At 37.0% G+C, this 56,469-nt stretch carries 60 protein-coding genes and 2 tRNA genes (1 of these 62 running past the window's edge); 20 read left to right on the top strand and 42 right to left on the bottom strand.

Annotation, left to right across the window (positions count from 1 at the left end; all coding sequences use genetic code 11):
• The first annotated feature begins 209 nt into the window (after positions 1 to 209).
• The 3 genes from GUB10_RS05655 to GUB10_RS05645 are packed head-to-tail and all read left to right on the top strand — an operon-like array spanning position 210 to position 2,956.
• Positions 210 to 923 (top strand): glycosyltransferase family 2 protein, encoded by a 714-nt coding sequence (locus tag GUB10_RS05655; protein ID WP_193710454.1) that lies wholly within the window; start codon positions 210 to 212, stop codon positions 921 to 923.
• Positions 920 to 1,648 carry a bifunctional 2-polyprenyl-6-hydroxyphenol methylase/3-demethylubiquinol 3-O-methyltransferase UbiG gene (locus tag GUB10_RS05650; protein WP_193710453.1) on the top strand — a complete coding sequence of 243 codons (729 nt, stop codon included), beginning with the start codon at positions 920 to 922 and terminating at the stop codon, positions 1,646 to 1,648. Before GUB10_RS05655 ends, GUB10_RS05650 begins: the two co-directional genes overlap by 4 nt.
• A gap of 6 nt (positions 1,649 to 1,654) precedes the next feature.
• Positions 1,655 to 2,956, top strand: coding sequence for a glycosyltransferase family 39 protein (locus GUB10_RS05645; protein WP_193710452.1), 1,302 nt, complete (start codon positions 1,655 to 1,657; stop codon positions 2,954 to 2,956).
• Positions 2,957 to 3,528: 572 nt separating this feature from the next.
• Here the strand turns inward: GUB10_RS05645 and GUB10_RS05640 are convergent.
• Both GUB10_RS05640 and gmd read right to left on the bottom strand, forming a co-directional pair.
• On the bottom strand, positions 3,529 to 4,464 hold the full coding sequence (locus tag GUB10_RS05640) for a GDP-L-fucose synthase (protein ID WP_304610892.1): 936 nt from the start codon (positions 4,462 to 4,464) through the stop codon (positions 3,529 to 3,531).
• The gene (gmd, locus tag GUB10_RS05635) at positions 4,464 to 5,576 is read right to left on the bottom strand and encodes a GDP-mannose 4,6-dehydratase (protein WP_193710451.1); all 1,113 of its coding nucleotides are present in this window, start codon (positions 5,574 to 5,576) and stop codon (positions 4,464 to 4,466) included. Before gmd ends, GUB10_RS05640 begins: the two co-directional genes overlap by 1 nt.
• Positions 5,577 to 5,859: 283 nt before the next feature.
• Between gmd and GUB10_RS05630 the strand changes: the two genes are divergently transcribed.
• The 3 genes from GUB10_RS05630 (at position 5,860) to GUB10_RS05620 (ending at position 8,779) form a co-directional block, all read left to right on the top strand.
• A complete protein-coding gene (locus GUB10_RS05630; RefSeq protein WP_193710450.1) occupies positions 5,860 to 7,188 on the top strand; it encodes a CDP-glycerol glycerophosphotransferase family protein in 1,329 nt (442 codons plus the stop codon).
• Positions 7,189 to 7,201: 13 nt separating this feature from the next.
• A complete protein-coding gene (locus GUB10_RS05625; protein ID WP_193710449.1) occupies positions 7,202 to 8,338 on the top strand; it encodes a glycosyltransferase family 4 protein in 1,137 nt (378 codons plus the stop codon).
• A gap of 213 nt (positions 8,339 to 8,551) precedes the next feature.
• Positions 8,552 to 8,779 carry an addiction module family protein gene (locus GUB10_RS05620; RefSeq protein ID WP_193710448.1) on the top strand — a complete coding sequence of 76 codons (228 nt, stop codon included), beginning with the start codon at positions 8,552 to 8,554 and terminating at the stop codon, positions 8,777 to 8,779.
• Between the two features lie 614 nt (positions 8,780 to 9,393).
• On the opposite strand, the gene GUB10_RS05610 is transcribed toward GUB10_RS05620, so the two are convergent.
• On the bottom strand, positions 9,394 to 10,233 hold the full coding sequence (locus GUB10_RS05610; RefSeq protein WP_227740311.1) for a polysaccharide pyruvyl transferase family protein: 840 nt from the start codon (positions 10,231 to 10,233) through the stop codon (positions 9,394 to 9,396).
• A gap of 474 nt (positions 10,234 to 10,707) precedes the next feature.
• Between GUB10_RS05610 and neuC the strand changes: the two genes are divergently transcribed.
• Genes neuC through asnB form a run of 3 tightly spaced genes read left to right on the top strand, consistent with a single transcriptional unit; the run spans position 10,708 to position 14,344 of the window.
• Positions 10,708 to 11,865: a UDP-N-acetylglucosamine 2-epimerase gene (gene neuC / locus GUB10_RS05605; protein ID WP_193710446.1), complete on the top strand. Its 1,158-nt coding sequence runs from the start codon at positions 10,708 to 10,710 to the stop codon at positions 11,863 to 11,865.
• A 21-nt stretch (positions 11,866 to 11,886) separates the two neighbouring features.
• Positions 11,887 to 12,579 carry a cytidylyltransferase domain-containing protein gene (locus tag GUB10_RS05600; RefSeq protein WP_193710445.1) on the top strand — a complete coding sequence of 231 codons (693 nt, stop codon included), beginning with the start codon at positions 11,887 to 11,889 and terminating at the stop codon, positions 12,577 to 12,579.
• Positions 12,524 to 14,344 (top strand): asparagine synthase (glutamine-hydrolyzing), encoded by a 1,821-nt coding sequence (asnB, locus tag GUB10_RS05595; protein WP_227740310.1) that lies wholly within the window; start codon positions 12,524 to 12,526, stop codon positions 14,342 to 14,344. Before GUB10_RS05600 ends, asnB begins: the two co-directional genes overlap by 56 nt.
• 132 nt (positions 14,345 to 14,476) lie before the next feature.
• Here the strand turns inward: asnB and GUB10_RS05590 are convergent, their stop codons facing one another.
• The 3 genes from GUB10_RS05590 to GUB10_RS05580 all read right to left on the bottom strand — a co-directional run bounded on the left by GUB10_RS05590 (position 14,477) and on the right by GUB10_RS05580 (position 18,426).
• Positions 14,477 to 14,842, bottom strand: coding sequence for a four helix bundle protein (locus tag GUB10_RS05590; RefSeq protein ID WP_193710444.1), 366 nt, complete (start codon positions 14,840 to 14,842; stop codon positions 14,477 to 14,479).
• A gap of 314 nt (positions 14,843 to 15,156) precedes the next feature.
• Complete coding sequence (locus GUB10_RS05585; protein ID WP_193710443.1) at positions 15,157 to 17,628, bottom strand: polysaccharide biosynthesis tyrosine autokinase; 2,472 nt, start codon at positions 17,626 to 17,628, stop codon at positions 15,157 to 15,159.
• Complete coding sequence (locus tag GUB10_RS05580) at positions 17,629 to 18,426, bottom strand: polysaccharide biosynthesis/export family protein (RefSeq protein ID WP_193710442.1); 798 nt, start codon at positions 18,424 to 18,426, stop codon at positions 17,629 to 17,631.
• Positions 18,427 to 18,589: 163 nt separating this feature from the next.
• Between GUB10_RS05580 and GUB10_RS05575 the strand changes: the two genes are divergently transcribed.
• From GUB10_RS05575 to GUB10_RS05560, 4 genes are all read left to right on the top strand, one after another.
• Positions 18,590 to 20,455 carry an ABC-F family ATP-binding cassette domain-containing protein gene (locus tag GUB10_RS05575; RefSeq protein ID WP_193710441.1) on the top strand — a complete coding sequence of 622 codons (1,866 nt, stop codon included), beginning with the start codon at positions 18,590 to 18,592 and terminating at the stop codon, positions 20,453 to 20,455.
• Between the two features lie 110 nt (positions 20,456 to 20,565).
• Positions 20,566 to 20,961 carry a four helix bundle protein gene (locus tag GUB10_RS05570; protein WP_193710440.1) on the top strand — a complete coding sequence of 132 codons (396 nt, stop codon included), beginning with the start codon at positions 20,566 to 20,568 and terminating at the stop codon, positions 20,959 to 20,961.
• A 107-nt stretch (positions 20,962 to 21,068) separates the two neighbouring features.
• Entirely contained in the window at positions 21,069 to 21,812 is a 744-nt protein-coding gene (locus GUB10_RS05565; RefSeq protein WP_227740309.1) for an O-methyltransferase, read from the top strand.
• Positions 21,813 to 21,857: 45 nt separating this feature from the next.
• Positions 21,858 to 22,556 carry an ABC transporter ATP-binding protein gene (locus GUB10_RS05560; protein WP_193710439.1) on the top strand — a complete coding sequence of 233 codons (699 nt, stop codon included), beginning with the start codon at positions 21,858 to 21,860 and terminating at the stop codon, positions 22,554 to 22,556.
• Positions 22,557 to 22,559: 3 nt separating this feature from the next.
• On the opposite strand, the gene GUB10_RS05555 is transcribed toward GUB10_RS05560, so the two are convergent.
• From GUB10_RS05555 to GUB10_RS05540, 4 genes are all read right to left on the bottom strand, one after another.
• Positions 22,560 to 23,141: an alkylphosphonate utilization protein gene (locus GUB10_RS05555; RefSeq protein ID WP_193710438.1), complete on the bottom strand. Its 582-nt coding sequence runs from the start codon at positions 23,139 to 23,141 to the stop codon at positions 22,560 to 22,562.
• Between the two features lie 58 nt (positions 23,142 to 23,199).
• Positions 23,200 to 23,376, bottom strand: coding sequence for a type II toxin-antitoxin system RelE/ParE family toxin (locus GUB10_RS16115; protein ID WP_370591075.1), 177 nt, complete (start codon positions 23,374 to 23,376; stop codon positions 23,200 to 23,202).
• 138 nt (positions 23,377 to 23,514) lie between these two features.
• Positions 23,515 to 23,751: a hypothetical protein gene (locus tag GUB10_RS05545; RefSeq protein ID WP_193710437.1), complete on the bottom strand. Its 237-nt coding sequence runs from the start codon at positions 23,749 to 23,751 to the stop codon at positions 23,515 to 23,517.
• A gap of 59 nt (positions 23,752 to 23,810) precedes the next feature.
• The gene (locus tag GUB10_RS05540; protein ID WP_193710436.1) at positions 23,811 to 25,517 is read right to left on the bottom strand and encodes a DUF885 family protein; all 1,707 of its coding nucleotides are present in this window, start codon (positions 25,515 to 25,517) and stop codon (positions 23,811 to 23,813) included.
• A gap of 160 nt (positions 25,518 to 25,677) precedes the next feature.
• Here GUB10_RS05540 and GUB10_RS05535 point away from each other — a divergent pair, with 160 nt between their 5' ends.
• Both GUB10_RS05535 and GUB10_RS16110 read left to right on the top strand, forming a co-directional pair.
• The gene (locus GUB10_RS05535; RefSeq protein WP_193710435.1) at positions 25,678 to 25,860 is read left to right on the top strand and encodes a hypothetical protein; all 183 of its coding nucleotides are present in this window, start codon (positions 25,678 to 25,680) and stop codon (positions 25,858 to 25,860) included.
• Entirely contained in the window at positions 25,848 to 26,144 is a 297-nt protein-coding gene (locus GUB10_RS16110) for a type II toxin-antitoxin system RelE/ParE family toxin (protein ID WP_193710434.1), read from the top strand. Before GUB10_RS05535 ends, GUB10_RS16110 begins: the two co-directional genes overlap by 13 nt.
• A 22-nt stretch (positions 26,145 to 26,166) precedes the next feature.
• On the opposite strand, the gene GUB10_RS05525 is transcribed toward GUB10_RS16110, so the two are convergent.
• From GUB10_RS05525 to ruvC, 10 genes are all read right to left on the bottom strand, one after another.
• Entirely contained in the window at positions 26,167 to 27,174 is a 1,008-nt protein-coding gene (locus GUB10_RS05525) for a metal-dependent hydrolase (protein ID WP_193710433.1), read from the bottom strand.
• Between the two features lie 214 nt (positions 27,175 to 27,388).
• Positions 27,389 to 29,167 (bottom strand): DNA mismatch repair protein MutS, encoded by a 1,779-nt coding sequence (locus GUB10_RS05520; protein ID WP_193710432.1) that lies wholly within the window; start codon positions 29,165 to 29,167, stop codon positions 27,389 to 27,391.
• The gene (locus tag GUB10_RS05515) at positions 29,160 to 29,525 is read right to left on the bottom strand and encodes an MmcQ/YjbR family DNA-binding protein (RefSeq protein ID WP_193710431.1); all 366 of its coding nucleotides are present in this window, start codon (positions 29,523 to 29,525) and stop codon (positions 29,160 to 29,162) included. Before GUB10_RS05515 ends, GUB10_RS05520 begins: the two co-directional genes overlap by 8 nt.
• A 135-nt stretch (positions 29,526 to 29,660) precedes the next feature.
• Positions 29,661 to 30,275, bottom strand: coding sequence for a DUF4230 domain-containing protein (locus GUB10_RS05510; RefSeq protein ID WP_193710430.1), 615 nt, complete (start codon positions 30,273 to 30,275; stop codon positions 29,661 to 29,663).
• Position 30,276: 1 nt separating this feature from the next.
• Positions 30,277 to 30,627 carry a DUF4260 domain-containing protein gene (locus tag GUB10_RS05505; protein WP_193710429.1) on the bottom strand — a complete coding sequence of 117 codons (351 nt, stop codon included), beginning with the start codon at positions 30,625 to 30,627 and terminating at the stop codon, positions 30,277 to 30,279.
• Positions 30,624 to 31,370, bottom strand: a complete 747-nt coding sequence (locus tag GUB10_RS05500; protein WP_193710428.1) for a cyclase family protein — start codon at positions 31,368 to 31,370, stop codon at positions 30,624 to 30,626. Before GUB10_RS05500 ends, GUB10_RS05505 begins: the two co-directional genes overlap by 4 nt.
• A gap of 44 nt (positions 31,371 to 31,414) precedes the next feature.
• Positions 31,415 to 31,720, bottom strand: a complete 306-nt coding sequence (locus GUB10_RS05495; RefSeq protein WP_193710427.1) for a type II toxin-antitoxin system RelE/ParE family toxin — start codon at positions 31,718 to 31,720, stop codon at positions 31,415 to 31,417.
• Positions 31,704 to 31,853 (bottom strand): hypothetical protein, encoded by a 150-nt coding sequence (locus tag GUB10_RS05490; protein WP_227740308.1) that lies wholly within the window; start codon positions 31,851 to 31,853, stop codon positions 31,704 to 31,706. Before GUB10_RS05490 ends, GUB10_RS05495 begins: the two co-directional genes overlap by 17 nt.
• Before the next feature lie 124 nt (positions 31,854 to 31,977).
• Complete coding sequence (gene hemW, locus GUB10_RS05485) at positions 31,978 to 33,105, bottom strand: radical SAM family heme chaperone HemW (RefSeq protein WP_193710426.1); 1,128 nt, start codon at positions 33,103 to 33,105, stop codon at positions 31,978 to 31,980.
• A gap of 23 nt (positions 33,106 to 33,128) precedes the next feature.
• On the bottom strand, positions 33,129 to 33,680 hold the full coding sequence (gene ruvC / locus GUB10_RS05480; RefSeq protein ID WP_193710425.1) for a crossover junction endodeoxyribonuclease RuvC: 552 nt from the start codon (positions 33,678 to 33,680) through the stop codon (positions 33,129 to 33,131).
• Between the two features lie 172 nt (positions 33,681 to 33,852).
• Here ruvC and GUB10_RS05475 point away from each other — a divergent pair, with 172 nt between their 5' ends.
• Both GUB10_RS05475 and GUB10_RS05470 read left to right on the top strand, forming a co-directional pair.
• A complete protein-coding gene (locus GUB10_RS05475) occupies positions 33,853 to 35,001 on the top strand; it encodes a glycosyltransferase (protein ID WP_193710424.1) in 1,149 nt (382 codons plus the stop codon).
• A 1-nt stretch (position 35,002) separates the two neighbouring features.
• Positions 35,003 to 35,287 carry a YciI family protein gene (locus tag GUB10_RS05470; protein WP_193710423.1) on the top strand — a complete coding sequence of 95 codons (285 nt, stop codon included), beginning with the start codon at positions 35,003 to 35,005 and terminating at the stop codon, positions 35,285 to 35,287.
• A 167-nt stretch (positions 35,288 to 35,454) separates the two neighbouring features.
• On the opposite strand, the gene GUB10_RS05465 is transcribed toward GUB10_RS05470, so the two are convergent.
• The 6 genes from GUB10_RS05465 to GUB10_RS05440 form a co-directional block, all read right to left on the bottom strand.
• Positions 35,455 to 36,024, bottom strand: coding sequence for a hypothetical protein (locus tag GUB10_RS05465; protein ID WP_227740307.1), 570 nt, complete (start codon positions 36,022 to 36,024; stop codon positions 35,455 to 35,457).
• A 68-nt stretch (positions 36,025 to 36,092) separates the two neighbouring features.
• Positions 36,093 to 36,488, bottom strand: a complete 396-nt coding sequence (locus tag GUB10_RS05460) for a biopolymer transporter ExbD (protein WP_193710422.1) — start codon at positions 36,486 to 36,488, stop codon at positions 36,093 to 36,095.
• Positions 36,489 to 36,564: 76 nt separating this feature from the next.
• Complete coding sequence (locus GUB10_RS05455) at positions 36,565 to 37,680, bottom strand: lipopolysaccharide assembly protein LapB (RefSeq protein ID WP_227740306.1); 1,116 nt, start codon at positions 37,678 to 37,680, stop codon at positions 36,565 to 36,567.
• A 22-nt stretch (positions 37,681 to 37,702) separates the two neighbouring features.
• The gene (locus GUB10_RS05450) at positions 37,703 to 39,136 is read right to left on the bottom strand and encodes a M56 family metallopeptidase (RefSeq protein WP_193710420.1); all 1,434 of its coding nucleotides are present in this window, start codon (positions 39,134 to 39,136) and stop codon (positions 37,703 to 37,705) included.
• Positions 39,136 to 39,498 (bottom strand): BlaI/MecI/CopY family transcriptional regulator, encoded by a 363-nt coding sequence (locus GUB10_RS05445; RefSeq protein WP_193710419.1) that lies wholly within the window; start codon positions 39,496 to 39,498, stop codon positions 39,136 to 39,138. Before GUB10_RS05445 ends, GUB10_RS05450 begins: the two co-directional genes overlap by 1 nt.
• Positions 39,499 to 39,611: 113 nt before the next feature.
• Positions 39,612 to 40,145, bottom strand: coding sequence for a hypothetical protein (locus GUB10_RS05440; protein WP_193710418.1), 534 nt, complete (start codon positions 40,143 to 40,145; stop codon positions 39,612 to 39,614).
• A 100-nt stretch (positions 40,146 to 40,245) separates the two neighbouring features.
• On the opposite strand from GUB10_RS05440, the gene GUB10_RS05435 reads away from it, so the two are divergent.
• Positions 40,246 to 40,743: a DUF456 domain-containing protein gene (locus tag GUB10_RS05435; protein WP_193710417.1), complete on the top strand. Its 498-nt coding sequence runs from the start codon at positions 40,246 to 40,248 to the stop codon at positions 40,741 to 40,743.
• A 104-nt stretch (positions 40,744 to 40,847) separates the two neighbouring features.
• On the opposite strand, the gene GUB10_RS05430 is transcribed toward GUB10_RS05435, so the two are convergent.
• The 5 genes from GUB10_RS05430 to GUB10_RS05410 all read right to left on the bottom strand — a co-directional run bounded on the left by GUB10_RS05430 (position 40,848) and on the right by GUB10_RS05410 (position 47,161).
• On the bottom strand, positions 40,848 to 41,147 hold the full coding sequence (locus GUB10_RS05430) for an HPF/RaiA family ribosome-associated protein (protein WP_193710416.1): 300 nt from the start codon (positions 41,145 to 41,147) through the stop codon (positions 40,848 to 40,850).
• A 91-nt stretch (positions 41,148 to 41,238) separates the two neighbouring features.
• Positions 41,239 to 41,679: a hypothetical protein gene (locus GUB10_RS05425; protein WP_193710415.1), complete on the bottom strand. Its 441-nt coding sequence runs from the start codon at positions 41,677 to 41,679 to the stop codon at positions 41,239 to 41,241.
• Between the two features lie 79 nt (positions 41,680 to 41,758).
• Positions 41,759 to 44,386, bottom strand: coding sequence for a cation-transporting P-type ATPase (locus GUB10_RS05420; RefSeq protein ID WP_193710414.1), 2,628 nt, complete (start codon positions 44,384 to 44,386; stop codon positions 41,759 to 41,761).
• Between the two features lie 11 nt (positions 44,387 to 44,397).
• Complete coding sequence (gene ppsA / locus GUB10_RS05415) at positions 44,398 to 46,764, bottom strand: phosphoenolpyruvate synthase (protein ID WP_193710413.1); 2,367 nt, start codon at positions 46,762 to 46,764, stop codon at positions 44,398 to 44,400.
• 10 nt (positions 46,765 to 46,774) lie between these two features.
• Positions 46,775 to 47,161 (bottom strand): hypothetical protein, encoded by a 387-nt coding sequence (locus tag GUB10_RS05410; RefSeq protein ID WP_193710412.1) that lies wholly within the window; start codon positions 47,159 to 47,161, stop codon positions 46,775 to 46,777.
• A 167-nt stretch (positions 47,162 to 47,328) separates the two neighbouring features.
• On the opposite strand from GUB10_RS05410, the gene GUB10_RS05405 reads away from it, so the two are divergent.
• A complete protein-coding gene (locus GUB10_RS05405; RefSeq protein WP_193710411.1) occupies positions 47,329 to 48,600 on the top strand; it encodes a sodium:proton antiporter in 1,272 nt (423 codons plus the stop codon).
• Here the strand turns inward: GUB10_RS05405 and GUB10_RS05400 are convergent.
• Genes GUB10_RS05400 through GUB10_RS05390 form a run of 3 tightly spaced genes read right to left on the bottom strand, consistent with a single transcriptional unit; the run spans position 48,589 to position 50,400 of the window.
• On the bottom strand, positions 48,589 to 49,281 hold the full coding sequence (locus GUB10_RS05400) for an LrgB family protein (protein WP_193710410.1): 693 nt from the start codon (positions 49,279 to 49,281) through the stop codon (positions 48,589 to 48,591). The two genes, GUB10_RS05405 and GUB10_RS05400, sit on opposite strands and share 12 nt — an antisense overlap.
• Positions 49,281 to 49,613 carry a CidA/LrgA family protein gene (locus tag GUB10_RS05395; RefSeq protein WP_193710409.1) on the bottom strand — a complete coding sequence of 111 codons (333 nt, stop codon included), beginning with the start codon at positions 49,611 to 49,613 and terminating at the stop codon, positions 49,281 to 49,283. The genes GUB10_RS05400 and GUB10_RS05395 overlap by 1 nt, the downstream gene beginning before the upstream one ends.
• Positions 49,614 to 49,626: 13 nt before the next feature.
• A complete protein-coding gene (locus GUB10_RS05390) occupies positions 49,627 to 50,400 on the bottom strand; it encodes a creatininase family protein (RefSeq protein WP_227740305.1) in 774 nt (257 codons plus the stop codon).
• 93 nt (positions 50,401 to 50,493) lie between these two features.
• Between GUB10_RS05390 and GUB10_RS05385 the strand changes: the two genes are divergently transcribed.
• Positions 50,494 to 51,546 (top strand): NAD(P)/FAD-dependent oxidoreductase, encoded by a 1,053-nt coding sequence (locus GUB10_RS05385; protein ID WP_193710408.1) that lies wholly within the window; start codon positions 50,494 to 50,496, stop codon positions 51,544 to 51,546.
• Positions 51,547 to 51,644: 98 nt separating this feature from the next.
• Here the strand turns inward: GUB10_RS05385 and GUB10_RS16105 are convergent, their stop codons facing one another.
• From GUB10_RS16105 to GUB10_RS05345, 8 genes are all read right to left on the bottom strand, one after another.
• Positions 51,645 to 51,902: a GIY-YIG nuclease family protein gene (locus GUB10_RS16105; RefSeq protein WP_193710407.1), complete on the bottom strand. Its 258-nt coding sequence runs from the start codon at positions 51,900 to 51,902 to the stop codon at positions 51,645 to 51,647.
• A 46-nt stretch (positions 51,903 to 51,948) separates the two neighbouring features.
• Positions 51,949 to 52,023 (bottom strand) — tRNA-Val (locus GUB10_RS05375).
• Positions 52,024 to 52,116: 93 nt separating this feature from the next.
• A tRNA-Val gene (locus GUB10_RS05370) sits at positions 52,117 to 52,191 on the bottom strand.
• Positions 52,192 to 52,257: 66 nt separating this feature from the next.
• Positions 52,258 to 53,448, bottom strand: a complete 1,191-nt coding sequence (locus tag GUB10_RS05365) for a folylpolyglutamate synthase/dihydrofolate synthase family protein (protein WP_193710620.1) — start codon at positions 53,446 to 53,448, stop codon at positions 52,258 to 52,260.
• 30 nt (positions 53,449 to 53,478) lie between these two features.
• Positions 53,479 to 54,297 carry an energy transducer TonB gene (locus GUB10_RS05360; RefSeq protein WP_193710406.1) on the bottom strand — a complete coding sequence of 273 codons (819 nt, stop codon included), beginning with the start codon at positions 54,295 to 54,297 and terminating at the stop codon, positions 53,479 to 53,481.
• Between the two features lie 8 nt (positions 54,298 to 54,305).
• Positions 54,306 to 54,698 (bottom strand): biopolymer transporter ExbD, encoded by a 393-nt coding sequence (locus tag GUB10_RS05355; protein ID WP_193710405.1) that lies wholly within the window; start codon positions 54,696 to 54,698, stop codon positions 54,306 to 54,308.
• Position 54,699: 1 nt separating this feature from the next.
• Entirely contained in the window at positions 54,700 to 55,401 is a 702-nt protein-coding gene (locus GUB10_RS05350; RefSeq protein ID WP_193710404.1) for a MotA/TolQ/ExbB proton channel family protein, read from the bottom strand.
• 223 nt (positions 55,402 to 55,624) lie between these two features.
• A protein-coding gene (locus GUB10_RS05345; protein WP_193710403.1) for a Glu/Leu/Phe/Val dehydrogenase crosses the window boundary here: on the bottom strand, positions 55,625 to 56,469 show its 3' portion. The gene runs 382 nt beyond the window's last position; the window shows 845 of its 1,227 coding nt (coding positions 383-1,227); its start codon lies beyond the right edge, outside the window; it ends in the stop codon at positions 55,625 to 55,627.

Below are 56,469 nucleotides of genomic sequence, written 5' to 3'. Positions count from 1 at the left end.
TGTGGTGAAATTAAGAAAAATTTTAGTGTTAGGGCTTTTATTGAAAAATATGCTGAATCTATTTCATTATAAAATTGTTTTCAAAAAAATTTATCTTTGGGTAAACTTACCTGTGGAAAGTCCACGAGGTAATGCACGGATATTTTTAAATTTCGGGGCAAAATTTAGAGCTTTTAAATTTAGATTATAAGCTAAACTTAACCAACTACTTGAAAAAACTATCCATTATTATCCCGGCCTACAATGAGGAAAAAACCATTATTCCCATTTTAGAAGAGCTGGAAAAACTGGCACTGGATTTTCCACTGGAAAAAGAACTCATTATTATAGATGATCATTCTACCGATGGCACAGCCGAATTAGTGAATAATTTTATCAATTCAAGCCCAAATTTAGCCATTGTTTATCACCGCCAGGAAGTGAACCTGGGAAAAGGAGCCGCATTACACAAAGGAATTGAACTTGCCGGTGGAGATTATATCATTATCCAGGATGCCGATCTTGAATATGATCCGCAAGAATATAAACATTTACTTAGACCGATGCTTAGTGGTAAGGCCGATGTTGTTTATGGTTCTCGTTTTATGGGCGGAAATCCGCATCGTATTCTATTTTTCTGGCATTCTATAGGCAATAAATTTCTTACTTTTCTAAGCAATGCTTTTACCAATCTCAATTTAACCGATATGGAAACCTGCTATAAACTTTTTAGGGCCGATGTGCTAAAATCACTGGAGCTAAAAGAAAAAAGGTTTGGTTTTGAGCCCGAGGTAACGGCTAAAATTAGCAGAATTCCGGGTATACGAATCTACGAAGTTGGCATCTCTTATTACGGGCGTACCTATGCTGAAGGAAAAAAAATAAATTGGAAAGATGCGATGAGGGCGATGTACTGCATTTTTAAATACAATATTTTCAGATGAAAATTGAAGCTATTTCCGATAAAAAAGGTAAAGAAACACTTGATATTATTGGTGAAGCTGATAATTTCAACCAATGGATGTTTGAAACTATTTTTCCTTTTACAACAGGTAAGACTCTGGAAATTGGCAGCGGACTGGGAAATATCTCTAATTTCTTTCTTAAAGAAGGATCTGAAATTATGTTAACCGATTTTCGAAGTGAATATTGTTCGGTTTTAAGGGAGAAATTTGGAATGTACCCTAATTTACTAGGAGTAGATACAATAGATTTAGTGCATCCTGATTTCGATAATAAGTATAAACAATATTTAAATTATTTTGATTCTGTTTTTACTCTTAACGTTATTGAGCATATAGAAAACGACCGCCTTGCAATCGAAAATTGTAAAAAACTATTAAAACAAGGTGGTAAATTAATTATTTTGGTTCCTTCTTATAACAGCCTTTATAATAAATTTGATGAAGAACTGGGGCATTTTCGTAGGTACACTAAACAGTCTTTATCTAAATTGTTCAAGGATAACAACCTTGAAATTTTACATTCACGATATTTTAATTTAATTGGCATTACAGGTTGGTTTTTTAGTGGAAAGATTCTAAAAAAAGATATGATTCCAGCATCACAAATGAAGATTTACAACAAATTGGTTCCTCTCTGGAAGATTCTGGATAAACTAAGCCTGAACCTGTTTGGCTTATCTACTATAATAATAGGACGAAAATAAACCGGCTTGACGTTTCAACCCATTCATATAAGAAATTTTAAAATCATATGCGGAATTCCCCTCTTTGTTATTCTAATATATAATTTCAAAGTTTCAAACTCTTTAAAATATGAAGCAAATGGTGATGCTTTTGATTACATTCACCTGGCAACAAGCCTTGGAAAAACGGGAGTATATGGGCATACTTCATTTAACCGGGGGGAGCTTTTAGAACTGTTTAAAACAAACAAAATAGAACATCTTAAAGTAAATGAAGCCAAACCCACAGCCTTTCGACCTCCTGTTTGGCCTTTTTTAATAGCCGGCATATTTATTTTATTCGGTTACAATCTCACCTATATTCTTATTTTTAAATTCCTACTCCATTTATTGGGGATTTTTATCGTCTATAAAACGCTAAAACTTTTAAAGTTAAAGGAGGTTCTTATCATTTTTGGTTGCTTCCTATATGCCATTCATCCCGCCTGGCAATTATATTCCCGGGTCTTCCTGTCTGAACCCATAACCTTCTTTTTTATGAGTTTGTGGGTTTATTTGCTGATAAGGTATATACAACAAAAAGAAGGTTTTTTTATCCAATCTTTGGTTGCGGGAATTATAATTCTTTCGCATCCCTATTATTTATTTTTACCCTTTTCAGTTTGGCTCGCCCTCTTTATTTACAAGCAATTCAGTTTTAAAAAATTATTTATAAGTGCAATTATTTGCATTTCTGTAGTATCTGTATGGTTTATTAGAAATTATATGGTACTGGACGCAAACCAGGTTGTGCTTACTACCTCTTCGGGAGCTGTAATGGCTAAAGGCTGGAATAAAGATGTTCCTCGTCTACATACCAATACAAAAGGTGATCTTGCCGATGAGACCCTTGTATTAAAGGACTATAGTTTTAATGAAAAGAAATCTCGCAATGAAGTAGCAAGAATGAATTTATACAAAGATGCTACCTTAGATTTTATCAAAACCAACCCCGATCTTATTTTTCCAATTATTGGAAAAAAATTAATAAGTGCTTTTAATCCATTTCCCGAAACGGCCCGGCCCGGTTTTTTGGAAACAGGTCGTGTTATTTTCCAGGTTTTGGCACTTTTTACGCTAATCTTTTATGTATTCTTTTCAAAAAATAAATACTTGCGTTCTTTTGCCATAGCCCTGGTATTCTCTACCATTGCAATTAGCGTGGTCACCTATTCCGGTTTTCGGTTTCGAATGCCACAAGCAAGTTTAGAGCTTTTATTGATGCTTGCCATGTTGGGAGAGATCTTTCCTGCATTAAAAACTAAGCTACAGAAAGGGGGGCAACTCTAGTAGCTTACTATCAAACACTTCGACTTTCGACTCCTGCGTCGTCGGCTCAGTGTGACAACCCGTTTTAATAGTTGTTTTTTTACAAACCAGGAATGGCAGGCTGAGCCTGAATAAACGAACGGGAGGACGATTATTCAGAAAGTCGAAGCAATGTCAGGCTGAGCCCATATTTCTGCCAAGAGGGCTGGAATATGGAAAGTCGAAGCCGGCTTTTTTTAACTTTAACTCTAGCGACCAACTAACAAGCACTTCGACTTTCGACTCCAAAGTCGTCGGCTCAGTGTGACAAATCGTTTTAATAATTAGCTTTTTTTACAAACCAGGAATGTCAGGCTGAGCCTGAATAAGCGGCCGGGAGGACGATTATTCAGAAAGTCGAAGCCGGATTTTTTAAACTTTAAAATCTAGCGACCAACTAACAAGCACTTCGACTTTCGACTCCAAAGTCGTCGGCTCAGTGTGACAAATCGTTTTAATAATTGCTTTTTTACAAACCAGGAATGTCAGGCTGAGCCTGAATAAGCGGCCGGGAGGACGATTATTCAGAAAGTCGAAGCCGGATTTTTTAAAAACTACAAAAACGTATCTTTATAAACCTGCTCAATCCCTTTATGAAGCGAAATTTTAGCTTCCCAACCCAACTTATTAATTTCAGATACATCAAGAAGCTTTCTGGGGGTACCGTCGGGCTTGCTAAGATCATGTACAATCTTCCCTTTATAACCCGTAAGTTTTTTAATGAGCTCGGCAAGTTCTAAAATACTAATATCCTTCCCGGTTCCTATATTCAGAGCAGTTTTAACAGACGCTCGCTGCATTAAAAAAAAGCAGGCTTCAGCAAGGTCATCTACATGCAAAAATTCCCGTTTGGGTGTACCGCTACCCCATAATTGAACAGGTTCATTACTACCTGTTCTCTCACTTTTTATTTTAGCTTCATGAAACTTACGAAGTAATGCAGGTAGAACGTGCGAGTTTTCAGGATCATAATTATCTCCGGGACCATATAAATTTGTAGGCATCACCGAAATAAAATCACAGCCATACTCTTTAGTATAAGCCTCACATAGTTTTAGACCCGCTATTTTCGCCAGGGCATATGCCTCATTGGTAGGCTCTAAAGCCCCGGTCAACAAATATTCTTCCTTAATGGGTTGCGGTGCATGCTTTGGATAAATGCAGGAAGAACCTAAAAACAATAATTTTTTCACTCCCGAAAGATAGCTCTGATGGATTATATTATTCTGAATCATCAGGTTCTCATACATAAAACCTGCAGGATGATTTTGATTGGCAACAATACCACCTACCCTGGCAGCAGCAAGAAAAACATATTCCGGTTTTTCCCTTTCAAAGAATTCGGCTACGCTTTGTTGTTGTGTAAGGTCCAGGTCCTTACGCCTGGCAAACAATAGATTTTTAAAACCTTCTGCCTCAAGTTTTCGCACCAAAGCCGAACCTACCATTCCACGGTGTCCGGCAATATAAATTTTTGAATCTTTCAGCATCATTCGTGGTAATTTAATCCCTTAAACCCATTAGCATCAAGAAGTTTTTCCTTTTTAAAAAACTCAAGATCGGCAAGTACCATTTCTTTCACTAGCATTTTAATATCATATTCCGGTTTCCAACCCAATTTAGTTTTAGCTTTTTCGGCATTCCCACATAATAAATCTACCTCTGTAGGCCTATGATAATCGGGGTCAATTCTTATCAATGTTTTGCCTATTTCCAATTGAAAATCAGGGTTTTCACATACAATAACTTTTCCAACTTCTTCTGTACCTTTTCCTGAAAAGCCTATTTCAATACCGGCTTCTGCAAAAGCCATTTTTGCAAACTCCCTTACACTGGTGGTGATTCCCGTTGCCAGTACATAATCATCGGGTTCATCCTGTTGCAACATCAGCCACATGGCCCGCACATAATCCCTTGCGTGGCCCCAATCTCTTTTGGCATCTAAATTTCCGAGGTACAGGCAATCCTGAAGTCCCAGTGCCATTCGGGCCACAGCCCTGGTAATTTTTCGGGTAACAAAAGTTTCTCCTCTTCGTGGAGATTCGTGGTTAAAAAGAATTCCATTACAGGCAAAAATGTTATAGGCTTCCCGGTAATTCACTGTAATCCAATAGGCATAAAGTTTGGCCACCCCATAAGGGCTACGCGGATAAAACGCCGTTTTCTCATCTTGCGGTGTTTCCGCCACTTTACCATACAATTCTGAGGTTGAAGCCTGATAAATACGGGTTTTTTCACTGAGCCCTAAAAGCCGTACCGCTTCTAAAAGTCGTAAAGTTCCCGTCCCATCTACATTTGCGGTATACTCGGGAGTGTCAAAACTTACCTTAACATGAGACATCGCTCCCAGGTTGTAAATCTCATCGGGTTGTACTTCCTGGATTATTCGAGTAAGATTCATGGAGTCACTTAGATCTCCAAAATGTAGTTTAAACTTAATGTTTTTCTCGTGCGGATCCTGATATAGATGGTCTATACGCTCGGTATTAAAGAGGGAAGACCTTCTCTTTATACCGTGAACTTCATAGCCTTTTTCCAGCAACAATTCGGCGAGGTAAGCTCCGTCCTGGCCGGTAATACCTGTTATTAATGCTTTTTTCATCAAATTCTTTAAGAGACCAAGATATAAAAGTTTAGATTATTATTAGATATTCCCAAAAAGAGAAGAGCACTTATTCTGAAACAAAATAAGGTAGATGTTCAGTATAGTTATAGTTTTATCAATTTTTGGATTCTAAAACACTCCTTTACAAAAAATCCTATATTTGAATCCAAGCTAAGCATCAACTACCCTGAATTCAAAAAAGAAAATATTAATCCTCCTACCCGATGGGGTTGGCCTGCGAAATTTTGCTTTTACCTCTTTCGTGGAAATCGGGGAGCAAATGGGTTGGGAAGTGATTTTTTGGAATCATACTCCTTTTAATTTAGAAAAACTGGGGTATAAAGAGATAAAACTGGAGGGCAGGGCAAATGCAAAAACCGACCTGCTAAAAAGAGCAAAAATTGAGGCTGAACTCAATTATTTTAGTCGAAAATTCAAAGACCCGGTCTATCAAACCTATAAGTTCGCAAATTCCCACCAAAATCTTAAAGCAAAAATAAAAACCGGAATAGTTCAGGGATTAGTAGCCACTCATAAAGGTGAAAAGGGACTACAGAGGCTAAGAATTAAGATGAAGTCTTCCGAACGTAAAGGAGCTTATTACCAAAAGTGTAAAGAAATACTGCAGGAGGAAAAGCCAGACCTGGTATTTTGCACCAATCAGCGGCCGGTTAATGCTATCGCTCCACTTACCGCCGCCCAGGATCTTAAAATCCCTACTTCTACTTTTATCTTTTCCTGGGACAATTTACCAAAAGCCACTATGGTAGTGGAAACCGATTATTATTTTGTTTGGAGCGAATATATGAAGGCTGAATTATTAAAATATTACCCGCAGATAAAGGAACCGCAAGTACATATAACCGGAACCCCACAGTTTGAGCCTCATTATAACGCCGATTTGAGACAAAGCCGGGAAGATTTTTTTAAAGAATATGGACTCGATTATACAAAAAAGTATATCTGTTTTAGTGGCGACGATATTACCACCTCACCAGATGATCCGGCATATTTAAATGACCTGGCCTATGCTATAAAGCTATTAAATGCAAAAGGCCATAACTTAGAAATCATATTCAGACGCTGTCCTGTAGATTTTTCAAACCGCTACGATGGAGTTTTAGAAAAACATAGAGAAATCATTACATCCATAGCCCCCATTTGGAAAAAAACCGGGGATAATTGGAATTCTGTATTGCCCAAAAAGGAAGATCTTAAACTTCAAATAAATACAATTTTGCACTCAGAACTGGTAGTAAATTTAGGTTCTTCTATGGTTTTTGATTTTGCTATTTTCAAAAAGCCTTGTTTGTACCTTAATTATGAGGTAAAAGCCAAAACAAAGGCTTCCTGGAGCCATAAAAAGGTCTATGATTTTGTGCACTTCAGGTCTATGCCCACCGGCAAAGAAGTATTTTGGTTAAATTCAAAAGAAGAAATCCCGGCAAAACTGGAAAAAGCTTTAAAAAATCCAATGCAGAAAATTGAAAAAGCCCTTGAATGGTATAAAAAAATAAATACTTTTCCGGCAGATAAAGCTTCGGAAAGGATTTGGAGAAAATTAGAGATTATTCTGGATCAAAACACACTGAAAACTGAGAACCGATAACTCAAAACTAAATATGCACATCGCCTTCCTTACACCAGAATACCCGCACCCAAAATCAACCCCATCGGGCGGATTGGGCACCAGTATAAAAAACCTGGCGGAAGAATTGGTTAAAAAACAACATCGTATTAGCCTTATCGTGTACGGGCAGGAGACAGATGAAGTATTTGAAGAAGCGGGCATTAAATTTCATTTTGTTAAACAAAGAAATTATAATTTTCTAGGATGGTACCGTTACCGAAAATATTTAGAATCTTACCTTAACAAAATTATTAAGAAAGAAAAAATCGATACCATTGAAGCTCCTGACTGGACTGGGATTACAGCTTTTATAAATCTGACCTGTCCGTTAGTATTAAGAATGCACGGCAGCGATTCCTATTTCTGTAAACTTGAAGGACGGCCTCAAAAGAAAAAAAATTTCTGGTTCGAAAAACTAGCCTTAAAAAATGCCGATCACCTACTTTCTGTGAGCAGGTATACAGCTGATAAAACCCGAGAGCTTTTTAAGCTAAAAAAGAACATTAAAATTATCCCGAATTCTATAGACACCAATACTTTTAAGCCGAACATCACGGAATCTGCACCCGGCAATATTCTGTATTTTGGTAGTATTATCAGAAAGAAAGGAGTATTGGAACTCGCTCATATTTTTAATTTAGTTCATAAAAACAATCCCAACGCCCGTTTAGTTATGGTAGGAAAAGACGTTAGGGATATACATACCGGAAAGTCTACAAAAGAGCTGTTTGAAGAAATCCTGACTAAAGAAAGTCGGGACAAAGTGGTTTGGAAAGGAAGCCTGTCTTATGAGCAGGTAAAGCTAGAAATAATGCGCTCTGCAGTGATCACCCTACCTAGTTTTGCCGAGGCCCTCCCCATGACCTGGCTGGAGGCGATGGCTATGGAAAAAGCTGTAGTCACCTCAGATATCGGCTGGGCGAAAGAGGTTATGATAGATGGTAAAACTGGATTCACTGTAAATCCTAAAAACCACGCCAATTATGCCGATAAAGTCCTTGTATTGCTTAACAACAGGGAACTGGCAGGGAAAATGGGCAAAGCAGCGAGACAGCGGGTTATGGAGAAGTTTTCTACAAAGGTGATTGTGGAGGAGAATATTAGGTTTTATAAATCGGTAATTGACTGATTGGAAATTCGTTAATTCGGAACTGTTCAGCCGGGCAGTGAAAATAAAGCTTTAATTTTTTGAAATTCTTATCCGGAAATAAGGTTCAAATATGTTCATGTTTTTATACAGAACCATTAAAAACCAATTAACTTACTGATATTGAGAATATAAAGAACAAATAAAAAACAAAAAGCAAAAACAATTTTTGTACTTTTGAAATAAAGCAATAAGATGGATACATTAGAGATTAAAGACCGGATCCGAAAATATATTGAACGTGCTGATGATCGTATGTTGATGATAATTAATGCTATTATAGAAGCTGATGAAGGTGAATTATTGCCTAAACCTTATAGAGAAGTTCTTGACAAGCGTTTAAAATATCATCAGGAAAATCCAAAAGAGGGAAAGAGTTGGGAAGAAATACAGGATGCTTTGAAAAAAGAATATGAGCTATAAAATTATTGTAAAACCATTAGCAGAACAGGACATATCTGAAACTGTTAAATGGTTCTACTCTCATGCTACTCATCTTACCGAACTTTTTTTAAAGGAAATTAGTAAATCCATGGAAATACTAAAGGAAAATCCCGAACATTACCAAAAGAGATACAATAGTGTTAGGGTTTGTTTCACTGAAAAATTTCCGTTTGAATTTATTATACAATAGAAAACAATATTGTATTTGTTCATGCTGTTTTACATACCAAAAGAGATCCAAAAGTAGGAACTGATAGAGCTTGAATTGCAACATCCCCAAACGAATAATCCACTTTAAATATCGAAAGAGTTCGGTTTTCGATAAATTTTAACTGACTTCGGGTAAGGGGTTTATTTATGATTTTTGGAAGTATTGTTTCAGCTTTTAAAAGCCCATTTTTTAAAAGACACTATCTCGCAAAGTATGTAAAGTTAAAACAACAGAGGTTAGACTTTTTATAGTCTGACCCTTTTTTCATAGATCGTAAGAAATTGATTTAAAATTTTGTAAACTTTGAGTTTTGGGTTTCTCAAGCTTAGACTTTGTTCCTGTTTTATTACGAATATTTTTCGTGATAAGTCTGCACATTAACTTAAATAAAAGGACAACTACCCAGTAAACCATCCTGTATTTCTTCCAGCTTTTTATCTTCCGGTAACAGCGGTTTGTCCTGCATTAATTTCAGTAATTCTTCAACCGATTTTCCAGTTTCTATAAAGTCGGCTTTATAATATGCCAGGTTTACAGATTCAAAATAATCCCGGTATTTTATGCCATTACCGAAGATTTTATCTGAAAATTCTACCCAAAGCGCCGGGATTTTATACGCATGCGCCACGATAAGCCCGTGCAAAGAAGAAGAAATAATATTTTCACAGCTTACTATCTCCCTGGTTGTTTCCTCTACATCTAAAGTAAGCAAGTCTATTACTTTTATGGCCGGATTATTTTGAAAGAGCTCCAAAGCTTTTTTATAATCGTGGTAATGTGGAACAATCCCAATTTTATGCTCTTTTTTAACCTCTGCATTATAATATTTCGGCAGCAAAAGTGCCGGATCACCGTATATTTGGGGACACTTATAACCGAGTTTCAGTAAAAAATTCCTGGTTTGTGGCCCCCGAACAGCCCTAAAATCGGCTTTTGCAATTTCCTGTTCATGATCTATAATTCCGCTGCCCCAAACAATACTATGTTTATCGGCATGATGTAAAATGCTTCCAACCGCCAGAAAATTTGTTTTATTCCGTTTATACCACGGCTGTTTCTTAGGCTGAACAAATTTTACTGGTTTACCACTAATTTTTTCTGCCAGGTATTTTGATAGTAAATCTCCATAATTCTCTTTATCCCTAAAAATAAATTTGATCTCACTCCAAAAGAATAACGGAATTTCTTTTCCCTGGAAAGAAGTTTGTCGGTGATTTTTCAAAATATAAAACTGTAAATTTTAAGTAGTAACTCCGGGACCGGAACTTCAAATATATCGAAAATATGTTTAGTGGGGAGTTGTTGGTATTTAGACTTTAGCCTGTAGCCTGTAGGCTGTAGTCTCTAGTCGGTAGGCTCTAGTCTCTAGTCGGTAGTCGGTAGTTTTATTTTTCACATTTAAAAATTTCAGTAAAAGATTACCGCGCTCGTTTAGTCTAGAGGTTTTAAATGATAACCATATAACTCTAAGGCCTACTGACAAATGAAACACAATCCTGACTACAGACTACTGACTAAAGACTTAATTAATTCGTGCATTCGTGGCCGCGTAGTTTTACTTTCAAAAATCCCGGGATAAAAACAAAAAACAATAAAAGCCATTTCCGAAGAGATTTGCTACTTTAGCGATACCAGCCTTTCAGCCAAATGGAAGACTTCAGGAAATTAACCGATAATTCATAACTAACAACCAAAAATGCCCAAAAGAAAAATATGCGTTGTTGTTACCGCCCGGCCTTCATATAGCAGGATAAAAACTGCTCTTACGGCCATAAAAGAGCATCCAAAATTAGAGCTTCAATTGGTAATTGCAGGTTCGGCTTTATTAGATCGCTACGGAAATGCCATAGATTTTATTGAAAAAGATGGTTTTGAGATCTCTGCAAAAGTATTTATGGTACTGGAAGGTGAAAATCCCACTACCATGGCTAAAACTACCGGGCTTGGGGTTATGGAACTTACCAATGTTTTTTATAACCTAAAACCCGATGCCGTACTGAGCATTGCCGATAGATTTGAAACCATTGCAACTTCTATCGCTGCCGCTTATCAAAATATTCCATTGGTACATATACAGGGCGGGGAGGTTACCGGAAGCATCGATGAAAAAGTAAGACATGCCAATACAAAACTGGCCGATCTTCACCTGGTAGCTTCAGAAGATGCACGAAAAAGAGTTATAAAGTTGGGAGAAAACCCTGAGAAAGTGATCAACACCGGCTGCCCCTCTATAGATTTGGCTAAAGAAATATTGGAAAGTCCCCAACTGGATTTTGATCCTATTGAAAAATATGGAGGCGTAGGTTCTGCATTAAACTGGAAGAACGCTTATATAGTGGTTATGCAACACCCGGTTACTACCGAATATCAGCAAGCCAAAGCACATATAACCGAAACTTTAAAAGCCGTTAAAAAATTAGATATGCCTGCTTTTTGGTTTTGGCCTAATGTAGATGCAGGATCTGATGGTACTTCTAATGGAATTAGAGCTTTTAGAGAACTTGAAAAACCTAAAAACATCCATTTTTTTAAGAATATGCAACCAAAAGACTTTCTAAGACTTTTAAAGAATTCAAAAGCTTTAATTGGAAATTCCAGTGTAGGCTTAAGGGAATGTGCCTATTTGGGTGTTCCTGTGGTGAATATTGGTAACAGGCAATTTAGACGTTTGCGCACAAAAAATGTAATGGATGTGAATTATGATTTAAATGAAATTTTAAAAGCAACCGAAAAAGCGATTGGCACCCATCATTTTAAAACTTCAAATATCTATGGGAATGGAGATTCAGGAAAGAAGATCGCTGAGATATTAGCCACTTCTGAGCTTACCTATGCTAAAACTATTACCTATTAACTTAAAAAAACCTGCTTTATTATGAATATTTTAGGCCTTATTCCCGCCCGTGGAGGCAGTAAAGGTATTCCGGGTAAAAACAGTAAAATCCTGGGCGGAAAACCATTATTGCAATACACCTATGAAGCAGCAAAACAAGCTAAACTTCTAAATAAGCTAATCCTAAGCTCAGATTCTGAAGAAATTATTCAGCTTGCAACTCAACTTGACCTGGAAGTTCCATTTAAACGTCCCGCTAGCCTGGCACAGGATTCCAGTTCCAGTATAGAGGTTGCCATGCACGCCCTAAATTACTACCTGGATCAGGGAATAAAATTTGATGCGATTTGTTTATTACAACCAACAACGCCTTTTAGAAAAACCGGACTTATAGATGAGGCCATTCAAAAATTTAAAGATGGGGGATTTGATTCGTTGATTTCAGTGAGAGAAGTACCCAAAGCGTATAATCCGCATTGGGTGTTTGAAGAAAACCAGGGAGCTCTTCGTATAGCTACCGGGGAAAAAGAAATTATAAGTCGCAGGCAGGATTTACCAAAAGCCTATCACAGAGATGGAGCCGTTTACCTAACTAAAACCACTGTTCTTTTAAACAAAAACTCTCTTTTCGGAAAAAACATTGGCTTTGTAAATACAAGCGCATACCCTTATATAAATATTGACACACAAGAAGATTGGAAAAGAGCGGAAGAGATTTTGGGTAATAAAAGTTGAAGGAGAGGCTGACGAAATTAGACCTCAAAAAATATCAAAATACATAAAAGCAATGTGCGGGATCGCAGGAATAATTTCAGCAAAACATAACATCGAAGATCTTCAGGAAATGGTGAAACTTCAGAAGCATCGTGGCCCTGACCATACAGGAGAATATACAGATCCAGGTTTTTGCAGGCTTGGCCATAACCGACTTTCCATCATAGATCTTTCTGCAGAAGCCAATCAGCCTTTTACCGATAATTCGGGACGTTATCACCTTACATTCAATGGAGAGATCTATAATTACATCGAGTTAAAACAGCAGCTAAAAGGGCACTATAATTTCAAAACAAACTCTGACACTGAAGTTCTACTGGCTGCGTATAGCGTTTGGGGAAAATCCTGTCTCAATAGGCTAAATGGCATGTTTTCTTTTGCTATTTGGGATAGTCTTGAAAAAAGACTTTTTGCCGCCCGCGATAGGTTTGGCGTAAAACCATTTTTTTATGTAAAAAACGATAATGAGTTCTATTTCAGCAGTGAGATTAAAGCTCTAAACAGCATTTTAAAGCATAGTGATCCCAATGAAAGAGTATGGGCCAATTATTTTGCTTATGGCTCTTACGGAATGCCCGGGGATACTTTTTATCAGGATATACAGCAACTGCCGGGAGGATATTTTTTGGAATTTCAGGATGGAAATTTAAAGCTTGAAAAGTGGTACAACTTTGAAAATAGACTTAAAGATTACTCCGGCACTTTATCATTTAAGGAGGCAAAGCAATCTTATACTGAAATTTTAAAGGATAGTATTTCCCTAAGGTTTAGAGCCGATGTGCCCGTAGGTTTTAATATTAGTGGCGGAGTGGATAGCTCGCTATTATTGGCTTTGGTCAACAAGAGCCAGGAAAATAATAAAATTAGAGCTTATACTTTTTATACCGGCCATAAGAATTATGATGAATTAGCCTGGGTTGAGAAAATGATTAAAACTACTCAAAACCCCCTCGAAAAAGTAAAAATACAGCCTACCGATGTTATAGAAAAAGCGCGATTTCTTAGTGATATCCAGGATGAGCCTTATGCCGGCATACCCACTTTAGCCTATGCTACCTTATTTGAAGCTGCGAAAAAAGAGGGTATAAAGGTGCTATTAGATGGGCAGGGAATGGACGAGCAATGGGCGGGCTACGACTATTATCAAAATTCTAACAACACTAATATTATACAGGGATTAGGAAAAACGAGTCCTTTTAAATTGCAGGTGCTGAATCCAGAATTTCAAAAATTAGCTAAAAAACCGGTATATCCGAAGCCATTTAATAACAACCTGCAAAACTTGCAATACAGGGATCTCTTTTATACTAAAATTCCACGTGCCTTAAGGTTCAATGACCGCATTTCTATGGCTTATAGCACCGAATTAAGGGAACCTTTCCTGGATTACAGACTGGTAGAATTTGCTTTTTCCCAGCCTGAAGCACATAAAATTTTTAATGGAATTCAAAAATTTCTAATTAGAAAAATACTTGAAGAAATTGCTCCAAAAAATTTAAGCTATGCCCCTAAAAGGCCTCTGCAAACTCCACAAAGAGAATGGCTGGCTAAAGAGTTAAAAAACTTTACCGATGATAATTTAGAGAAACTTAGATACTCGAAAGCCTCAAATTGGTTCAATTTTAAAGAAATAGAAAAAGAATGGAAAAATTACCAGGCGGGAGACAACCAAAGCAGTTTTCATATTTGGCAGTGGATTAACACAGCTTTGTTAATGGGAGATTAGTTGAGAGTCGGGAGTTTTTTAGCCGGTAGTCGAGAGACGGTAGTTTTTAGACGGGAGACGGTAGTTTCCACGTAGTCGGGAGACTTTTTTATTCTAACGACTACAGACTATCGACTACAGACTAACAATCATTTACTTCTTCAAAAACTTTTTCAAGCTGGAAATCATTTTGAAGAGCTCGGCTAGTTTTCTTCGATTATCTAAATCCTTTTCATGATTAATAAAGCCCTGTCTCTTTGCAATCGTAGAACAAACAACGCATTCTTTTACTGAGCCTCTTGCGATTTCAAGAAACCTATTAAATTGCGCATTTGTATCTCCAGATCCCTCAGCAATATTCAAAGGGATAGATACCGCCGCTCGCTTAAATTGAGAAGTCAGGTTGTATAATTCTGATTTAGGAAAACTTTTGGATACCTCATAAGCTAAATCTACAAAATCCAAAGCCTTTTGATAAACCATTAAATCTTCAAACTTAAATACAGGCTTATTTTCCATCTCCTTATTTTTTTGCATTCGTATTCGATATAGTAGGTAGGCATTAGACGGTAGACAATAGTTGGTAGACGATAGTTTTTTCTAACAACTAACTGACTATAGACTCTCAACTACAGACTGCACAAAAATAGTCAATAAACTTTAGTCGGTAGACGATAGTTTTTTCTAACAACTAACGACTACAGACTACCAACTACAGACTGCACAAAAATAGTCAATAGACTTTAGTCTTTAGGCGGGAGACGGTAGTTTCCACGTAGTCGGGAGACTTTTTTATTCTAACGACTACAGACTACCAACTACAGACTAACTACTTACTCAAAATTCCGCATTGCTTTTTTCCACCAACGTTTAAGTTTTCGGGTGGGATCAGATTTTTCTACGTAGCCTTTAGAATAACGGTTGTACCCGTAGCCATAGCCGTACCCATAACCGTAGCCATAGCCATAGCCATAACCATATTTGGCACGGTGTACAAAATGGTTTAATACAAAGCTGATGTTTTTAATTTCACCTTTGCCATATTTCTCATTAATAGACTCCAGCATTCCGCGTTTGGTATAATCCTGGCGTATTAGGTATATTGTGGCATCGGCGTGTTTTACCAGGTTTAAAGCATCGGCCACCATCCCAATTGGCGGTGTATCAAGAATAATATAATCGTATTTTTGTTTTAATTCTTCCATCAGCTTATCCATCTGTTCATTGATCAATAATTCTGAAGGGTTGGGTGGTACAGGCCCGGCAGTAATCACATCGAGATAAGGAATTTTACTTTGCTGAATAATTTCATCGGTACTAGCCTGGTCAATTAAATAATTCACCACTCCCAGATCGTTATTCAGCTGAAAATCGTCAAAAATCTTGGGTTTTCTTAAATCCACTCCCACCAATACCGTTCTTCGCTCACTCAGGGCAAAAACCGTAGCCAGGTTCATGGCACAAAAAGTTTTTCCTTCCCCTGAAACCGATGAGGTAATAAGCAGGGTTTTAGAACCTGTAACCCCCTGTTTTTTATACATAAATTGAAGACTGGAACGCAAGCCCCTAAAACCTTCAGAAATAGATGATTTTGGATTATTAAAAACAACTAAATTCGAGTCGATCTTACTTTTTCCTATCATTCCCAAAATAGGAATGGGTGATAAACGTGTTACTTCCTGGGCGTTATGGATGTTGGTATTTAGAAAAACCAACAGAAACACAAAGGTTAAGGGAATCACCCCACCCACCAATACGGCCATCACATAATTCAACTGCGTGTTGGGGCCAATTTGGCCGCCACCTGTATCCTTAGCTGAATCGATTACCATTACATCACTTACATTCGCCGCTTTAATAAGCCCCGCCTCGCTCCTTTTCTCAAGGAACATATTGTAGGATTTTTCGTTTAAACTATACCGCCGCTCAATTTTTAGTAAATCCTGTTCTTCCTGCGGTAGCTTGCTAATTTCAGCCTCCAGTTGCGCTATTTGCCGATTAATATCCAATTGTTCTTCTCGTAACAAGCCTTTGGAAGAACTAATGTTCTCCAGCAAAATAGATTTAACCGAATTTATTTGTCGGTCTATATCGTCAAAAACAGGCGAATTTTCTTTTAGTGAATACTGATAATTGCTTCTTTCTTCTGCCAATGCAATAATTCGCGAAACCCCGCTGGAAATACTTCCTTCTGAAATACCGGCTACCGAAGGCGCGGGCACATTAGAGTAATCGTTTCGGGTTTCAAGATAATTTCTTAAAGTTTCGTAATAAGAAATCTGCCTTCTAATCTCTTCTTTTCTTAGATCTAAAGTTGAAAGCTTATTGGAAAGTTTAGAGCTTTCCGCAGAAATATCCATAATGGCATTTTCATTTCTAAACTGGTTGAGCTCTGCTTCTACCAACTTCAGGGCTTCCGATTGTACCGCTAAACTGGAATCTATAAACCGAATGGTTTTAGTGGCAAACAGGTTTTTACGAGCCAACATATTTTCGCTAAGCACTCGTACGGTTCCATTTAGATAATCTACAAGCCTGGCTTTATTCCCCCCGGTTTGATTCATTCTTAACACCGAAGAACCCTGGGATTCCGGACTCACATTTACATTACGATACCTCCCTACAGCAGAATCGAAATTCATAAAACTCACATAAAAAGGAGTACCGGCCTGTAGAGGCTGATCTACCCGAACAATAGTACCGTTAAAAAAAGGTAATCTTACTTTTTCCCCCGATTTGTAATTCTTACTAAACTCTTTGGCATCTACTTCCCGGAATGTTTTTTCTTTCGTTGTATAATTTTGAAGGCTTAAATTACCGGGTACTTTTGCTTTTAAATTATAGGTTAGCGAATCTAGAAATGTGATGGTCATACTTACATTAGTAGCCTGGGCCCTCGCCGTATCTGCAATTACTTTAAAAGGAGTATTCCCATAGGCATCTATACGCTGATATTCGCCATCTTTTAAGTACTGGGTATAAAATTGAAGCTCTTCTACCACCTCTTCGTTATGGGAACGTGACCTTAAGATCGTCATGGCAGTATTTACCTTATCTGAAGTTCCTCCCCAGTTAAAAGTTAAACTGGTATTACTGGTAAAAAAAGGGTTTTGATCGTCTTTTATAGAAATAGAATTTCCCAGCCTGTACACCGGTAATTTCCGAACATTATTATAATAAGCAACCGCCAAACTAATCCCTACCGAAAGCAAAATAAGCTTCCAGTAACTGATAACTTTTAGCACAAAACCTTTAAAATCGAAGGTTGAGCCAACATCTGAAATATGATCGTCTTCGTGTGCCATTTAAATCCTGCTAAATAATAAGATAGTTGTGGTTACAAAAGATAATATGGTAACTCCAGTTCTAAATATTTCTAATCCGGTGGTTCCCAACCCCAGCGCCTTTTGCGGCAAAGCGTTCACCAAAATAAGATCGTTGGGTTGAATATAATAATATTCGCTTTTGGTAGCATCAATATCAGTGAGATCTATCTTATGAATTTCCTCTCCGTACGGGTATTGCCTAATAATCTTTACATTTTCCATATCTCCATATTCAGAAATACCGCCGGCATTGGCCACCGCTTCCATAATGGTCACTTTTTCTTTGTAAATCACCTGGCTTCCGGTTCCAATTTCCCCAAGCGTGGTATATCTAATTCCGGCGAGTTTTACCGTAACAAAAAGGTTGGCTTCTTCTTTAAAATAATTTTCCAGTAGCAGTTGCTCAATTTTTTCCCGTATTTCCCTTTCGGTATATCCCAGAACGTTTACTTCCCCCAGGGTAGGTACACGAATATTACCGTGTTCATCTACCGTAAACCCATCAAAATAAACTTTTTCTTCGGTAGTTGCATTATTATTGGCCTCCCCTACTGGGTTAAACATTCCAACCAACTCCTGGTCCAGGGCTTTCACCCGAATACTTAAAAGATCCCCTGTTTGAATTCGATATGGTTTTTTTAATTGATGTACCTGGATAATACTATCCATTGTTTTCTCTTTATCCTGAAGATAAGTGGTTTTTTTAGTAGAAATACACGACGAGAAACTTAAAAACGCCGCCAGTAAGATTAAAATGAAGGTGTATCTTTTCAGCATTTTGCTATTGATTCGGGACATCAAGATAATTTAAATTCACCAATACACATCTATGCAAGGAGTTATCATCTTAATTTAGATAGTTTTAACAAATATAGTTTTTGTAGGCCAATAATAAAATTAAGTCGCAATTTTCCTTTTATTTTGCACAAAACTCAAGTCTGTGAATTATTTAAGTGTAGAAAATATTGCCAAAGCCTACGGGGAACGCGTATTATTTGAAGATATCTCTTTTGGAATCAACGAAGGACAAAAAGTAGGATTTATCGCGAAAAACGGAACCGGAAAAACCTCCCTTCTAAATATCCTGGCCGGGTTTGATTCTCCAGATGCAGGTAAAGTAGTGTATAGGAAAGATATTACTACAGCCTTTCTTCCACAGGAACCCAACTTAGATCCAAACTTAAGCATTGAAGAAACTATATTTTCTTCAGATAATGAGATTCTAAAGATTATAAACCGCTACGAAAAAGCGCTTAAAAACCCCGATGATACAGAAGCTTACCAAAAAGCCTTTGAAGAAATGGACGCTGCACAAGCCTGGGATTTTGAAACCCAGTACAAGCAGATTTTGTTCAAACTAAAATTAGACGACCTCTCTAAAGAAGTAAAACACCTTTCGGGCGGACAAAAAAAACGACTTGCCCTTACGGTGATGTTACTTCAAAAACCCAATTTCATTATTATGGATGAGCCCACCAACCATCTTGATTTAGATATGATTGAGTGGCTGGAGGAATATTTTAAGAAAGAAAATTTTACCATTTTTATGGTTACCCACGACAGGTATTTCCTGGAAAGGGTTTGTAATGAAATTGTAGAATTAGACCACGGGCAACTTTATACTTACAAAGGAAACTATGGGTATTATTTGGATAAAAAAGATGCCAGGATGGCACTGGAAGCTACCAATACCGAAAAAGCAAAACAGCTTTATAAAAAAGAGCTAACCTGGATGAGACGCCAACCCAAGGCGCGTACCACTAAATCTAAATCTAGAATAGACGATTTTCAGGAAATTAAAGAACGAGCCCATAAACGCCGCCAGGACCACGAAGTGCAGCTAGAATTAAACATGGAGCGCCTGGGCAGCAAAATTGTAGAACTTCACAATATTGGCAAGTCTTTTCAGGACAAACAACTACTGGAAAATTTTAGCTATAATTTTAAACGTGGAGAACGTATTGGTATTATCGGAAAAAATGGTACCGGTAAATCTACTTTCTTAAACATTCTTACCGGGGGAATTAAACCCGATAGCGGAAAAGTAGTGATTGGAGAAACCATCAAGTTTGGTTATTACACCCAGTCTGGAATTAATATTAAACCGGGCCAAAAAGTTATTGAAGTAATTAGGGAGTTTGGAGACTATATTCCGCTTAAAAAAGGGCGGCAAATTTCGGCCCAACAACTGCTGGAACGCTTTTTATTCGACAGAAAAAAACAATACGATTTTGTCGAGAAATTAAGTGGAGGAGAGCGAAAGCGCCTTTATTTATGTACTGTACTTATCCAAAATCCAAACTTTCTAATTCTGGATGAGCCCACCAACGACCTGGATATTGTTACTTTAAACGTACTGGAAAGCTTTCTATTAGACTTTCCGGGCTGTTTACTGGTGGTTTCTCACGACCGGTATTTTATGGATAAAATAGTAGACCACCTGTTCGTGTTTCAGGGCAATGCCGAAATTCAGGATTTCCCGGGAAATTACACCGATTATAGGGAATATGAAAACAGTGCTATTGCAGAAGCCAGAGAAGAAAGTTCAGAAACTGAGAGTACCAAAAAAGATTGGAAAAAGACCAGTTCAGGTACAAAACTGAGTTATAATGAGCAAAAAGAGTTTGGAAAATTAGAAAAGGAAATCGCCAAACTAGAAAAACAAAAAGAGAAATTTCAGCAAAAATTCCTGGAAAACCTCAATCCGGATGAAATTAAAGAAAACTCTATAAAACTCCAGGAGATAGATGACGCCATAGAAACCAAAACCGAACGTTGGTTTGAACTTGGGGCGAAGATGGAGTAGATTCAGTGTTTATTGTTTGTTTAGTGTTTGGTGCTTGGTGTTTGGTGTTTGGTGTTTGGTGTTTGGTGTTTGAAAAATCTTGTATTTTTAGTTAGAAAAAAATGAGAATTATGGGTAAAATCGAAAGGTTTGAGGATATTGAAGCCTGGCAGCTAGCAAGATTAATATGCAATAAAACAGAAAAACTATTTCATAATACCAAGCTAGGAAGAAATTTTTCGCTGCGTGATCAAATGGAAAGAAGTTCGGGTTCGATAATGGATAATATTGCTGAAGGTTATGGTCGTGGAGGTAATCAGGAATTTCATAATTTTTTAAGTTATTCAAAAGGTTCTGTTTCTGAATTGCGCTCGCAATTATATAGAGCTTTTGATAAAAAGCTAATTTATAGTGAACAGTTTGAAGACTTAAAAGAAGACTGCTTAAAAGCCGAAAATAAAATAGGGGCTTTTATGTATTATTTGAGAAAAACGAACCTAAAAGGAATTAAGTTTAAAAAACCATAAACAATATATTTCAACCTGAACTACAAACAAAAAACTCTAAACCACAAACTACTCTGCACCTAAAATCCTACATAAAATTCCTTTTAAAATCCCAAAACCAACATGGGTTGCATTCGCCCTTTGTATACGATTTGGTGACGAAATGTTTTTATAATAAAAAGAAATACAAAGCATATACATTTCTAAACGATTACCGAAATGATCTTTTAAAAAACAATAAAACAATACAGGTAACCGACTTTGGTGCAGGGAGTAGGGTTTTCACTTCTAATGAGCGCAGTATTGCTTCAATTGCCAAAAATGTAGGAATTCCGAAAAAAAGGGCCAGGTTTTTATTTCGCTTAGTGAATTATTTAAACTGTAAAAATATATTAGAACTTGGCACTTCGCTGGGAATTGGCACTGCTGCACTTGCGGCAAATAAAAATAGCAAAGTAACCAGTATTGAAGGTTGCCCACAAACCGCCAATATAGCCCGGGTGCAATTGAACAAGTTCGGTTTGAGTAATGTTGATCTTAAAGTGGGAGAGTTTGAAGAAATTCTTTCAAAATTTGTAGTCTTTTCTAATAAAGTCACAAACAACAAACAACAAACCCATTACGATCTTATTTATTTTGACGGGCATCATACCAAAGAAGCTACCTTAAATTATTTTCAGCAATTGCTTCCCACCGCCCATAACGATTCTGTTTTCGTCTTTGATGATATTCATTGGTCTCCCGGAATGGAAGCTGCCTGGGAAGAAATTAAGGCACATCCCAGGGTTAAAGTGAGCATTGATACCTTTTTCCTCGGACTTATATTTTTTAGGAAAGAACAGGCAAAGCAGCATTTTACAATACGTTTGTAACAAAATGCGCTAAGCTGCGTCCTATAAGCACAAAATTATTTCTGTATGAGTAAAGTCATTGAGATTAGGCAAATTACCCGGGATTTCCCATTGGGAAATGAAGTGGTAAAAGTTTTAAAAGGCATAGACCTGGACATTGAAAGAGGTGAATATGTGGCCATTATGGGGCCATCGGGATCTGGAAAGTCTACTTTAATGAATTTACTGGGATGTTTAGATACACCTACTTCCGGCACCTATATTTTAAATGGAAAAGATGCCAGCCAAATGGGCGACGATGAACTTGCCGAAATTAGAAATAAAGAGATAGGCTTTGTTTTTCAAACCTTTAACCTTCTTCCACGCACTACCGCTTTAGAAAATGTTGCCTTACCCATGATCTATGCCGGCTACAATAAAACCGACCGAAAAAAACGGGCCGAAGAGGTTTTAACCAACGTAGGACTTGGCGATAGAATGGACCATAAGCCCAATCAGCTTTCAGGGGGGCAGCGTCAAAGAGTAGCCGTTGGAAGGGCTTTGGTAAATAAACCTTCTATAATTCTTGCCGATGAACCTACCGGGAACCTGGATTCTAAAACTTCGGTAGAGATCATGAACCTTTTTGATGAAATACACGCAGCGGGCAACACAGTAATCCTGGTTACCCACGAAGAAGATATCGCCGAACACGCTCATCGTATTATACGCCTTCGCGACGGGATGGTAGAAAGTGATGAGAGAAAAGAAGTCTTAAGCCAATAAGCTTTAAACCTTCTTCACAAATTTTGTTAAGATAACAATTTGTTGTCCTTCAACCTTACCTTCAATTTGCTCTGCATTATCGTGAACTAAAGAAACACGGCGTACAGCAGTTCCGCGTTTAGCGGTTAAACTACTACCCTTTACATTTAGGTCTTTTATAAGCACTACGGTGTCTCCGGCCTCGATTACTGCACCATTGCTATCCTTATGGATAACTTCTGGCGTAGTATTTTCTTCGGAAACCAACTGGGACTTGGCAAAAGCTTTTAGCTCGTCTTCCATATACAGCATATCCAGCAAATCCTGCGGCCAACCTTCAGCCTTAAGTTTAGTAAGCATCTGAAAAGCAACAACCTGAACAGCAGGAACCGTACTCCACATACTATCGTTTAAACAACGCCAGTGGTTTACCTCTACTTTATCAAAATCTTCCAATTGTTCGCTACATACCCGGCAAGCCATAAAACTTCCATCTACGGCTTCCCCCGGGAAATTCTCCAGGCTATAAACCTGTAAATTATCTGTAGCACTGCAAAGTTCGCAAGTACTATCGCTGCGTTCCCTTAATTCTTTTTCTAAACTCATGCTTAATTTTTAAAGTCGCGAAGATAAGATATAAAACTACAAAACAACTTGATTTGATTCAATAGATAACCGCTGCATAGGTCATTTTTAGAGTTGTTTTACTAGTTTTTTTGGGATTTTGCCTACTATCCCAAATAGTCAATATAAAAATTTGGTTCTTCTTTATTTCATAAATAAGTAAGTAATCCCTAACAACTTTAATTCGAACGTTCTTGCTATCTGTAGGTTTTCCGATTTCGGGATAATTAGTAACCAGTATTTCGGCTTGCCTGAATAATTCTGCTAGTTTTTTTGTTGTAGACTTTGGATTTATTCCTTTTTATCCAATATTCCAGGTTTTCTTTTCTATCGTTCTGAGCTCTTGAAGACCAAATTACCTTTTTAGCCATTCGTCAATTTCTTGATTGGCTTCCTCACTAGTCAAATAATCTCCTTTATTAATCTGTTCCCTAGCTTCTTCTATTGCAAGCTTTTGTTCATCACTCAAATTATAGGTTTTCTGAGTTCTATTCTCTCTATTTAAGTAACGGTAGAGTTCTTCAAGCAAATTTTTATTATCAGATGAATTTATCTCACTGATTAACTTTTCTCGTATTTCAGCAGTTTTCATAGCGGTAAATTTTACTCCTATAAGTTAAGAAATTCTGAATAAATTGAACTGATATGTTGCTATTGCGCTTCTTCAATATATTTATCTACCCTTTCTTCTAAAATTGGTAATGTAACCACTCCCTGTTCTAAAATCACTTCGTGAAAATCACGAATATCAAATTGGGCACCCAGGGCTTTTTCTGCTTTTTTACGTAATTCCCTGATTTTTATTTCCCCAATTTTATAGGAAACTGCCTGTCCGGGCCAGGAGATATATCGATCTACTTCGGTATTGATATTATGCATTGAAAGCGCGGTATTCTTTTCAAAATATGCTACCGCTTCTTCCCTACTCCACCCCATGGCGTGAATCCCTGTATCTATTACCAATCGGCAGGCGCGCCATTGTTCATAAGTTAGTTTTCCAAACAACTCATAAGGCGTAGTGTATATCCCCATGTCTTCAGCTAGAAATTCGGAATAGAGGCCCCAGCCTTCTCCGTAAGCAGATAAATACATATTTCTTCGGAATTTTGGAATGCTATCACCCAATTCGGCATTTAAAGCATTTTGTAAATGATGTCCGGGCACGGCCTCATGCGCTGTTAAAGATGGCAACACATATAAAGGACGATTAGGTAAATTATAAGTATTTACCCAATAATAACCCGGCTGGGTTTCATTGGAAGCTCCAATATAGCGTCCTGTAGTATACTTTGGTGCGATAGCATCGGGTACTTTTGCCACTCCGTAAGGTTTCCTGGGCAAGGTCTTAAAATAAGCGGGGAGTTTGGCATCTATGCGTTTAGAAATATCACGGGCTTCTTTAAGTAATTCTTCCCCTGTTTTGGCATAAAATTGCTCATCGGTTCTTAGGAAATGAATAAATTCTTCAAAACTTCCATCAAACTCAACCTCGGCAATTATTTTTTTCATTTCTGAATTAATCCGCGCTACTTCCTCTAAACCAATTTGATGAATTTCTTCTGCTGTTAAATCTAAGGTTGTATAATAATTCAGCCTGTTTTGATAATAGTCCCTACCATTAGGAATTTCAGAAACGCCTAAACTTGTTCGTGTATTTGGCAGATATTCAGTTTCAAAAAAAGCTTTAATTCTTTTAAACTGCGGAATTACATTTTCGGCAATCGCATTTTCAGCGGCATTTAAAACAGAGTCCGTTTGGGTTTTTGAAAGTGTTTTTGGCAGGTTTAGAAAAGGTTCATAGAAATAACTTTCTTTTGGATCTTCTAAAATTTGATTGTTATAGGTAGCTTCGTAACCTTTAAATATAACCAGAGGTTGTGTATTGCCTTTCTTTAAACCTTCCCGCAACAAAGCGAAATGCTGATCTACATAAGTTGGTATGGCATTTAATTTATTTAAATAAGCCTTTACCTGTGCATAGGTATTTAAATCCCGCACCTGGTAAGCCAGGCTTAAATGAAATCCAGAATCAGAAAGCAACGGATTTAAATAGGCTTCGTAGGTGTAACGATCTACGGTCTCCTGGAGTTTAAACTTTAGCATTTCCAACGAAATTGCTTCAGTTTCACTAAGCGTATTAGCTTTAATATTATTGAGTTCTTCTAAACCTGCTTCGGCAAATTCAGCTTGTTTTTTATAATATTCTTCGGTATAAAGGCCTAAAGGAAAATCTTCGCGATCGTAGGCTTTGTAATTTTCTATTTTGCTAATTATGGAGTCTAATTTTACGGAAGCTTCCTGCGCAGAAAAAGTGGAAATAAATAAAAATACAATAGCAATGCTCAAATAATATTTCATAAATAGGTAGAATTTTCGCTAAGATAAGATTTATAAAGAAGTTTATATGGAATTTAGCTTGCTACGAATAAACGAATATTTTTTGTTCAGTAACTCCTTTCTTTAAATTTAAACTCAGATTAAAATTGTATCTTGTTATTGGATTCAAATTGATGTAAAAATGCTTACAAAAAGCAAATTAAGGGAAGAGATTGAAAAACTGCCGGAGACATTTTCTATTGATGAGTTGGTAGAACGTTTGATTTTTATTGAAAAAGTAGAAAATGGTATAAATCAGTCAAAGAAAGGAGATGTTATTTCTGAGGAACAATTGGATAAGGAGATTGAAAAATGGTTCAAATAAACTGGACATTTCAAGCCATATCTGATTTAAAAAGTATTGGGGAATACATTGGTAGGGATTCTAAAAAATATGCTAGGTTACAAATTATTAAACTTAGGAATCGAACAAAAATTCTTCATACTCAAATCTATTCAGGTAAATCGGTCCCTGAAATAAATCATCCTAAAATTAGAGAGTTAATTGAAGGGAACTATCGAATTATCTATAAAATACTGAATAACAAAAGAGTAGACATCCTTACTATTCATCACTCAGCCAGAAATTTAAAGGCTGAAAATCTCTAAATTCATTTCAAATTCCACACCACTAATTTCCCAAAATACGTGTACCCAACTGCGACAAAAGTTCTTTTGCATCACCACGTGTTTTTTCAGTCTCTATGGCTTTAATTTCCCCCTCTTCTTCCACGAGTTTATAGCTAAAAGCAAAATCGGCATCCACCCTGGCTATTGGGCTTAAAGTACCAAAACGAAGATCGTTAAAATAAATCTCCCCTTCCTTTTCTGAAATGGTAAACCAGCCTTCTGAAATAGCAATAAGGCGTTTTACATTAGGCTTTTCTCTCCAGGGACCCAGTAAATGGTGATTCTTGGGATGTGCTACAAAGTCTATTGGTTGTGTATCAAAAATTGAATAATTCCCAATTAAATAAGCATCATCCACCTCTACATTTGCCGTCCATAGAATAGCATTTAGCGGAGCGGGTTTGGTTTCTATTTTATAATAAGCAATACCCTGATTTTCTAAAGCTTCGGTAAACTTAGTAAAGGTATAAAGTTTTAATGCCGGGGTAATTACCAATAGGTAAACGCTACTAATTATAAGGCCAAGATTGTTAAGTTTTCTCCTTTCTTTTGTTCCTCTTTTCTTTCGCATTGCCAGGATTAAAAACACTAAAAACGGTAAAGTATATAGTGGATCTATCACAAAAATATTCTTATAGGCCAGGCGCACTTCCAGAGGCCAGAATAACTGTGTGCCCCAGGTGGTATGCGAATCTAAAAGCGGATGCGTAAATAAGCCCCAAAACATTAACCAGGACCAATTTTGCCAGGTGGCCTTAGATTTCTTTTCAATCTTTGAGATCAACCAGCCAAAAATGGGCGCAAAAAGTATAGAAAATATAATAGAATGAGTAAAACCACGGTGAATTTCAATAGCGGTAATGGTATCGGTAAAAGCACTTGCAAAAGTGTCTAAATCGGGTATGGTGCCTGCAATGGCTCCATACAGCATTGCTTTATTGCCTACTTTTTTGCCTAAAACTGCTTCGCCAACCGCAGCGCCCAGTACTATTTGTGTTAATGAATCCATTTATAACTTTTTTCTTTACCGATTTAACATCTCCTTTTCGAAAAGAAAAGCTAGATAGTAATAAAGCTTTTAATCACTTCATACTGCTTCCCAATCTAATACGCTTATAAGATCTTGTTAGAAGCTGAAACAAATTCAGCTTGACGAAAATAAGACATTTCATATAACCTCAACTAAAGCCTGGAAAAGGTTCCGAAAACTTTAATTCTAGCGTTTAATCGTCTACAATCTCCATCTTTCTAAGCAAGAAAGAGGCGTTCATATTCTGGCAAATTCCATCTTTAAACTTATAATCAAAATGCAGTTCGTCGTTAATGATTTCTGCATCAAAATAATGGTTCTTCACCTGGGGTAATTCTGAAGTGATTTCGCATAAACTCAAATCGTGCGTTGCAATAATTCCGGTTGAATTGGAGTTCACCAGTTTCCGAATAAACTTCTTAGAGCCTATGGCCTTATCACTACTATTGGTTCCTTTTAATATTTCATCCAGAATAATAAAATAACGATCGGTTTTTATTTCATCTACAATAAATTTTAAGCGCTTTAATTCTGAAAAGAAATAAGACTCGTCATCGCTTAGCGAATCACTGGTGCGCATACTGGTAATAAGTTTTATGGGCGAATATTGACAGGCTTCTGCACAAACCGGAAGCCCTATATTACTCATTAAGATTTGTAGGGAAACCGTTCTTAAGAAGGTACTTTTCCCGGCCATATTGGCCCCGGTAATTATAAAAAATTCTTCCCTACCAATAGAGAAATCATTTGCAATCCTTTTATTAGGATCTAAAAGTGGATGTGCCAACCTTCTTGCTGTAATCCCTCTTTTTTCGTTTATGATTTCAGGAAAAACATAAGCCGGATGGTTGAAAACAAAATTACCCAACGAATTATAAGCATCGGTAGTTTCAATCACTTCAAACCAATTTTCTACGTGCTGCCTGTAGCTTGCGATCCATTTTTCAAGTTTGTAGCATTGTCTAAGGTCCCATAGCAAAAAACCATTGCCCAAAATGCCAAAAATCATATTATTTCGCTGGTCTAAGGCATCAATTGCTTTAGAAAATTCTTTAAAAATGGCAGAAGCTTTTTTCTTTTCTGAACGGATTAAAGCCTGGTTCTTTTTTAATATTTCTGAAGAAAAATCTTTCTGTTCCAGCAAGCCAAGTAACAAATGATATTGATGAAAAGTATCCTGTACTTTACTCACGCTACCCGACAATAAATTGATTTTTTTCAGGTAAATCCCTGTAAAAAGTACTCCCGCCAAAAACCATAAAAAAAGGTGAATCCCTTTTAAATAATCAAACGAATAACCGGCAATTACCAAAATGGAAATCGCCGAAAATACTGTTGGCAACCATTTTACGTAATCTGGAACAAAATTCTTATAGTTTTTAAACCATTTAATAACAGTTTTAGAAGGTGTTTCAGTCTTCACTAATTTAGCTAAAGCAGTAAACTCCTGCCGCCATTTTGGCTTTTTAGCCAGTTCTTTAATGGCTTCCTGTTTTAAGGGTATATTCTCTATGCTGTTTTCGGTAAAAATACCCGCCAGTTTTTTGGTCCCTTCATAAAGTGCGGTTCGATTTGCATATTGAAAAAACGATCCCCGCCCAAATAAATCTATATCCTGACTGTAGGGATGTGTGGGCTTTTCAAATTCACTTCCATCGGGGAGCTCTTGAAAATACCTGGTGTTTAGAATATCTATTTCCTGTTCATTCAGCTTGATGATTTCTTTTTGTTTATCGCTTTCATCTTTTAGGTTGCTATGCCTGGATACCAGGAACAAAAAAAGTGCAATCCCACCAATAATTACCGGTACGATTACATTCATATTTCCGAAGAAATAATAAACTGCAAAACAAATCGCTAAAAAAATCAATAGCCTAATCAAGCTGGAAACCAATAATTTTTTTGAAATCTTAGCTAATTCCTGCCTGTGTATTTCTTTCTGTTTTGTATAAAATTCTAATGGGTTATTCATCTAAATCTTTAAGTTCTTGTTGTTGTTTTTTGGTTAATCCTGAAATTACCAAATGATACGAATCGTCTACCAATTGGAAAACAAAATCGGGCTTTAGGTGACCATCGAGGATAACTGTATTCCAATGCTGTTTGTTCATATGGTAACCGGGCAAAATATTGTTTTCGTATGTTTCCCGCAAGTTAATTGCTTTTTCAGGATCACATTTTAAATTTACACTAAGCGGAATCGCATCCAGACTGGCCAAAGCAAAAATCTTGCCCATTACTTTAAAAACCAGCACATCGGGACCAAAAGGAAGTCCTTCTGTCACTCCTTTTTTGTTTATGCAATAGTTTCTTAGTGTTTCTATATCCATATGTTTAGGAATTATCATTCTGAAACCTCTGCGGAATTTATTTCAGTAAAAACGGAAATCTATCTAATAATCAATATGCTAGGTCCTGACTTCTCGACTCCGCTAGAAGTGACGAATTCAGGGTGACGTCATCGTCTATTTTTCGATTTTTGACTGATTTCTATCTTCCAAAGTTAGTGCGGTATAATCTAATTTCCAGCCTATGGTTTCTACTATTTTTTCCATTAACAAAATGGTATCCAGTGCCTCTTTTCTTGCCTGGTCTAACAAACCGCTTTGCGGAATTTTATCTACAATATAGTTTTTGGCGTCCCGATTAATATCGGTAAGATCTGATGTGGTAAAAGGATTTGCCCAACCTTCGCGCTTATCGTAGTACTTAAAATCTGTCTCTACCGTAAGCAATTCAGGCTGCGGAAAATTGGTTAGTACAATGGTTTTTCTTTCGTTTTCACTGGTCATTCGCACTTTACTAAGATCGAAACCTACGTGTGCTTTGGCATTCACCAGTACAATTGCCTTTTTCTTCCCTAAAAGCAAGCTTAGGTATTTTTCCTTTAAATTCTCGTAATGATAGACTTCAGAAAAATCGCCTTCAACGGTGATGAACTTACAAACACTTCTAATTTTATCCATAATCACCAACGACTGCTCGTTGGTTTTAAGTTTTGATTTCTCCTTATTAAACCTGGCAAAAATAAAATAAGCCACAACCGCTCCCACGGCCAATCCGATAAATAAAAATTCCATATTAATTTCCTATTTCTCCCAAATGAGTGAATTTAAAACCTTTTTCATATTTAAGGCCATAGCCTAAAATACGATCAAAAGCCACGTGTGAAAACAAAATTACACCTATTAATTGAAATACTTCATTTTGCAGATAGAATCCCAAAAACCAAATTAAAATTGCCAATCCCCTGTGATGAAAAAGATTATAGGTAAAAGCACCTATTTTAGTATTGAAGAGATATCCCAGCATACCAAAATCTGGTGTAAAAAATAAAACCAAAAACCACCACCAGTCAAAGTCTAATTGACTAAATACAAAGATTCCCAACATGAACATTGCGAGTTCTTCAAGTGTGAGTGTTACTTTCATAATAATTTATATAAAACAGGCTTTGAGGGGCTGGCATCGTTTTCAAAAGAAGCTATTTGCAGGTTTAATAAATAAGCTCCATCTTCAATAGTATTTGGCACATAAACTAATTCGGTAATAGTAGCCTCAAACCGGGTCTTCTTCGGATAATTCCAAAAAGCCTTGTGCGCCAATAGTTTCCCGCCGTCTTTTTCTTTATCTACAGAGGGCAAATCTATAAGCAGATGTTTTATGCCACAATTCCTAAGGTAAACTGCAGCTTCTTCGCTAAGATATGGCCAATTGGTATGCGAATATTTTTTGGTTTGTTTTTCCCTAAAATTGGGCAGGGTTCTTATAATTAAGGCTTCTGTTTCGTTAGCCTGGATTTTTTCCTTTAAAATGGCTTCAGAAATCACTTTATCTTCTCCCCTTGTTTCAGGTTCTATTGAAATCAACTTAGAAAGAAAGAAGAAAGTTATCAGCGTTTGATTGATGCTGTAAAATTCCCTGGAAATATGTCCCACACATTCTGTATGCGTAGCGTGTGCGTGCGGATTAAACTGAATAGTATTAAAATTAACCGAAGCGCCTTCTGAAACTTTCCCAATAAAATCACCGTCTTTTACCGGTTTTATTTCAGGGGAACCTAAATACCAGGCCACCGGATTCTTTTCATCACCCCGCAAACCAATGGAAATATCCAGGGGTTTGGAAAGATCGGTTTTAAAATCCTTAGCTTTAAAATTAATGTTCGTTAGCATTCAGCTAAATTATAAAAAGAGTTGGTAGAATAAGCCGGTAAAATTTATTGAAACTTAATTTTATCAGGATCCTTTCTATTAGAAAAGAAAGATAGAATTTCAATCTTTTCGTTGTGCAGTCTATCATACAGCGTATTAAATCTTGCAATTACAGCTCTGTGAATATTTTGCTTTTTATAGGAGGCCTGAAATATGGTTGGGTTTTTAGAAATTAACTCAAGGGTATGATCTAAGTGTCTAAATAATTTTTGGAGCTCTTTTTCAGTCCAGTTTTCTTCTAAATAGGCTATTGTTTCCTCAAGTTCAGAAAGTGCGTGAACAGTCCAAAAAATCTTATAACCATTTTTCATAGAGTTTCCTGGCTTCAGATTGCGGTTTTAAGTTCCCGGAATTGGCATCTTCAATTCCTTTCCCTATAGATTTTTTCTCGCCTTCATTTATCTTATTCCACCAATCAGCCTTCTCACTCTCTCTCAATTTCATTAATTTATCTATAATGATTTCATTATCCAAAGTGGATAACCATTGAATTAATTCTATTTTCTTGTTTTTAATATCTATAGCCGTAACTCAAATTTACGATTTTTGACTTTAATTTCGATATTTATCATTCCAGAAAAAACAAATCGGCAGCAATACCGTCGCTTAAAAATTTTCCTTTGGCAGTAATATGAAAAACCCCATTTTTTTCCTCAAGTAAATTTTCTTCTTGCAATGGCTTTGCAAGCTCCACAAAGTGATTTTTGTAATCTTCTCCAAATTTTTCGGAAACCTCAGCAATATTCACCCCAAATTTTGTGCGAAGCCTCGTCATCACATATTCGTTGTATTTATCTGAAAGTGATAAGGTCTCAGTTTCCTGCGGAATTTTATCATTTTCGAGAGCCTTTATGTAAAGAGGATTGTTAGAAACATTCCATTTCCTGGAGTTGCCATCATAAGAATGCGCGGCGGGCCCAATTCCTAAATACGGTTTCCCCAACCAATAAGCGGTATTGTTCTCTGAAAAATAGCCGGGCTTGCCAAAGTTTGAAAACTCATAATGTTCAAACCCATTTTTAGTAAGGGTTTCAACCAGAATTTCGAAATGAAGTTTAGCAGCATCGTCATCTACCGGTTTTATTTTCCCCCTTTCAATAAATTTATGTAATGCGGTATTTGGTTCTACCGTAAGCGCATAACTGGAAATATGAGGCACACCAAGTTCCAACGAAATTTCCACATTTCGCTGCCATCGCTCAACACTCATTCCCGGGATTCCGTAGATAAGATCTATAGAGATATTATCGAAAGTTTGTTTAGCAAGTTTTATGCTTTTTAAAGCTTCTTCGGCATTATGGGCGCGGTTCATCAGCTTTAAATCTTCTTCAAAAAAAGATTGCACCCCAATACTTAAACGGTTTATTTTAGAAACCGAAAGCATTTTCAACTTTTCTTCGGTTAAATCATCGGGATTGGCTTCCAGGGTAATTTCAGGGTTATCGGCAATCTTATAATTCGCATAAATGGTCTCAAAAATTTTCTGAAGCTCATCTGCTTCCAACAAACTAGGCGTTCCGCCTCCAAAATAAATGGTATTGATTTCAGGGGGATTAAGCTCATTTTTCCGAAGCAGCAATTCCTTACATAACATTTCCACAAGTTTAGCTTTCTTTTTTAAAGAGGTAGAAAAATGAAAATCACAGTAATGACAAGCCTGCTTACAAAAAGGAATATGAATGTAAATACCAGCCATTTTATAAATTTGAAAAGCTTAAATTATTTAATTTTGTTCGGGTTTTGCTTTACGAAGGCAGCCCATCCGGAATAGCTTTTTCCCATTTGAGTTTTCCCCGAATTGTAGAAGTGACAAACCGCAGCTGCAAGCCCATCGGTTGAGTCGAGATTTTTCGGTAATGATTTCAAACCCAACAAACTTTGCAACATTTTTGCCACCTGTTCTTTGCTGGCGTTCCCATTACCAGTAATTGCCATTTTGATTTTCTTGGGTAAATATTCGGTAATTGGGATTTCTCGTGAGAGTCCGGCGGCCATCGCCACACCCTGTGCCCTGCCTAATTTAAGCATAGATTGCACATTTTTACCAAAAAATGGTGCTTCAATCGCAATTTCATCGGGATGGTAAGTATCTATTAATTCTATGGTTCGTTCAAAAATCAATTTAAGTTTTACATAGGGATCGCTGTATTTACTTAGCTGCAATTCGTTGAGCTGCATAAACTTCATCTGTTTATTTTCCACTTTTATAAGTCCGAAACCCATAATCGTGGTACCTGGATCAATTCCTAAAATGATTCTTTCACTCTTCAAAATAAATGTTTCAATATAATACTTCCCTAATTTCAAGTAACATCGCAAAGCTAAGCAATTTCGTTTCCTTACTCGCTTTCAAGTCTTTTTAACTTAGCTTTTTTCTTTCAATAAATTCAGAATTCACATTGATTTAATTTACTTTACAGCATAATAAATTAGAAAACCGAGTATGTTCATTATTGTTATTATTTGTGTTTGCTATTCGGTTTTAATGCTCATATTGCTGCATGGATGGAAAAAAATCCCTGAATTCTCTTCGGAAAATTCAACTGTGCAAATGCGGTTTTCCATTATTGTCCCTTTTAGAAATGAAGCTAAAAACCTACCGGTTTTACTGAATTCCCTTGCTGAAATTAATTACCCGAATTCACAATTTGAAATTATCCTGATAAACGATAACTCTGAAGATAATTCGGTGAAAATTATCGAAGAGTTTCAGGAAAAGTATTCAGAATTAAATGTAAAGCTGTTAGAAAATAAACCTACCTCAAAGGCTCCCAAAAAAGACGCGATTACTACCGCTATTAAGGCTTCAAAATTTGAATATATTATCACCACCGATGCAGACTGCCAAATTTCTAAAACCTGGCTAAAAACTTACAATAGTTTTATTCAAAAAACCAATTGCAGTTTAGTTGCAGGACCGGTTGCATTACTTCAACTTCCCGGAGAAAACACCAATACCGGACGAAAATATATTTTACGGAATTTTGAGGAATTAGATATTCTAAGCCTCCAGGCATCAACCGCGGGTGCTTTTGGTATAAACAGGGCTTTTATGTGTAATGCCGCCAATTTATGTTATAAAAAAGAAGCCTTTTTGGAGGTTTTAGGGTTTTCGGGAAATACTAATATTGCCAGCGGTGACGATGTTTTTTTGCTTCAAAAATTTAAACAAAGAAAATACCCAATAGGTTTTTTAAAATGTAAAGAGGCCATTGTTTACACCCGAGCACAAGATAATTTTAAGAATTTAATTTCTCAACGAATTAGATGGGCTTCCAAAGCGCCGGCTTACACGAGTACCTTTGCTAAAATAACCGGAATCACTGTATTCTTAATGAATGTAAGCCTGGTGATAGCCGCCTTTTTAGTCTTTTTACAGCTGATTAATTATCAGGCTGTTTTAATAATTTTTCTGATAAAGTTTAACCTGGATTTTATTTTAATATATAGCGCGGCTAAATTTTTTAAGCGAGAAACAGTATTACGAAGCTATTTTTGGAGCAGTCTTTTTTATCCTTTTTTTAGCACTTATATCACCCTGAAATCACTATTTTTTGGCTTCTCCTGGAAAGGAAGGGAATTTAAAAAATAAGATGAATTACTATATATTAACATACACCACCTCTGAAAATTACCTGGAGGAACGGGAAAAATATCGAAAAGACCACTTAAGCCACGCAACCGAGTATTTTAATGAAGGATATTTGCTGCTTGGTGGAGCCATAGATTCGGCTAACGAAGCTGTATTGTTTTTTAAAGCCAACAGTGATAAGATTGCCAAAGCTTTTGCAGAAAACGATCTTTATATAAAAAACGGACTTATAAAAAGTGCGTCGGTAAAAAAGTGGAATGTGGCAATTGGGGATGATTTAGTTTAGACTAACTAATACTCTTTTAAGTTTATTCTTAACCGCTTGAATTGATTTTAGTGCCTAAAATTAAGCTTAAATAATTCCTCATTCCAGAAACTGAAACAAGTTCAGCTTGACCGGGTCAAAATCCAATTTTCCATCTCTAAGTAGAGAATAGATGTTCAACTTAAACCTTACTCTGCTTTAATTACAATAGGCATTTTAAAAACCGTAGAAACCGGCACCCCGCGCTTACTTGCCGGATAAATTTTTGGAAGGGAATCTATACTTTGGTCTAACCACAATCGCAATTCAGGTAACTGGCTATTTAAAGTAGAGTCTATTTTAACCGAATCTATTTCAGGACGCCCAGAACTATTTATTTCCAGGTAAAGATAAAGCGTATCGTCTATAGACTCTGTAACTACTGGTTGTTGTTTAGAAAGGTAAGCGTAGATATTTTTAGCAACTTCCCGCTCAAAACAATCCCGGGCTGCTAAAAGTTCGGTTTCGTTCCGGCAGTCTTCAAAAGCCGGATATTCATCTACTTCTTTCCAATTAAGCGTCTTTGCTTCCAGTTCCAGTACTTCTTCCGATGAAATTTTCCTGGTTTCAAAATTACAGGAAGCAATTATTAAAACAGCAACTGCAAGTAGACTATACCGAAAAAAAATCAAAAGGCTATTAGAAAATAAATAAGACTTTAATTTCGAGACAGGTTTTAAAGCCTTTAAATCTCGATTATTGAGTAAAGCTTTTTTCATTGGCAAATACACTTGTACTTTAAGCAAAAGTAAGGAAAATTAAGAGAAGGCTCACTGAAAATGAAGGGCTAATCTTTTATTGCATCCAGTTTTAAAGACTTTATTTCAAACTGCCAGTTAGCCTTATCAAGATCGAGGTTTTTATATTCCAAAAGATATTTATTAGTCTTTGACTTTAAAGCTTCCGTGGCTCTTAAAAGTTGATGATTTATATCCATAACAAATCCGTGTTTCAGGTTTTTGTCTGCATATATATTATAAACAAGTCGGTTATATTTCAACGCCGGCTGCTTATAAAGCAAAGCTTTAGTTTCTTTTAAAAGTTCACTCATTCTCACTTTTTGCTCTTCCAAATAGATGTTTTTTTCGGCATCAACAAAAATATTGACTTCAAAAGCTTCCTGTGCAGTGGCGAAAATAGAAACAAAAAGACTGAAGAAAAATGGAATGATTTTAAATTTCATAGGTGTTAATTAAACAATGATAGGTTTACTTAACCTTAAAAAATAAGTTTGATAGTACTTAAACCTGCAAAGTTTATTAGTTTTTAGCTAAATGTATTTTTTGCTTTAGATCGCTTATTCTGGTTTTTGCCCTATAAAGCATTCCGTCGTTTCCAATACTCTTATATCTATTAAAATACGTCTCGTAGTAGCCAATTACGGCTTCGTGATCTGCCATATAATTATCTGCTGCCACTGCTCGTTCGTACAAAGCTCTTTCGTGATCGGGATTTTCTTCCAGGGCCTTATTAAAATATTCCAAAGCGTTTTTGTGCTTTTCCTGCATTTTATAGGTAAGCCCCAGGCTAAAAAATTCGGCATCTACCGGTTGTTTTTTGATTAGGATAGACATCAATAAATGCGTTTCAGACTTATCTAAGTTTCCGGTTAAAGCATATAATTTCCCCAGCGTGTAATGCGTGGCCGAATTTCGGTCTTCAAAATTCAAAGCTTCCTTATACATCGCTATGGCTTTTTTATAATCGCCAAGCCGGTAATAGGCAAATCCGAGTTTGTTATAGATGAACTCGGTACCTTCTCCTAATGCTATTAACTTCTCATAACGTGGAATTGCCTCCTTATACAGTTTTAAAGATGAATAGGTTTGCGCAAGGATAGAAAGCAATGAGGCATTATTAGGATTGGCACGCAAGCCTTGTTTGCTGAAATGTTCCGCCATAGTATACTGGCGATTCTTCAATTTATCTTTTGCCAGTTTATACAGTGCTCCCTGATGCGTAGTATCAAGGCCTACGGTAAACAAGAAATACTCCATAGCAGTACTGTCTTTTAATTTTTCTTTGATTAAAGCCTGCTGATATTTAAAATTGGCGTTTTGAGGATATTTTTTGTTCAGCTTGTTAAAAAGACTGTCGGCTGAATGTAGTTTTCCAGTTTTCACTAATAATTCGCCATAATCTACCGCGGTTAAAACCCGGTTTGGATTTTTGCGTAAAACCTTTTTGTAATTCTCCAGTGCAATCTCAGGTTGCCGATTGGCCGCATAGTTTTTAGCCAGTTTTAAATAAGTTCTCTCGGTTTTAGGTTCTATTTCCTGAAGCTTGTTTATAGCCTCAGCATATTCCCCTACGGCATACAAGCTATCGGAAACCGCCAAAGCCGAAGTTTGAGCTTCGGCTTTAAAGGCTAACATTAATAAAATGATTATACTTATTTTATTCACCACCATCTACTTGAAAAACTATAGGAAGCGAATACATTACACTAATGTTTTCTCCTTTTTGTTTCCCCGGCTGCATCTGTGGAAGTTTAGAAATCACTCTTATAGCCTCTTCTTCTAAAATAGGGTGCGGCGCTCGTGCTTTTACTTCTACTATTTTTCCGTTCCGATCTATCCTAAATTGGGTTACAACCCTATTGACTCCTTTTAAATTTAACTCTTTCCCTAAATTGGTATTAAAATTTTCATTTACAAATTGGGATATTTGACGGCTCATGCAGTCTTTTCGTTCCTGGTTAGAAGATAAGTCTTCACAGCCCTGAAAAACCGGAACATCCTCTACTACTGCAAATGGAACCCCAACTTCCTTTTCTATAACTATAGGCGGCGGTGGCGTTGAGCCTTTTTCATCTTGAACCATCGCATACATAATTTCCAATAACTGCTGCTTTTCAGTGTCAGATAATTTCTTGCCATCCTCAATAGCCATTTTAATTTCTGCCAATTGTTCAGAAATTGACTGATTATCGTCTATTCCTTCTCTATTTTCAGAACAAGACACATAGGTGAGCATCATAAAAAGTAAAGGCAATACAAATAAGTACTTGTATTTCGCAATTGTTTTTGATCTTGATTTTTGTAACATACTAATTCGTTTTTTGATTAATGAATGATTAAAAAATTGATTGATGAATGAAATATTCTGCGTGTTAAACGCGGAGTTGAGCAACTGTTCATAATAGCTGCGTTTGGTTGTGGTTTTTACCACATTTGCATCGGCGATGAACTCGTGCAATACGGCAATTCTACTCTGGTAGATGTATACCAAAGGATTAAACCAAAATATGATCTTTAAAGCTTCAAAAAATATCAGGTCCAGGCTATGTCTTTGTTTTACGTGAACCAATTCATGAGATAAAATTTGTTGCTTTTCAGCTTCAGATAATTTATCGCCTAAAAACACGGTTTTATAAAAGGTGCAGGCAATTTTCGAGTTGGGAACTTCAATAATTCGCAGCTCCTTATCTTCTGAAATTCTTCTGAAACGAAACAAATGATTGAGATCCCTGTATTTCTTTATCAAAAGCATTAAACTCAGCACCGCTCCCGCAACATAAGTAACCAACCACCAGTTTATTTGCAAGCCCTGTTGAACGACTAACTTTACCGCCGGTAACTCCTGACTAGCTTCTGGTTGACCACCAATATAAACTTCGGGAAGCAAAACCTGAAGGCCAGCGATAGATTCTGCAGGTACCAGTGTGGCGAGGCTTTCAAACTTCAATACTGGCAGTAAAAGGGAAACTAAAGGTGTTACTAGTAAGTACAGCCTGTTTATTGTAAAAAAGGTTTCCTTTTTTAACATCAGTTCGTACAGCAGTAAAAAACCAAGTTGAAAAACGATTACCTGAATTATATACTCAAACATTATTGTTCTTTTTTATTGATTTCTTTTAAAATGGCCTCCAGGTCTTTGGTGTCCATATCGTTTTTCTTCATAAAAAACGAAACCATACTTTTAAAGGAACCATTAAAATAATTGTTCATCAACTTATTGATGCTTTGGTTGCTATAGGTTTCACGAGCCAAAAGCGGAAAATATAAATAGCCTTTTCCCTTTTTTTCGTGATCTACAAAACCTTTATCTTCCAGTATTCTAACAATGGTAGAAACCGTATTGTACGCCGGTTTGGGTGTTGGCATTTCCTCGATAATCGAAGCTACATTAGCCTTCTCCAGTTTCCAGAGAATTTGCATAATCTCTTCTTCGGCTTTGGTTAGTTGTTTCATAATATTTCCTTGTCATTTCCGCGAAGGCGGAAATCTCTTATTATATCCATTTATCCTTCCCACTCTGGCGGAAATCTCTTATTATATAAAATGTCTAGTTTTAAATACCTATACTAATTATTAACATATTTTGTTTTACCACATTGAGCAAAATCTTGTTCCTGTTTAAAGTCAATTCTATTAGTTTTAGAGAATTCCATAATTAATTTCGCGAATTCCTTCTTTTTCATCTCTGATACATTTTCATTTAGAATATTAAAAAAATAATTCTCAATTTCTCCATTAGAATTGAAATAAAGCTTATGAACTATAGCTATTGTAGAATCATCTACTTCCCACTCAAAATTATTTTCGGATAAGTAAGCACCAACTCTTTGATGTAAATCTACCCAGGATTTTCGCACTTTCTTATACTCAGATTTAGATATTTCAGGATTCAATAAATTTGGATGAGTTTTATCTAGCGCTAATTCTCTATATTCCAATAACTCCTGCTTATCATCAAAATTAAATGTATTAACTCCCTCAAACTCTGTTATATCTTTCACTTTTTGTTGAGCGTGCTCTTTGCAACTCAAAACTCCTGTAAATAAAAATAGAATAATAAAAGTCTTTGAGGCCGTCCTATTTACGATAAACTGTTCCATAAGCTGCTAATATAAACTAAGATTTTAGTTTAACCTAATTTTTTAGTTGAAAAATCATTTAAAATTCATCTATATTTGAAAATCTACTTATAAAAACACTATGGATTTACTATTAATAGTTATTGGTGCGGTTTTGATGATATTGGGTGTTCTGGGAAGCTTTTTACCGGTATTGCCCGGGGTACCGCTTAGTTGGCTGGGATTACTACTACTCTATTTATTGCCTTCAATACCCATAAATTACTGGGTTTTGGGCATAGCATTTTTTCTGGCCGCTATAATTTATGCCTTACAACTTGTTATTCCGGCTATGGGAACTAAAAGGTATGGTGGCAGTAAAGCTGGTATGTGGGGGGCTACTATAGGACTGGTTGTAGGAATTTTCACCCCCATTCCCTTAGGAATACTAATTGGAGCTTTTGTAGGGGCCTTTATTGGGGAAATCATCAATAAATCTGACTCTAAATCGGCTTTGCGAGCGGCCTATGGGTCTTTTATTGGCTTACTGGCATCTACCTTTATGGAATTGATAGTGGCAGTAGGCTTCTTCCTTTTCTTTAGTTATAAAGTTTGGGGCTTTAGGGATTTACTATTTTAAAAAAAGAGACTGTTTAAAAATGATTAAACTTCAACTTGGGGATATTGAAATTTACCCAAAAGAATGATTCTATTTCTAATTTTCAAACAGTCCCTGCAAACATCCTAGTGAGCTACAAAAACAGCTTTACGTTTTTTAACTTGCTGTTCCAGTTCGAAGATGGTCTTTTTGATGGCTAATTCAAAACTTTCTTCTGTAGAGGAAGCAAAAATTCTTGGTCCCGGAGCACTTAGCTCTATTTCACAAATTTTTGACTTTCCCGTAGGATCATTTTCTTCTTTAAAATAAACTTCGGCCCTAATAAGCCATTCATATTTTTCTGATAATTTGTTGAGGTTTTCTGATACTAATTCGGTTAAATTTGGTTTTCCTTTTGTTTTTATAAATTGAATGTTGATGAGCATAGTAGTAGTTTTAAGTTTAGACAAAGGTATATTCAAGGCTGTTTTTAAAATATGACAACGGTCACGTTGCCTCGTTTAATTTTGCCGCGTTTCAGGAAATCTCGGGTAGCTTATCGGTGTCTTTTATATATTCGGTTATTTTAAAAAGTTCAAGCCTATTTAACCTAAAAGCTTTTACAAAAGCAGCAATCTCATCTTCTAAATGCTCGTGCTCCAATCTAAAAATTCGGCTATCTTCCATCTTTTCAAGGATCATTTTCCCTATTTGCTGCGTATGCTTTTCGGTTTTATCCAATAAATCATCACAACGCTCTCTAAGCCTCAGCAATTCATTCTTCATTCGTGAAGCTATCCTATAATTCTCATCTTTATCTATCCAAATAAAATAGCTATCTAAAAGTTTATGTAGAAAACTGAGGTCATCCTTAAAAAAATGAAGGTCTGAGTTCCAGTGTTTTGTAAGTGCGTAAAGTTGTTCCATATTGGCTTCAGCGATAAAATCTCCCTTAGGCCGTTTTCTTATATTTTCCATAACTTTAAATATTTATGTAGTATGAAAATTAGCATAAAACCGACTTATAAAAAATGATTTCTCTCAGTCTCCAACAAGTTTAGTTAGCTAATTTTAAATGCTTAAAAATTTGGGATAACAGCAGGGAGGCAGTACCAAAAACCACAACCACCACAAGATGATTAGCAGTAAGCGGCACCAACGATAATGCCCGGGCCATTATTGGAATTTGATATACCACAAGCATAACTAAAACAGAAAAAAACAAGGCAGCCCAAACCCATTTATTTTTTGTCACCTCGTTTTTTAAAAAAGAAACATTTCTGGCAGGAAGGTTAAACACATTAAGCAATTGACCTAATATTAGTGTATAGAAAGCAATATTATTTACCTGGTTTGAGTTTAAGCCCATTTTAAAATGGGTATATAAAACCACTCCAATTACCGCTGCAGTTATACTTAAGCCATATAACACGGTAGCGAACCAAAGTTTTTTTGTTAAAATAGGTTCCTGAGGATCACGTGGGGGAGCTTTCATAATATTTGGATCTCCTTTTCCCACGCCAAGGGCGAGGGCAGGGAAAACATCGGTAATAAGATTTAAAAATAGAATTTGAAGCGGCAGTAAAGGCATAGGCAGGTTACTTAAAGAAGCCAGTGCCACCGCAATGATCTCGGCCAGGTTACAGGAAAGTAAAAAAACAACAAATTGCCTAATATTTTCAAAAATGGTACGGCCCTGTCTAATGGCCAGTTCGGTAGAAGTAAACTTATCATCCATTAGAATTACATCGGCCACTTCTTTGGCGGCTTCGGTGCCCCTAATCCCCATAGCAATGCCTATATCGGCTTTCTTAAGTGCCGGGGCATCATTAACTCCGTCGCCAAGCATTCCTACAATAGCTTTTTTCTTCTGGTAAAATTCTACCAAATCCAGTTTTTGTCCCGGAACCATTCTGGCAAAGATTGCTGCCTCCATTATTTTTTTTTGCTTAACCTCAGGTAAAGTATCTATTTCCTCCAGTTCAGCACCTTTAAGCACCATACTATCTGAAGCATTGGTTGGGATAAGTCCAACTTCCTCTCCTATTTTTCTTGCGGTATCGGGATGGTCTCCGGTAACCATAACCACCCGTATCCCTGCATTTTTATAGGTTTCTATTGCTTGCTTAATATCTTTTCTTGGCGGATCTAAAAAACCCAGAATTCCAACAAATGTGAGATTGTCCATCAGGTTTTCCCTGCCCGGCTTTTCTTTACTTTCTTTGTAGGCGAAAGCCAAAACCCGCATACCTTCGCCAGCGATTAATTCGGCCTGTTTTTCCCATTTTTCTTTATCCTGAAACTCTTTTGATCCTTCTTTAGTTAAAACTAAATCGCAAGATTCTAACAAAGCTTCGAGGGCACCTTTTACACATACCAGGAAATCATCTTCAACGCGATTAACCGTAGCCATCTTTTTGATTTCAGCATCAAAAGGAATTTCCTGAGTTCTGGGATATTTTTGCTGAATTTCTTTACAATTAAAACCCATTTCTGCAGCGAATTCTACCAGGGCGATCTCTACGGCGTCCCCGGCCATTTCGCCATTTTTCATTTTTGAATTGTTGCAGAGACATCCAATATCTATCAACTTTTCAAAAGCAGGATCTTTTTTGAATTTTTCGGCTTCGGTAGCAGGGAATTCTGAAGAAGGAAGCATCACATAATGTACACTCATTTTGTTTTCGGTAAGGGTGCCTGTCTTATCGGTACAAATAATACCGGTTTCGCCTAAAGTTTGAACAGCTTCCAGTTTTTTTATCACCACATTTCTTTTGGAAAGCCTAAGCATTCCCCTGGCAAGGGCTATAGTTGCCACTATGGGCAAGCCTTCGGGAATAGCGGCTACCGCAAGGGCTATTCCGGTTTCAATCATTAATAATAAGTCTTTTCCCTGAAAATAACCGGTAACTATAATAAGCAAGGCCAGGAATAAAGTAAGCCATATAAGCCACCGGCTCAATCTTTTAAGTTTCTTCTCTAAAGGAGTACTTTCTTTTTTAGCGTTTTTGGTAAGCTCGCTAATGCGTCCAATTTCTGTATTAATTCCGGTGGCCACCACCACGGCATTTGCTTTTCCCCTAACCGCAATAGTACCTTTATAAAGCATATTTTTACGCTCGGCCAAAGGAAAATTAACAGGAAGGCTTTCTGTACTTTTTTCTATCTGATTACTCTCACCCGTAAGAATTGCTTCTTTCACGGCAAAACTATCGGTTTCTAACATACGGCAATCGGCAGGAATCACATCGCCGCTTTCCAAAAGCACAATATCGCCGGGCACCAATCCCACTGCCTTTATTTGCTCTTCTTTTCCATCACGCCAAACCCTGGCCCGGGTTTCTACCATTTTTTGCAGTGCCTCTACCGAGCGAAGCGCCTGCCATTCCATAAAAAACCCTATTAAGGTGGTAATAAGAATAACAATTAAAACAGCAGTACCTTCTATGTATTCACCAAAGAGATAAGCCAATGTCATAGCAGCAGCCAGGATATAAATAATGGGATCAAGAAACTGCTCTAAAAAAATGAGGAAGATATTTTTAGATTTTTCCTTTTTTAAGCGGTTATAACCATTTTCCTCCAATCTAGATGTAACCTCGGGATAGGCTAAGCCCTTAGTGGGATCTACATCCAAATCTGCCAAAACTTTTTCAACAGAGAGTCTATGCACATCCTTAATCATTCTATGATGTTTTAACGTACAGCTTCTGCCTTATTGATATTTTCTATTCCTTTTAACAGGGCATCAGGATTAAACGAGATACTGTTAATCCCTTCTTTTACCAAAAAGGAAGCAAATTCAGGAATATCACTGGGTGCCTGGCCACAGAGGCCTATTTTTTTCCCTGCTTTTCCGGCTTTATGTATCGCGGTGGCAATCATTTCTTTTGCTGCCGGATTATTTTCATCGAAAACAGGCGTCATAAGCTCTGAATCCCTATCTACGCCCAAAGTAAGCTGGGTAAGATCGTTAGAACCTATAGAGAATCCATCGAAGTACGCTGCAAACTCTTCCAGCAGAATCACATTTGAAGGAATTTCAACCATCATATAAAGCTCAAGTGAATTCTTTCCACGCTCAAGGCCAAATTCTTTCAAAGTATTAATTAGGCTTTTTGCTTCTTTTATAGTTCTGCAAAATGGAATCATCACTTTTAGATTAACAAATCCCATTTCTTCCCTAAGCTTTTTTATGGCTTTACACTCCAGCCTAAAAGCATCTTTATAATTAGGGTGCGAATAGCGGGCAGCACCTCTAAAACCCAGCATAGGATTTTCTTCTAAAGGCTCAAATTGCCTACCTCCTATTAAGTTGGCATATTCATTACTTTTAAAATCGCTAAGCCTAACAATAACTTCTTTCGGATAAAATGCAGCCGCCATTACGGCTATTCCCCGGGATAATTCTTCTACAAAAAAGTCTGTTTTATCCTTATACTGCCAGGTAAGCTCATCAATAGTCTTTTTTGCGGCCTTCTCTTTTACCTCATCATATTTTACCAGGGCCATGGGGTGAATCTTAATTTTATGGGTAATTATAAATTCCATTCGCAATAAACCAACCCCCGTATTGGGATAAAAAGAGAGTTGAAAAGCCCTGTCTGGATCTGATAATATAAACTTAACTTCAGTATTGGGAAGCTTAATTTTTCCGAAATCAATTTTCTTAGTTTCAAACTGCAGCGCATCTTTATACACAAAGCCGGTTTTACCCTCACAGGAAACGGTAATCATTTCGCCGTCTTTTATTTTTGTAGTAGCGTTGGTTGTCCCTACAATTGCCGGCACACCAAGTTCACGGGCTATAATGGCGGCATGGCTGGTTCTGCCTCCCCTATCGGTTACCACCGCAGTTGCCAGTTTTAATAAAGGGTCCCAATCTGGACTGGTGTTGTTGGTTATTAAAATTTCTCCGGGGTTTAGTTTATAACCTTCATCAGGTGACTTTAAAAACCGGGCTACCCCGCAAGCAATACTGGAGCCAATGGCACTACCACTGGTTAAAATTTCACCTTTTTCTTTTAAGTGATATTCTATATAAAAACGTTTGTCTTCAGCCTGGTGCACCGTTTCTGGCCGGGCCTGAGTAATAAAGAGCTGGTTAGAGCCCCCATCTTTTGCCCACTCTACATCCATAGGCCTGTTATAATGTTTTTCTATTAATAAGATCCACCGGGAAAGTTTTATAATCTCCTTATCATCTAGCACAAAACTATCTTGTTTTGCCAGCGGTGTTTCAATATTTACGGTAGAAGAGTGACCACTGGACTCGGCGTAGACCATAGAGAGTTCTTTGCGACCAAGTTTTTTCTGAATAATGGGATTTTCGGCTTTATCTATGGTGGGTTTAAAAACATCAAATTCATCTGGATTTACCAAACCCTGCACAATATTCTCTCCTAATCCCCATACGCCAGATAGATGAATAATATTTCTAAAACCAGATTCTGGCTCCAAACTAAAGCCAATTCCGGAGCAACCAATATCAGAGCGTACCATTTTTTGCACGCCTACCGAGAGGGCAATTTCGTGATGTAAAAAATCTTGATCTTCCCGATATTTAATAGCCCGGTTCGTATAAAGCGAAGCAAAACAATTTTTAACCGCCTTAAGTAAAACTTCTGTTCCCTGTATATTTAAAAAGCTATCGTGCTGCCCGGCAAAACTTGCATTGGGCAAATCTTCGGCGGTTGCACTACTTCGCACGGCTACCTGAATATCCTCTCCCTTGCCCAAATCTTTATATGCTGAAATAATTTCTTCGGAAAACTCTTTAGAAAATTCTGCCTCTAAAATCAGCTTTCTGGTTTCAGAACCAATCTCGGAAAGGTTCTTATAATTTTCCCTGTTTAGTTGTTTCAACAGGTTTTTTAATTTTCCTTCTATATCATTAGATTTCAAAAAGGTCCAAAAAGCTTCAGAGGTAGTAGCAAAACCATCTGGCACCAACACTCCTTCTGAAGATAATTCATTATACATTTCACCCAAAGAAGCATTTTTACCGCCTACTTCAGCTAGATTTTTTATAGATATTTCCTTAAATTTTTTAATGAACTTCATAAGCCTTTATTTAGAGTAATACCAGTTGATAGCCCATATTTAGTAGGAAAATCCCCAATAGAAAAAGCAATACATAAATGGTCTGTACAAGCTTAAGATTTAGTACAGATAGTTTACGTGTAGTAGGTTCAGGAAAAACAAAAAGGCCAAGTCCTATAAAAAGTGAAGTCCAGCCAAGCATAGTGATGATAAATTTCCAGTTAAGCTCCCAAACATTATGAAAAAGAATGATTAACAAGCCTATAATAATAGCAGCAAAAGCGGCTAATATCAAAAACTTTTGATCTTTTAAATCCTCAAAAATTTGTTGTATTCGTCTGGGATTAAAACTGAGCACAAAAAAGAATATAAGGAGGTACCAACCCCAGAACTTAGCGAGAAATAAAGAAGTATCCATCTTTTATAGGCATTGGTTATCCTCTCAAAGTTAACTTCTAAAAAACTATTTTAATATGATAAATATCAGTCAATTAGCTATAAAACCCATTCATTCAAATTGTTAGTTTTTTGTGAAAAAACTTTAGGTTTTAAGGAAGATCAATTAAAAAAGTTATTTTTAAAATTATGAAAGAACACTACTGGATTTTAGCCGGAATTGGTTTTACTACACTTATTATGGCCTGGCTGCCTTCAATCTCAAAGCGCATAAAAATTAGTGGACCGGTAATATTGCTAATTATTGGTTTTTTACTCTTCGCCTTAGGTTTACCAATTAGCTGGCCAGATCCTTTATGGGCCGATAAAGGCCTTATGTATTTCTCTGAAATGATTGTGATTATTTCCCTAATGGGCGCCGGCTTAAAAATTGGAAATAATTACAGTTTTAAAGCCTGGAAAAGACCTTTTTTATTGGTTTTTTTAACGATGCCGCTTTGTATAGTTTCTGCCTATTTCCTGGGGCAAAACTTTTTGTATTTGAGTGTGCCCTCATCTTTATTACTTGCCGCCGTTTTAGCACCCACAGATCCGGTTTTAGCTGCCGAAACCCAACTTGACGATCCTGAGCGGGAAAAAGAGTATAAAGGAAAAATAAGATTTGCGCTCACCGCCGAAGCGGGCTTAAATGATGGGCTGGCTTTTCCCTTTACATATATGGCCGTGTTGGTTGCACAGGCAGGTAGCTGGGCCGCATTCGATTTTACAGGTTGGGTATTAGACAAATTCTTTTTAAAAATTATTATTGGAACCATAGCCGGGTTTGCCATTGGTAAATCTATAGGTTTTTTACTGGATAGGATTCATAAGTACACCGGGATTAGAACTTTTGACGGCTTTCTGGCACTTTCCCTCACTTTACTTAGCTATGGTGCCACAGAACTTTTACATGGTTACGGATTTTTAGCAGTTTTCTTTACCGGTCTAAGTCTTAGACATTACGAAAAAGTTAGTGGCGATTATAAAACAAAAATGCACGATTTTATTCATGAGGTAGAACGCCTACTTCTTGTTGTATGGATTATTCTTTTTGGAGCTTCTATCATGAATGGCATGCTTAGCCTTACTGACTGGAGGGGGATTCTTTTTGCTTTTGCTTTTGTATTAATAATTAGGCCACTTGCCGGTGTTATAAGTATGATGGGGATTAAAGATAGCTTTAAAAACAAACTTGCTATAAGTTTCCTGGGAATTAAAGGCATAGGCTCGGTTTTTTACCTATCCTGGGCTTTTGTGGAATTTGATGGTTTTGAGCATAAAGAAGAACTCTATGCCATTACCGCATATATTATTTTAATTTCTGTGGTTTTACACGGACTTACCGCACCTTCAATTATTGCATACTTTAAGCGAAAAACTAAAAAAGGCGAAAACCAGGCAGGTGAAATTTCACAGGAATAACTGAAGCAAATACGGTGTTACCAGTGCCGTGATAATTCCGTTTACGCACATTGCCAGTCCCCCATAGACTCCTGCCAATTTGCTTTCTTCAAAAGCGCGGGCGGTTCCTATACCGTGAGCCGCAATACCAAGGGCTGCGCCAATGGCAATTTTACTTTTAATTCCTAATTTTTTCAGGATAAAAGGGCCAAAAGCATTGCCAAATATTCCCACAGCAATTACTATCCCGGCAGTAATTTCAGGAATTCCCCCGGTAAGTTTTGTAATTTCAATAGCTATAGGTGTGGTAACCGATTTAGCTGCGAGCGATTCAACAATAAAATCGGGAACTTTTAAAAGCAAGAGAAAAACAATTACGGTTAAGACTCCGCTTATTCCACCAATAAGTACAGAAAATAAAAAAATCTTTAAGTTTTGCTTTACGGCTTCATATTTCTCATAAAAGAAAACCCCTAGTGCCACAACAGAAGGTCCCAGAAAAAAACTTATAAATTTTCCACCCCGATTATAATCTTCAAAATCTATTTTAAAAATTAATAAGAATGAAATAATAAATAAAATGGCCAGCAACACCGGATTTAGTAATACATAATTAAACTTTTTACGTATTTCACGGCCACCTGCAAAAGCAATTATACTTATAAAAACTCCAAATACCGGTAATTGAAAGAATTCATGCATTATCGCTCCAGTTTTTCAATAATAATTGCCGAAATATACAGGGTGATCACCGTGCTGGCAATAACTGCTATAGAAATTGGCATCCAATAATCGGCTATAACTTCAAAATAAACCATTAAACCTACTCCATAGGGAATAAAGAATAATACCAGGTATTTTATAAGTTTATCTGAGGCCGGTTTTACATCCTTAAGTTTTACTATTTTAAGCCTTAAAGCGATAAAAATCAAAAACATCCCCAGGATATTTCCGGCAATTGGAATTTTAAAAAAATAGGTGATTAGCTCACCTAAAAGTAAAAATCCAAAGATATAGGCCAGAGCTTTAAGCATAAGTTTTCTTTAATTAATGATACATATCTTCTAAATCTGCCCCGTGCAGCTCCACAAAGAAATCGGCGATCAAATCGGTGGTTTTTTCAAAGAAAACCTCTCCCTTCTCAGCCGTAGCAGCTTTGGGGTCTCCTACTCCTGTATCTTTGGTTACGCTAGTCCATTTTCGTTGCGCACTTGCCCAACCTTCTTTTAAAGCACTTATTTTAAAAGTTTTGGCACTTCCGTCTCCGGCTTCTTCCAGCGGTAAAACCAATTCGGGGCGTAAATGCATAACAGCTGCTGTTTCAAGCTCGCCGGCGTGATCCCCTGGTTCATCGAAATATGGTTTAGCATCGGTAACCTGCCACCAATTTACTGAGCAGGTAAAAAGGTTGGGGTATTCCAGGCTCAATTCCCTAATCATTTGCTTAAAGTTATTTCCGCCGTGAGCATTTAAAATAACCAGCTTATCGATATTATGCATTTGCAAAACCTGGGCTACATCTTTTAAAACAGCATATTGGGTACTGGGGTTAAGGTTCATACAAAGCTTTACATCCATTTGACCGGTATTTACCCCAAATGGAATAGTAGGTAAAACCACGACTTTTGCCTGCTGTCCCCAGGCTTTTTCTGCCGCTTTTGTAGCAGCTTCTTCTGCCAAAATATTATCAGTAGCATAAGGTAAGTGATAGTTATGTGCTTCAGTAGCACCCCAGGGCAAAACGGCTACACTAAAATCTTCATCTCTTATCTGCTTCCAGTTTGTTTCGGCCAGAACATAAGGCCTTATTTTTCTTTCCATAAGCTAATTTTGCCTTAAAATTAGCAATTATGCTTTTTCTAGAGCTATTAAACAGGTGGAAATTAAAACATATCTTTGCTGAAAATGCGATAGATGCTAGATTTTGTAATTGTTGGGGGAGCGCAAGCCGGGCTTTCCATGGCCTATTATCTTAATAAATTGGGCAAAACTTATGTGATAATTGATAAAGAAGAGGAAGTAGGTGCTTCCTGGTTAAATAGGTGGGACTCTTTAAAGCTATTTACACCTTCAGAATTTAATAATTTACCGGGAATGGATTTCCCTGCAAAAAAAGGATACTATCCAAGCAAGGAAGATGTAGCAGCCTATTTTAAAAAATATGTAGCGACATTCAATATTGAAGTTCGTTTAAATACACTGGTAAAAAACGTGGTTAAAGAAGATGATTTTTTCATTCTAAAGCATAGTAAAGGCCAATTAAAGTCCAAAAATGTAGTAATAGCTACCGGTCCATTTCATATTCCATACACCCCTTCTTTTTCGCAGAAAATATCAGAAGATATTTTTCAAATTCACAGTAACTATTATAAAAATCCCGGGCAATTGCAGGAAGGCCCTGCGATGGTTGTTGGGGCCGGGGATTCAGGATTTCAAATTTTAGATGAAATTTCTCAAACTAACCGAACTACCTACTTTTCCGGCGCTACCAATGTGCGGGTACTTCCACAGGAAATTTTGGGAAAAACCTTATGGTGGTGGTTTACTAAGATAGGTTTTCTAAGTTTTAGTCGAAAAACCTGGCTTGGAAAAAAGCTTAGTCGGTCTAAACAACCTATTATTGGTACAGACGTTAAAGGCATTTTAAAAAGAGACAATGTACTACCTGTTGGAAAAACTACAAATGCCAAAGAGCAAGTTATATTTACCGAAAATCAAAAAATTGAGGAATTAAAAAATATTGTTTGGGCTACAGGTTACAGGCCAAATTTTGGTTGGATAGAAGGTTTAGAACTTACAAAAGATGGTTATCCTAAACACCATAGAGGTGTTAGCAATATTGACGGACTATATTTTATAGGCCTTCCCTGGTTACATACAAGAGGCTCGGCAACTTTAGGCGGAATTAAAAAAGATGCTCAATATCTTGCCAATTATATTAAAGCCGAAGAAAAAACCCTTTTATAACAAAGAGGTTGTCTGAAAAGTTATTAAAATCGTCATCCTAAATTTATTTCAGCATCTAAAATATTGATAATCAAAACATCTTAGAAGCTGAAACGAGTTCAGCTTGACGAAGCTAGACATTTCAGACAACCTCTTCTTCTGCTTTTCCATTTCTTAATTTGTCGCTCTATGCGAACTGCTCCTGTTCTGGTTTCGAATGTTTCAGAATAAACTAGTAACCAATCTTTAGCCTTCGATGTAAAACCTTTATTGCTCTGCAAATGTTTCTTCAGCCTGCTATCAATGCTTTGGGTGGAACCAATATAATATCCATTAAGTGATTCAGAAAAAAGTATATAAACGTAAAGTTTCGACATAAAAAAATCCCTAAAGTAGGTAAACTTTGGGATTTGGGAATAAAAGTGGGCGCGAAGGGATTCGAACCCCTGACCCCTTGGGTGTAAACCAAGTGCTCTGAACCAACTGAGCTACGCGCCCTAAAATTTTCAATAAAATTAGCTTTCTTTAAAAAACTAAAAATTTCACTAAGCTAAAAAAAGACTTCATTTTTTAGAAGCCTTTTATATTCTGTGGGCGCGAAGGGATTCGAACCCCTGACCCCTTGGGTGTAAACCAAGTGCTCTGAACCAACTGAGCTACGCGCCCTATTCTTGAATGCGGATGCAAATATAGACTAGTTTTTAATCTACACCAAGAAAAATTTCAAAAAAATTAAATTATTTCGGCAACACTAAACGTGCTTCCACCTATAAACACCAAATCCTGATCCAGGGCAGCATCCAGGGCAGCATCATAGGCTTCTGAAATAGAACCAAATAAACTTCCTTCAAGGCCAAAATCAGCGGCTTTTTGTTGCAAAATTTGAGCCTCCAATCCACGGGGAACTGCCGGTTTAGAGAAATAGTAAATCGCAGTTTTTGGAAATAAAGGCAGGATTTTTTCTAAATCTTTATCATTCACCACTCCTAAAACAATATGTAGATGTTGAAATTTCTCATTCTTAAGCTGCTTAAAAACCAAACTAAGGCCTTCTGCATTATGAGCCGTATCACAAATCACCCTTGGCTTTTCCCGTAAAATATCCCAGCGTCCCTGAAGCGATGTATGCAACTTTACACTATTAAGTCCGTTTTTAAGACATTCTTCCGGGATTTCCCAGCCCTTTTCCCTTAAAGCTTTTATAGCGGCAACTGCCGTCTTCATATTTTTGTTCTGATACCCTCCCTTAAGATCTGTATCATAATTTTCCAGTTTTAGATCTTGGACAAAATATATTTCTGACTTATGTTTTAACGCCTCTTCTTTAAAAACCCTGGTAGTTTCTTTTTGGGTTTCTCCAATTATTACGGGTACATTATCTTTTATTATCCCAGCTTTTTCCTTTGCTATTTCAGCAATAGTATCTCCTAAAAAGGCGGTATGATCTAAGCCTATATTGGTAATTACCGACACCTCTGGCGTAATAATATTGGTAGAATCGAGCCTACCACCCAAGCCTACTTCAATTATAGCAATATCTACTTTCGTCTTCGAAAAATAATCGAAGGCCATTCCTACGGTCATTTCGAAGAAAGAAAGATTATTTTCAGTCAAAAAATCCCTATGCTCCTCAATAAATCCAACTACATTTTTCTTTGGAATAAATTTTCCGTTCACTTTAATTCGTTCCCGAAAATCTTTTAGATGCGGAGAAGTATATAAACCTACTTTATAACCGGCTTCTTGTAAAATAGAGGCCAACATATGGCTTGTAGAACCTTTACCGTTGGTACCGGCAATATGAACCGATTTAAAATTCTTATGCGGATTCCCCAGATATTCATCTAGTTTAATGGTACGGGAAAGATCTTTTTTAAAAGCCTGCGCTCCTACTCGTTGAAACATAGGCAACTGTTGAAACATCCATTCAACAGTTTTTGTATATGCATCCACTTATTCAGAAAGTTTAAAGTTATAAATAATAGTCCCTACCTGGCGAGAGGGTGCGTTACCATCGCTATTAAAACGCGTGGCCATCGCAGCCCTTCTTGCGGGATCGGTTAAACAAGACGCACTGTTGGTAGTTCCCTTTACACCGGGCGTAGCATTAATTACCTGTCCATTCTGGTTAACTTCTATACGAACCACCACAATTCCGGATTCGTTACAATCCTGAACAAATTTTTCTTTATTCAAGGCCCTTCTACCTCCCAAACGGTAGTTTCCATCTCCATCCAGGCCAGAGCCGCTTCCATAGTAAGAACTAGCGTTAGGGTCTCCATTAGGGTCTCCCTTATCACCAGCCTGACTATCGTTTCCTTCCCCTCCACTTTCGGTGCCTGATCTTTCCGGACCATTTAAAATACTACTCATGGCATCGGTAGTGGATTTATCGGGTTTGGGTTCAGGCTTTTTGGCAGGTGGTTCTTCTTTGGGTTTTTCGGGTTCCTTTTTTTCTACCGGTTTTGGCTCTTTCTTTTCTTCAATAACCGGTGCCTCTTCTGTTTGTTGGGTTACCACTTCCTCTTCAATAACCGGTTCAGGTTGGGTTTGCGTTTCGGGAACTGTAGTTTGCTGAGGTGCCGATTTTACCGGCTCGGTAGGCTGCTCATTTCCAGAGCCAACTTCTGATGTCCCAAAATTGATGGCAATACCGCTCTCTGGCGGCGGGTCTAAATATTTAAATCCTAACAGAAATAACAATGCAATTAGCAACACGTGTAAGATAACCGTGATGGTAAAAGATTTTTTTTCGTGTTTGGTATCTAACATAATTAGGCTTATTCGGGTTTAACCGCTAAAACGATTTTATAACTATTTCTATTTGCAATATCCATCACATTCACTGCCTTTTCTATAGGCACTCCTTCTTCTGCCCTTAAGATAATAGTGGGTTTCTCTTTACCAGACAGCTTTGTTTTTAGCGTACTTTCTAAAGAAGACTGCGTTACACGTTGGTCGTCTACATAAAACTGCAGATCTTTTGTAATACTAACCGATACATTTTGAACGCTGGTAGTTTTTCCTTTTGCCTTTGGAAGTATAAGATCTAAAGCTTCTGGAGTAATTACCGGCGAGGTGAGCATAAAAAAGATCAATAACAGGAATACAATATCTGTCATTGAGCTCATACTGAACTCGGGGCTTACTTTATTTCTTCCTCTTAAATTCATATTAAGCGGGCTCGTTTAACAGGTCAAGGAAATCTACCGCAGTAGCTTCCATTTGATGTACTACTTTATCGGTTTTTACTACTAAGTGATTATATCCAATATAAGCAATAATACCAACAATAAGTCCGGCAACAGTGGTGGTCATCGCGGTATAAATACCTTCTGCAAGTGCCCCCATTTGAGCTTGCCCACTACTGGTTGCCAATTCATGGAAAGCAATTACCATACCTATTACCGTACCCAGGAAACCAATCATGGGTGCAGCACCTGCAATAGTTGCCAAAATGCTCACGTTTTTTTCTAACTTATAAACTTCTAAGCGACCCGCATTTTCTATAGCAGTATTAATATCTTCTAAAGGACTTCCAATTCGGGAAATTCCTTTTTCAGTTAATCTGGCTACAGGAGAATCACTTTGTGCACATCGCATTTTAGCCGATTCTATATTTCCGTTTAATACATTGTCTTTAATTTGAAGCATAAAGTTTTTATCTACCTGGCTGGCCGATTTTATTGCGAAAAGCCTTTCAAAATAAATATAAACTGCCGCAAACAACAGAATAAAAAGTATAATAATGATAATTTGGCCTCCAAGGCCTCCACTAAGCATTAAATCGAATAAAGACAGGGTTTTTTCTTCTACTACCGGCTCTGCCTCCTGGGCGGCTTCGGCAACGCCGTCCTGCTGAAAAAAGTATAGCATAGGTTTCTATTAGGTTTTTTAATGTAACGTGATAAACCAGATTTAATTGTGAACCAAATTTAGTAAAATAATTAGCAGGGCAAACTGGTTTATCTTAATTGGGAATTTTTTATTTTTTCCAGGAACGAAATTCATTAAAATTTACGCATAAAAAAATCCCGCTCGAAAGCGGGATTTTCAGAAATAATCTCAATCAACTAAAATTACAAGATTAATCAAAAATTTATACCAATTGCTTCAGCGCTACTTCAAAAGCTGTTTTGCTGATATTGGTTTTTCCACTATTATTATCGTAAGTATTTTGAATAGCATTTTTAATGGTCATAGAAGTGTCATTAAAAATAGACTCATCGGTCATTTGTACTCTTCTTTCCATAAAATAAGCAAAAACTCTCGCCATCCCGCAGTTTGCAATAAAATCTGGAATAAGGCTTACTTTTTCATCAGTAGATTCCATAATAGAGCCAAAGAAAATTTCCTTATCGGCAAAAGGCACATTAGCACCACTGGTAACCACCTCCAGTTTTCTCTCTATCAAACTGTTAATTTGCTCTTGGGTGATTAAGCGAGAAGCCGCACAGGGCGCGAAGATTTCGGCATCTAGTTTCCAAATTTTTTCATTTATTTCTTCAAAAGGAATTAGCTTGTCGTGTTTAAGGGTATTCCCTTCCTTATTAAGGAAAAGCTCCTTAATTTCTTCAAAAGTAAATCCGTTTTCATTGATTAAACCGCCAACGCGATCTATTATCCCCACTATTTTAACGCCCATTTGAGCAAGGTAATAGGCTGCGGCAGACCCAACATTTCCAAAGCCTTGAACTACAGCCCTTTTCTGCGTCAAATCTCCCCCATAAATTTCATAATAATGTTTTACAGATTCTGCTACTCCATATCCGGTGATCATATCTGCAACGGTGTACTTACGACTTACATCAGGGGAAAAGTGATTGTTTTCCAACACTTTAATTACCCCCTGGCGCAACTGGCCAATTCTATTAATTTTATCGGCCTCACTAGGTTTAAAGTGCCCGTTAAAAACACCTTCTTGTGGATGCCATACTCCGCAAT

Source organism: Salegentibacter sp. BLCTC (assembly GCF_015143665.1).
Taxonomy (GTDB): domain Bacteria; phylum Bacteroidota; class Bacteroidia; order Flavobacteriales; family Flavobacteriaceae; genus Salegentibacter; species Salegentibacter maritimus.
This window is presented reverse-complemented; position numbering and strand designations above follow the sequence as displayed.

Bases quoted from the DNA above. Each gene is read 5' to 3' on its own strand.
- GUB10_RS05510 (WP_193710430.1), bottom strand. From the start codon at position 30,275: ATGGAATTTTTATTTATCGGATTGGCCGTGGGAGCGGTTGTGGCTTAT.
- gmd (WP_193710451.1), bottom strand. From the start codon at position 5,576: ATGAAAAAAGCATTAATAACAGGTATTACCGGCCAGGACGGAGCTTAC.
- GUB10_RS05460 (WP_193710422.1), bottom strand. From the start codon at position 36,488: ATGAAATTTAAAATCATTCCATTTTTCTTCAGTCTTTTTGTTTCTATT.
- GUB10_RS05640 (WP_304610892.1), bottom strand. From the start codon at position 4,464: ATGCTGAAAGATTCAAAAATTTATATTGCCGGACACCGTGGAATGGTA.
- GUB10_RS05450 (WP_193710420.1), bottom strand. From the start codon at position 39,136: ATGTTTGAGTATATAATTCAGGTAATCGTTTTTCAACTTGGTTTTTTA.
- GUB10_RS05410 (WP_193710412.1), bottom strand. From the start codon at position 47,161: ATGGATACTTCTTTATTTCTCGCTAAGTTCTGGGGTTGGTACCTCCTT.
- ppsA (WP_193710413.1), bottom strand. From the start codon at position 46,764: ATGAAGTTCATTAAAAAATTTAAGGAAATATCTATAAAAAATCTAGCT.
- GUB10_RS05625 (WP_193710449.1), top strand. From the start codon at position 7,202: ATGCACATCGCCTTCCTTACACCAGAATACCCGCACCCAAAATCAACC.
- GUB10_RS05590 (WP_193710444.1), bottom strand. From the start codon at position 14,842: ATGGAAAATAAGCCTGTATTTAAGTTTGAAGATTTAATGGTTTATCAA.
- GUB10_RS05355 (WP_193710405.1), bottom strand. From the start codon at position 54,698: ATGAATTTAAGAGGAAGAAATAAAGTAAGCCCCGAGTTCAGTATGAGC.
- GUB10_RS05555 (WP_193710438.1), bottom strand. From the start codon at position 23,141: ATGAGTTTAGAAAAAGAATTAAGGGAACGCAGCGATAGTACTTGCGAA.
- GUB10_RS05475 (WP_193710424.1), top strand. From the start codon at position 33,853: ATGTTCATTATTGTTATTATTTGTGTTTGCTATTCGGTTTTAATGCTC.
- GUB10_RS05385 (WP_193710408.1), top strand. From the start codon at position 50,494: ATGCTAGATTTTGTAATTGTTGGGGGAGCGCAAGCCGGGCTTTCCATG.
- GUB10_RS05585 (WP_193710443.1), bottom strand. From the start codon at position 17,628: ATGGCACACGAAGACGATCATATTTCAGATGTTGGCTCAACCTTCGAT.
- GUB10_RS05465 (WP_227740307.1), bottom strand. From the start codon at position 36,024: ATGAAAAAAGCTTTACTCAATAATCGAGATTTAAAGGCTTTAAAACCT.
- GUB10_RS05350 (WP_193710404.1), bottom strand. From the start codon at position 55,401: ATGCTATACTTTTTTCAGCAGGACGGCGTTGCCGAAGCCGCCCAGGAG.
- hemW (WP_193710426.1), bottom strand. From the start codon at position 33,105: ATGGCTGGTATTTACATTCATATTCCTTTTTGTAAGCAGGCTTGTCAT.
- GUB10_RS05420 (WP_193710414.1), bottom strand. From the start codon at position 44,386: ATGATTAAGGATGTGCATAGACTCTCTGTTGAAAAAGTTTTGGCAGAT.
- neuC (WP_193710446.1), top strand. From the start codon at position 10,708: ATGCCCAAAAGAAAAATATGCGTTGTTGTTACCGCCCGGCCTTCATAT.
- GUB10_RS16110 (WP_193710434.1), top strand. From the start codon at position 25,848: ATGGTTCAAATAAACTGGACATTTCAAGCCATATCTGATTTAAAAAGT.
- GUB10_RS05405 (WP_193710411.1), top strand. From the start codon at position 47,329: ATGAAAGAACACTACTGGATTTTAGCCGGAATTGGTTTTACTACACTT.
- GUB10_RS05445 (WP_193710419.1), bottom strand. From the start codon at position 39,498: ATGAAACAACTAACCAAAGCCGAAGAAGAGATTATGCAAATTCTCTGG.
- GUB10_RS05435 (WP_193710417.1), top strand. From the start codon at position 40,246: ATGGATTTACTATTAATAGTTATTGGTGCGGTTTTGATGATATTGGGT.
- GUB10_RS05440 (WP_193710418.1), bottom strand. From the start codon at position 40,145: ATGGAACAGTTTATCGTAAATAGGACGGCCTCAAAGACTTTTATTATT.
- GUB10_RS05390 (WP_227740305.1), bottom strand. From the start codon at position 50,400: ATGGAAAGAAAAATAAGGCCTTATGTTCTGGCCGAAACAAACTGGAAG.
- GUB10_RS05500 (WP_193710428.1), bottom strand. From the start codon at position 31,370: ATGCTAACGAACATTAATTTTAAAGCTAAGGATTTTAAAACCGATCTT.
- GUB10_RS05455 (WP_227740306.1), bottom strand. From the start codon at position 37,680: ATGTTAGCCTTTAAAGCCGAAGCTCAAACTTCGGCTTTGGCGGTTTCC.
- GUB10_RS05505 (WP_193710429.1), bottom strand. From the start codon at position 30,627: ATGAAAGTAACACTCACACTTGAAGAACTCGCAATGTTCATGTTGGGA.
- GUB10_RS05540 (WP_193710436.1), bottom strand. From the start codon at position 25,517: ATGAAATATTATTTGAGCATTGCTATTGTATTTTTATTTATTTCCACT.
- GUB10_RS05650 (WP_193710453.1), top strand. From the start codon at position 920: ATGAAAATTGAAGCTATTTCCGATAAAAAAGGTAAAGAAACACTTGAT.
- GUB10_RS05400 (WP_193710410.1), bottom strand. From the start codon at position 49,281: ATGCATGAATTCTTTCAATTACCGGTATTTGGAGTTTTTATAAGTATA.
- GUB10_RS05545 (WP_193710437.1), bottom strand. From the start codon at position 23,751: ATGAAAACTGCTGAAATACGAGAAAAGTTAATCAGTGAGATAAATTCA.
- GUB10_RS05580 (WP_193710442.1), bottom strand. From the start codon at position 18,426: ATGCTGAAAAGATACACCTTCATTTTAATCTTACTGGCGGCGTTTTTA.
- GUB10_RS05620 (WP_193710448.1), top strand. From the start codon at position 8,552: ATGGATACATTAGAGATTAAAGACCGGATCCGAAAATATATTGAACGT.
- GUB10_RS05515 (WP_193710431.1), bottom strand. From the start codon at position 29,525: ATGGATATAGAAACACTAAGAAACTATTGCATAAACAAAAAAGGAGTG.
- GUB10_RS05470 (WP_193710423.1), top strand. From the start codon at position 35,003: ATGAATTACTATATATTAACATACACCACCTCTGAAAATTACCTGGAG.
- GUB10_RS05600 (WP_193710445.1), top strand. From the start codon at position 11,887: ATGAATATTTTAGGCCTTATTCCCGCCCGTGGAGGCAGTAAAGGTATT.
- GUB10_RS05495 (WP_193710427.1), bottom strand. From the start codon at position 31,720: ATGAAAAATGGTTATAAGATTTTTTGGACTGTTCACGCACTTTCTGAA.
- GUB10_RS05520 (WP_193710432.1), bottom strand. From the start codon at position 29,167: ATGAATAACCCATTAGAATTTTATACAAAACAGAAAGAAATACACAGG.
- GUB10_RS05560 (WP_193710439.1), top strand. From the start codon at position 21,858: ATGAGTAAAGTCATTGAGATTAGGCAAATTACCCGGGATTTCCCATTG.
- GUB10_RS05570 (WP_193710440.1), top strand. From the start codon at position 20,566: ATGGGTAAAATCGAAAGGTTTGAGGATATTGAAGCCTGGCAGCTAGCA.
- GUB10_RS05425 (WP_193710415.1), bottom strand. From the start codon at position 41,679: ATGGAAAATATAAGAAAACGGCCTAAGGGAGATTTTATCGCTGAAGCC.
- GUB10_RS05630 (WP_193710450.1), top strand. From the start codon at position 5,860: ATGGGTTGGGAAGTGATTTTTTGGAATCATACTCCTTTTAATTTAGAA.
- GUB10_RS05365 (WP_193710620.1), bottom strand. From the start codon at position 53,448: ATGTTTCAACAGTTGCCTATGTTTCAACGAGTAGGAGCGCAGGCTTTT.
- GUB10_RS05360 (WP_193710406.1), bottom strand. From the start codon at position 54,297: ATGTTAGATACCAAACACGAAAAAAAATCTTTTACCATCACGGTTATC.
- GUB10_RS05525 (WP_193710433.1), bottom strand. From the start codon at position 27,174: ATGGATTCATTAACACAAATAGTACTGGGCGCTGCGGTTGGCGAAGCA.
- GUB10_RS05395 (WP_193710409.1), bottom strand. From the start codon at position 49,613: ATGCTTAAAGCTCTGGCCTATATCTTTGGATTTTTACTTTTAGGTGAG.
- GUB10_RS05535 (WP_193710435.1), top strand. From the start codon at position 25,678: ATGCTTACAAAAAGCAAATTAAGGGAAGAGATTGAAAAACTGCCGGAG.
- GUB10_RS05490 (WP_227740308.1), bottom strand. From the start codon at position 31,853: ATGAAATTGAGAGAGAGTGAGAAGGCTGATTGGTGGAATAAGATAAAT.
- GUB10_RS05430 (WP_193710416.1), bottom strand. From the start codon at position 41,147: ATGCTCATCAACATTCAATTTATAAAAACAAAAGGAAAACCAAATTTA.
- GUB10_RS16105 (WP_193710407.1), bottom strand. From the start codon at position 51,902: ATGTCGAAACTTTACGTTTATATACTTTTTTCTGAATCACTTAATGGA.